Below are 57343 nucleotides of genomic sequence, written 5' to 3'. Positions count from 1 at the left end.
TCGCGCCAGCTGGAGGAATTCGAGACCAACTCGCGCAATGTGCTGCTGGAGCGCGAACGCCTGGAGTGGCAGGTCGGGGAGCTCGACAAGCTGGCGCCGAAGCCCGGCGAGTGGCTCGAGATCAGCAATGAGCACAGCCGCCTGTCGCACGCGGCCAGCCTGCTGGAAGGCGCGCAGGAAGCGCTGTCGGCGATCTCGGAATCGGACCATCCGATCCTGTCGCAGCTGGCGGCGCTGAACCAGAAGCTGGGCAAGCTGGTGGATGTCGACGCCGGCTTGCGCGCGGTCCTCGACTGCATGGAGCCGGCACGCATCCAGCTGCAGGAAGCGGTGTATGCGCTCAACGACTACATCGATAAAGTGGAGCTGGACCCGGCCCGCCTGCGCGAGGTCGACGCCCGCATGGAAGCCCTGCACAGCAGCGCGCGCAAATTCCGCGTGCAGCCGGAAGAACTGCCCGGGGAGCATGCGCAGCTGGCCGCCAAGCTGCGCCAGCTGGCCGATGCCAGCGACATCGACGGCCTGCGCCAGCAGGAGCAGAAAGCCAAGGAAGTCTACCTGCGGGCGGCGGACAAGCTGTCCGGCCTGCGCGCCGAAGCCGCGCGCGCGCTGGGCGAGCAGGTGACGATCGCGATGCAGGAACTGTCGATGAGCGGTGGCCGCTTCGAGGTCGCGCTCAACGCCGGCGAACCGTCGGCGCACGGGCTGGAACAGGTCGAGTTCCTGGTGGCCGGCCACGCCGGCGTGGCGCCGCGATCGCTGGCCAAGGTGGCCTCCGGCGGCGAGCTGGCGCGCATCTCGCTGGCGATCTCCGTGATCACTTCGCACGCGACGGTGACGCCGACCCTGATCTTCGACGAGGTCGACAGCGGCATCGGCGGCGGCGTCGCGGAGGTGGTCGGGCGCCTGCTCAAGCGCCTCGGCCAGCAGCGCCAGGTGCTGTGCGTGACCCACTTGCCGCAGGTCGCGAGCCAGGCCAGCCAGCACTTCCAGGTCGCCAAGGGCACGCTCGATTCGGGCAAGACCGTTTCGCGCATCGACGTGCTGGGTTCGCGCGCACGGGTCGAGGAAGTGGCGCGCATGCTGGGCGGGATCGAGATCACCGAGACCACGCGCAAGCACGCGCGCGAGCTGTTGGCGTCGTAATCCATGCTGCCGCTGGTCCTGCTGCCGGGCTATATGCTCGACGAGACGCTCTGGGACGCGGTCGCCGGCCAGCTGGGCGCGCCCACCTACCGGCTACCGCTTGCGCCTGGAGATGACATCGACGCGATCGCGCACGGCATCGCCAACGCGGCGCCGGAGCGCTTCGTGCTGGCCGGCTTTTCGCTGGGCGGCTATGTGGCGCGCAAAGTGGCCGAGCTGTATCCGCAGCGCGTGGCGGCCCTCATCCTGATCGCCACCTCGCTGCGCGACGACACCGAGGAGCGGGCCACAGCGCGCCGCAAGGTGGTGCAGCTGATGAACGCCGACAGTTTCCGCGGCCTGAGCACGCACTCGATCGCCAGCTCGCTGCACCCTGGCCGGCGCGGCGACAAGGAACTGCTGGCGCGCATCCGCGCCATGGGCGAGCGGCTCGGCTACCAGGCGCTGGTCACGCAATCGAACTTGCGGCGCGACGGCATTGCCGCCGCCACGCTGAGCTGCCCGACGCTGGTCATCGCGGCCGCCGAGGACGAGCTGCGCTCGGCGGAGGAAAGTCGCGAGCTGGCCGCGGCCATTCCCAACGCCACCCTCAAGGTCATCGAGGACAGCGGTCACCTGATTCCGATCGAACAGCCCGATGCCCTGGCCGCCACCGTCCGCGCCTGGCTTGGCGCGCTGCACATTTGAGCCACGCCGCCCCCCGGCGCAAATACTTGGGTGCACCAGTAGTGGCTGAATTTATAATAGCGGGTTCCCAGCCGTTCTCAACGCAGCCATGTCTTTCCGAAAAGAACCTCCGCACACCCACGGCAATATCGCCAAGAGCGCTGTCGTGCTCGTCAACCTCGGCACGCCGGACGCGCCGACACGGCGGGCCCTGCGCCGCTATCTCAAGGAATTCCTGAGCGACCGGCGGGTGGTCGAGATCCCGCGCGCGGTCTGGTGGTTCATCCTCACCTTCATCATCCTGCCTTTCCGCTCCGGCAAGTCGGCCGCCAAGTACAAGCTGATCTGGATGCGGGAAGGCTCGCCGCTGCGGGTCCACACCCAGAAGCAGGCCGCGCTGCTGGACACCATGCTGGAAGAGCGCGGCCACCACGCGGTCAAGGTGGCCTACGCGATGCGCTACGGTTCGCCCGCGCTGCCGCAGGTGCTGGACCAGCTCAAGGCCGAGGGCTGCGACCGCATCGCGATCCTGCCGGCCTACCCGCAGTATTCCGGCACCACCACCGGCTCGATCTGGGACGCAGTGTTCGCCCACTACGCCCAGGTGCGCAACGTGCCCGAGCTGCGCCTGGTCAAGCACTACCACGACCACGACGGCTACATCGACGCCCTGCGCGACAGCGTGCTGGAATATTGGGAAAACCACGGCCGCGGCGACAAGCTGGTGATGAGCTTCCACGGCGTGCCCAAGCGCACCCTGCTGCTGGGCGACCCCTACCATTGCGAATGCCACAAGACGGCGCGCCTGCTGGCCGAGCGCCTGCGCCTGGGCCCCACCGATTACGTGGTCACCTTCCAGTCGCGCTTCGGCCGCGCCGAATGGCTGCAGCCGTACACGGCCGGCACCGTGGCCCAGCTTGCGCGCGAGGGTGCGCGCCGGGTCGACGTGCTCTGCCCCGGCTTCACCAGCGACTGCCTGGAAACCTTGGAAGAAATCAATATGGAAGTGCGGCGCGAATTCGAGGCGGCGGGCGGCCAGGACTACCATTACATCCCCTGCCTGAACGAAACGCCGGCCTGGATCGCCGGCATGGCCGAGATTGCCGAACAGCATTTGATCGGCTGGCCAACGATGATGAGCCCGTCGCAACGGGATGCAGAAAAGCGCGACGCCGACACCGGGCGTGAGCGCGCGCTCCAGCTGGGGGCCTGAGCACCCGGCTGTTACAATGTCAGCTTGTCAGGGCTGTGCCCCCACCCCGGCGTAGCAGATCCACGCCATCGCGACGATGGTGTAGGCCACGATCGCGGCGCTGATCAATTGTAATTTCATGATTGGGTTCCAGTCGAATTGGCGAAACCGTACGTTGTGCGCTACATAAGCTTGCACATCTCATATTAGATCGACTGGTTCTTGAAAGTATCCCCGAGTGCGTAAATTTTGTAACAAATAGTACACATACAACGCTTTTCGGCGCCGCCGGGCGATTTGTCATTTTGCTCTGCATTCCCCTTGAAAATGTCGGAGTACGCCCCATATGCGGGCCTGTACGACTGGCAGGATCAATTCCCACTACCGCCAAGTCCCTGATTCGAGGAGATTTTTCCGATGCAAGACCAAGAAAACCAAGAGCTGCCGAACCAGGCGGAAGGCCAGGAAGCCTCCCAGCCGGCGCCGGCCCAGGAAGCCGCCGCCGAGACCGGCCTGGAAGCCCAGCTGTCCGCCACCGAGGCCAAGCTGGCCGAGATGCATGACGCCTTCATGCGCGCCAAGGCCGACGCCGAGAACATCCGCCGCCGCGCCCAGGAAGATGTGAGCAAGGCCCACAAGTTTGCCGTCGAAAGTTTCGCCGAAGCGCTGTTGCCGGTACGCGACAGCCTCGAGATGGCCCTCAAGGTCGAGTCCGGCGACGTGAACGCCCTCCGCGAAGGCGTCGAGATGACGCTCAAGCAGCTGACCGCCGCGTTCGAACGCAACCGCCTGGTCGAAGTGATGCCCCAGCCGGGCGACAAGCTCGACCCGAACAAGCACCAGGCCGTGGCCGTGGTGCCGGCCGACCAGGAAGCGAATACCGTCGTCAACGTCCTGCAAAAGGGCTACATGATCGCCGACCGCCTGCTGCGTCCGGCCATCGTGACCGCGGCGCAGCCGAAATAAGAAAAATCCTGCGTGTTGGCTGGCAAAAGCCCTTGAAAGCACGCAGTTTTTCCCAATATTTGAGCCATCTGAAACAAAATTTCATAAAAGGAAAAAAATCATGGGCAGAATCATCGGTATCGACCTGGGGACCACCAACTCCTGCGTCGCCATCATGGAAAACGGCCAGCCGAAGGTGATCGAGAACGCGGAAGGCGCGCGCACCACGCCGTCGATCATCGCTTACCAGGACGATGGCGAGATCCTGGTCGGCGCCCCGGCCAAGCGCCAGGCGGTCACCAACCCGAAGAACACCCTGTTCGCCGTCAAGCGCCTGATCGGCCGCAAGTTCGACGAGAAGGAAGTGCAAAAGGACATCAAGCTGATGCCCTACGAGATCATCAAGGCCGACAACGGCGACGCCTGGATCCAGGTGCGCGACAAGAAGCTGGCCCCGCCGCAGATCTCGGCTGAAGTGCTGCGCAAGATGAAGAAGACCGCCGAAGACTACCTCGGCGAAGACGTCACCGAAGCCGTGATCACGGTGCCGGCCTACTTCAACGACTCGCAGCGCCAGGCCACCAAGGACGCCGGCCGCATCGCCGGCCTGGACGTCAAGCGCATCATCAACGAGCCGACCGCGGCCGCGCTGGCTTTCGGCCTGGACAAGACCGAAAAGGGCGACCGCAAGATCGCCGTGTATGACCTCGGCGGCGGCACCTTCGACATCTCGATCATCGAGATCGCCGACGTCGAAGGCGAGAAGCAGTTCGAAGTGCTGTCGACCAACGGCGACACCTTCCTCGGCGGCGAAGACTTCGACCAGCGCATCATCGACTACATCATCGACGAGTTCAAGAAGATCAACGGCCTGGACCTGTCGAAGGACCCGATCGCCCTGCAGCGCATCAAGGCTTCGGCCGAGCGCGCCAAGATCGAGCTGTCGTCCTCGCAGCAGACCGAGATCAACGAGCCGTACATCGCGATGGCCAACGGCGCCCCGGTCCACCTGAACCTGAAGATCACCCGCGCCAAGCTGGAAGCCCTGGTCGAGGAACTGATCGAGCGCACCATCGAGCCGTGCCGCACCGCGATCAAGGACGCCGGCGTCAAGGTCACCGACATCGACGACATCATCCTGGTCGGCGGCATGACCCGCATGCCCAAGGTGCAGGAGAAGGTCAAGGAGTACTTCGGCAAGGACCCGCGCAAGGACGTGAACCCGGACGAAGCCGTGGCGGTCGGCGCGGCGATCCAGGGCTCGGTGCTGGCCGGCGACCGCAAGGACCTGCTGCTGCTGGACGTGACCCCGCTGTCGCTGGGCATCGAAACCCTGGGCGGCGTGATGACCAAGATGATCCAGAAGAACACCACGATCCCGACCAAGTTCTCGCAGGTGTTCTCGACCGCCGACGACAACCAGCCGGCCGTGACCATCAAGGTCTACCAGGGCGAGCGCGAAATGGCTGCCGGTAACAAGGCGCTGGGCGAGTTCAACCTGGAAGGCATCCCGCCGGCGCCGCGCGGCACCCCGCAGGTGGAAGTGACCTTCGACATCGACGCCAACGGCATCCTGCACGTGGGCGCCAAGGACAAGGCCACCGGCAAGGAAAACAAGATCACCATCAAGGCCAACTCGGGCCTGTCGGAAGACGAGATCCAGAAGATGGTGAAGGACGCCGAGCTGAACGCGGCCGAGGACCACAAGCTGAAGGAACTGGCCGAGTCGCGCAACCAGGGCGACGCGCTGGTCCACTCGACCCGCAAGTCGCTGGGCGAGTACGGCGACAAGCTGGAAGGCGGCGAGAAGGAAAAGATCGAAGCGGCGATCGCCGACCTGGAAGGCGCCCTGAAGAACGGCGACAAGGCGGACATCGATGCCAAGATCGCGGCCCTGACCACTTCGGCCCAGAAGCTGGGTGAGAAGATGTACGCCGACATGCAGCAGCAACAGGCTGGCGGCGCGCAAGCGGGTGCACAGGCCGGCGGCGCCGAGCAAGCTTCGCAGCCCAAGCAGGACGACGTGGTCGACGCCGAGTTCAAGGAAGTCAAAGACGCGAAGTAATGCAGGATGGATTGGCCGCGGCCGATCCAGCGTAAAATGCCGAGCCGAAGCAACCGTGTGGTGTTCGGCTCGGTTTTTTTGCACATACCGTTTCGTTAGAAGATAGACAGCAAGGTGCCCGCAAATGGCAAAGCGTGATTTTTACGAGATCCTCGGGGTCGCGAAGACAGCCTCGGAAGAGGACATCAAGAAGGCTTATCGCAAACTGGCGATGAAGTACCATCCTGACCGCAATCCGGACAACAAGGAAGCGGAAGAGAAGTTCAAGGAGGTCAAGGAAGCCTACGAGATGCTGACCAATCCGGAGAAGCGCGAGGCCTATGACCGCTACGGTCACGCCGGCGTCGATCCGAACAGCGGCGCGGGCGGCTTCGGCGGCTTCGGCCAGGGCGGTTTCGGCGATGCGTTCGGCGACATCTTCGGCGACATCTTCGGCGGCGGCGGCCGCCGCAACGCCGGCCCGCAGGTGTACCGCGGCGCCGACCTGCGCTACAACCTCGAGATCACGCTGGAACAGGCGGCCCACGGCTACGACACCACCATCCGCGTGCCGAGCTGGGACAAGTGCGACACCTGCCACGGCAGCGGCGCCAAGCCGGGCACGCAGCCGGTCACCTGCACCACTTGCCACGGCCATGGCCAGGTGCGCATGCAGCAGGGCTTCTTCTCGATCCAGCAGACCTGCCCGAAGTGCCACGGCAGCGGCAAGGTGATCCCGGAGCCGTGCGCGGCCTGCGGCGGCGCCGGCCGCATCAAGCGCAACAAGACGCTGGAAGTGAAGATCCCGGCCGGCATCGACAACGGCATGCGCATCCGCTCCACCGGCAACGGCGAGCCGGGCACCAATGGCGGGCCGCCGGGCGACCTGTACGTGGAGATCCACATCAAGCCGCACCAGGTATTCCAGCGCGAAGGCGACGACCTGCACTGCGAAATGCCGATCTCCTTCAGCACTGCCGCGCTGGGCGGCGAGATCGAAGTGCCGACCCTGTCGGGCAAGGTCTCGTTCACCGTCCCCGAAGGCACCCAGACCGGCAAGACCTTCCGCCTGAAGGGCAAGGGCATCAAGGGCGTCCGTTCAGGGTATACTGGCGATCTGTTTTGCCATGTTGCCGTCGAGACACCGGTCAAGTTGACCGACAAGCAGAAAGACCTGCTGCGGGAATTCGACCGGCTGACCAGGGAAGGCGGCGCCAAGCACAGTCCGCAAAGCAAGGGCTGGATGGACAAAGTGAAGGACTTCTTCGAATAAGTCCGAACCGCTGGATGGCGCAAGTCTCCGGCGGTTTTTTTTGCCCGCCGGCCCGCGCACGAACCAAGGAATAAGGAATCACATGCCTAATACCAAACCCATCACCAAAGAACTGTTCGCGCGTAACCGCGCGTGGGCGGATTCGGTGGTCGCGCAAGACCCGGACTTCTTCAAATCGCTGGCCGCGCAGCAGGCCCCCGAGTACATGTGGATCGGCTGCTCGGACAGCCGGGTGCCGGCGAACGAACTGCTGGGCATGCTGCCGGGCGAGATGTTCGTGCACCGCAACGTCGCCAACGTGGTCGTGCACTCCGACCTGAATTGCCTGTCGGTGCTGCAGTTCGCGATCGAGGTGCTGAAGGTCAAGCACATCATCGTCTGCGGCCACTACGGCTGCGGCGGCGTCGGCGCCGCGCTGACCGGGCGCCGCGTCGGCCTGGTCGACAACTGGCTGCGCCACGTGCAGGACGTCAAGCACAAGCACGGCCGCTACCTGGGCGAAGTGATCCCGAAAGGCGAAGGGCACGACCGCCTGGTCGAGCTGAACGTGGCCGAGCAGGTGGTCAACTGCGCCCAGACCACCATCGTGCAGGACGCGTGGGATCGCGGCCAGGACCTGACCATCCACAGCTGGGTGTACGGCCTGAAGGACGGCTTGCTGCGCGACCTGGGCATCACCGTGTCCAGCGCCGACGAACTGGCGCAGAAGTACGATGCGCTGCTGGCGCGCTACGCGGACGGCTGGATCCCGGCGTGAGCGAGCTGGCGCGCCTGCGCGACCTGGTGCGCGCCTTCGTCGACGAGCGTGACTGGGACCAGTTCCATACGCCCAAGAACCTGTCGTCGGCGCTGGCGGTCGAAGCGGCCGAGCTGCTGGAGCACTTCCAGTGGCTGCGCGACGGCCGGCCCGAGGAACTGGGCGAAGCCAGGCTGCGCGAAGTGCGGCACGAGATGGCCGACGTGCTGGTGTACCTGGTGCGCCTGGCCGACAAGCTCGACGTCGACCTGGCCGCGGCGGTGGACGAGAAGATGGTGCTCAACCGCGCCAAGTATCCGGCCGACCTGGTGCGCGGCGATGCGCGCAAGTACTACGAGTACAAGCGCAATTTGGAAAAAGACTCTTAAGTGAACGTCGTCCTCGCGCAAGCGGGGACCCCGTTTTGCGTGCGTGGCCGCTGAATCAAGCGCGGCCACAACGCTGAGGAACGGGATTCCCGCCTGCGCGGGAATGACGTTCTCTTTTTCGTTTCGAGATCTCGACTGGCCTGCTTCGCGCCTTCTACGCCGCGAGCGCGAGGCTGCGCGCCCCGCCGGCCCGCCGCGGCAGCGCGTGCACGCTCGCATCCTGCTCCAGCTGGAACACGCTCACCACCTGCTCCAGCTGCTGCGCCTGTTCGCGCATGGCCTCGCTGGCGGCCGCCGCTTCCTCGACCAGCGCCGCGTTCTGCTGGGTCATATTGTCCATCTCGCTGATGGCCTGGCCGAGCTGGTTGATGCCCGCTTCCTGTTCGGTGGTGGCCAGCGCGATGTCCTGCATCAGCGCGCTCACCTCGCGCACGCTGGTCACGATCTGCTGCATCGTGGAGCCGGCCTTGTTCACCAGGCCGCTGCCGTTGCGCACTTCATGCACCGACACCTCGATCAAGGTCTTGATCTCCTTCGCCGCACTGGCCGAACGCTGGGCCAGGTTGCGCACCTCCGCCGCCACTACCGCGAAGCCGCGTCCCTGTTCGCCGGCGCGCGCCGCTTCCACCGCCGCATTCAGCGCCAGGATATTGGTCTGGAACGCGATGCCGTCGATGACGCCGATGATGTCCGTGATCTTGCGCGCCGACGCGTTGATCGCGTCCATGCTCTGCACCACCTGGGCCACCACCGCGCCGCCTTCCTCCGCCACCTTCGATGCGCCGCTGGCCAGGTGGTTGGCGTGGCGCGCGTGCTCCGCGTTCTGGCGCACCGTGGACGTCAGTTCCTCGACCGAAGCCGCCGTCTCTTCCAGCGAGCTGGCCTGCTGCTCGGTGCGCGCCGACAGGTCTTCGTTGCCTTGCGCGATCTGGGCCGAGGACGAGGCGATCGAGGCGCTGCTGTCGCGCACCTCGCTCACCACCCGGTACAGGTCGCGGTTCATCCGGTTCAGCGCCGACAGCACCTGGCCGGTCTCGTCGAGTGCATAGTCTTCCTCGCGGTTGTGCAGGCGTCCTTGCGCCACCGCGTCGGTGTGTTCGACGGCGCGCGCCAGCGGGCGGCTGATCGAACGCGTGGCCAGCACCGCGCTGGCCAGCGCCGCCGCCAGCGCCGCCAGCCACAGCCCGCCCAGCACTTTCTGGCCGGCCGCGCCGCGCGCCCGCAACGCCTGGGCCAGGCCGGCCGCCAGCGTTTTCTCGTGTTCGACCAGCTTGTTGATTTCCCCGATGTAAGCCTGCTGCGCCTCCGCCATCGGGCCGCGCGCGATGGTGCCGGCCTCGTCGGCGTCACCCAGCTTGCGCGCCTGCATCGCCTTGTCGCGCAGCGCGATGTAAGCCTTGCGCTTGGCGCCGATGCTGGCGTACAGGCCCTTGCCTTTCTGGTCGTCGATCAGGGCTTCGAGCTGCTTCTGCAGGCCCGAGATGTGGGCGCTGGTGTCCTTCATCTGCGCCGCCAGCGAATCGCGCTCGGCCTCGTTGGTCGAGATGACCACGATGCCGGTGCGCACGCCGTTCAGTTCCGTGGCCGCGCGCCAGTCGTTGATGATGCGGACCTTGGCCAGCGCGTCCGTCATCATTTCTTCGGCGCGGACGCCGAAATCGCGCAGCAGCCAGATGCCGACGCCCGTCAGCAAACTCATTAATATGCAAATAATTGCATAACTGGCGCCCATCCGGGTGCCGATCTTCAGGTCGTCGAGTCTCATTTGTCGTTTTCGTTATAAAGATGATCCCCCGGCTGTCTCCCCGCCGGTTGTTATGCGAGGCTCATGAAAGCCTGCCGGTCCATTATGCTCCGGCGCATCAAATTTTGTAACTGTCGGGCAACTCGTGAGGTTCTTCGGCAACAAAAAAGCCCGGCGCGAGGCCGGGCTTGCTGCGGGCGGGCGATGAGTTCAGGCTGCCAGAGCGATCGCCCGGCTGTCGCTGCGCCCGCGCCGCGGCAGGGCTTGCACGCTGGCGTCCTGGCTCAGCTTGAACACGCTGACCGCCTGTTCCAGCCCGGCGGCCTGCTGGCGCAGGGCGCCGCTGGCGGCGGCCGCTTCCTCGACCAGCGCCGCGTTCTGCTGGGTCACGGTATCCATCTGCACGATGGCCTGATTGATCTGGCCGATGCCCGATTCCTGCTCGCTGCCGGCGCTGGCGATCTCGCGCATGATCGCGGTGACGCGGCTGACGCTTTGCACGATCTCCTCCATCGTCTTGCCGGCGCGTTCCACCAGCACGCTGCCGTTGTCGACTTCCCGCACCGAGGCCTCGATCAGCGACTTGATCTCCTTGGCCGCGCTGGCCGAGCGGTGCGCCAGGCTGCGTACCTCGGTGGCCACCACCGCGAAACCGCGCCCGGCCTCGCCCGCGCGCGCCGCTTCGACAGCGGCGTTCAGGGCCAGGATATTGGTCTGGAACGCGATGCCGTCGATCACGCCGATAATGTCGGTGATCTTGCTGGCCGACGCGTGGATCGTGCCCATGGTCTGCACCACCTGCGCCACCACGTGGCCGCCGGCCACCGCCACCTGCGAGGCGTCGGCCGCCAGCTGGTTGGCCTGGCGCGCATTGTCCGAATTGTGCTTGACGGCGGCGGTCAGTTCTTCCATCGACGACGCCGTTTCTTCCAGCGAACCGGCCTGCTGCTCGGTGCGCGCCGACAGGTCTTCATTGCCCATCGCGATCTGGCCGGAGGCGGTGGCGATCGCGCTGCTGCTGTCGCGCACGGCGCTGACGATGCGGTGCAGGTCGCGCTGCATCAGGTTCAGGGCCGTCAGCAGCTGGCCGGTCTCGTCGCGCGCATAGACGTGCTCGCGGTGGTCGAGCTCGCCTCGGGCGACGGCTTCCGCCATTTCGGTGGCTTCGCCCAGCGGGCGCGTGATCGAGCGCGTCACCAGCACGGTCCAGCCGATCGCGAGCACGATCGACACCGCCCACAGGCCGGCCAGCAGCATGCGCCCGGTGTCGCCCTTGGCCATCACCAGCGCGGCTTCGGCGTCGGCCTTGTTGCGCTGGTGGCGCGCCAGCTTGCCCAGCGCTTCGGAGTAGTCGGCCATGGTGGCGCTCATCGCGGCCTCGCTCGCTACCGGGTCGGCGCCCGGCGCGAAGGCCGCGCTGCGCGCCTTGATGTACGCGGCGCGCCTGGCGCCCACCTCGGCCAGCATCTGCTTGCCGGTGTCGGTCGCGACCAGTGCGGTCAGCTGGCGCTCGACGTCGGTGATGCGGGCGCTGGTGCGTTCCACCTTCTGGTTCAGCGCCGACTTGATGGTGTCGTTGGTTTCGCCCAGCAGGTCGCTGGCGCGCGCCGCGTTCAGTTCCGCCGCACCCTGCCACTCGATGGCCAGGCGTTCCTTGGCGATCGTGTCCTGCAGCAAAGTGTTGGTGTTTTTCTTGTAGTCGCCCAGCAGGACGAAGCCGACCGCCGTCAGCACGGTCATCATGATGAGCAACAAAGTAAAACCGGCACCAAGCCTGGTGCCGATTCGTAGGTCAGCAATTTTCATTCGCGATGCCTGATTATTGAGGATAGGTAGGTGGATGATCACATATTATCGGTCAATAACTTTTCGCTATGCAAGAATAATAATTATCATTCAATGCATATATCGCGCATTGCAACTTACATCCCCATGCAGATGTACTTGATCACCAGGTAGTCATCCATGCCGTACTTCGAGCCCTCGCGGCCCATGCCGGACTGCTTGACCCCGCCGAAGGGCGCGATCTCGTTCGAGATCAGGCCGGTGTTGACGCCGACCATGCCGGTCTCGATCGCCTCGGCGACGCGCCAGGCCCGGCCGATATCGCGCGAGTAGAAGTAGGAGGCGAGGCCGAACTCGGTGTCGTTGACCATCCCGATCACTTCCTCCTCGGTCTTGAAGCGGAACAGCGGCGCCAGCGGGCCGAAGGTTTCCTCGTGCGCGACTTTCATGTTGGACGTGACATCGGCCAGCACGGTCGGCTCGAAGAAGCTGTGGCCGAGCGCGCTGCGCTTGCCGCCCAGCTGCAGCCGCGCGCCCTTGGCCAGCGCATCGGCGATGTGGTCCTCGACCTTTTCCACCGCCTTTTCGTTGATCAGCGGCCCCTGGTTCACGCCGGCGTCGAGGCCGTTGCCGATCTTGAGCGCGCGCACCTTCTCGACCAGCTTGCGCGCGAACTCCTCGTACACCCCGTCCTGCACGTACAGGCGGTTGGCGCACACGCAAGTCTGGCCGGCGTTGCGGTACTTGGACGCGATCGCGCCTTCCACCGCGGCGTCGAGGTCGGCGTCGTCGAAGACGATGAAGGCCGCATTGCCGCCCAGTTCCAGCGAGATTTTCTTGACCGTCGGCGCACATTGCTCCATCAGCAGGCGGCCGACGGCGGTCGAGCCGGTAAAGCTCAGCTTGCGCACGGTCGGGTTGCCGGTCATCTCGCCGCCGATCGCCTTGGCGTCGCCGGTGACGATCGAGAACACGCCCTTGGGCACGCCGGCGCGTTCGGCCAGCACCGCCAGTGCGAACGCGGAATAGGGCGTCAGTTCGGATGGCTTGAGCACGATCGGGCAGCCGGCCGCCAGCGCCGGCGCGACCTTGCGGGTGATCATCGCGGACGGGAAGTTCCACGGCGTGATGGCGGCGCACACGCCGATCGGCTCGCGCGTCACGATCAGCTTGCGGTCGGGCCACGGCGACTGCAGCACGTCGCCGTCGGCGCGCTTGGCTTCCTCGCCGAACCACTCGAAGAACGAGGCGGCATAGCCGATCTCGCCCTTCGATTCGGCCAGCGGCTTGCCCTGTTCCACCGTCATCAGCTGCGCCAGGTCGTCCGCGTTGGCCAGCATCAGGTCGCTCCACTTGCGCAGGATCGCGGCGCGTTCCTTGGCGCTCTTCTTGCGCCAGGCCGGCCAGGCCGCGCGGGCGGCATCGATCGCGCGCCGCGTTTCATCCGCGCCCATGTGCGGAACGGTGCCGACCAATTCGCCGGTGGCGGGGTTGTGCACTTCGACGGTGGCGCCGCCGCTGGCGTCACACCATTCGCCGTCGATGTAAGCCTGTTGGCGCAGCAGGGAGGGGTCGTTCAGGTTCAGCATGGGGGCCTCGTCGGTGTCTGGTCAATCCAGCCATGTTAGTGCTTTTCTCACGTCTTCGCCGGACGGCCCCTATCCCTGTTCGGTTCGTGTTGGCACCTTTCCCCGCTTGCCGTTAAGCTTTTGCCATGGACAGCGCGCACAACGCGCGCGGCGACTAGCAGATTTTTCCGATCCGCGTGGCATGGCTGCGCGTGATTTTGACCTGGATTAATGGCCACTCGCATTCGGACCTGAATGCAATTATGATGGTTCCTATGCGTCACACTACGAGGGTAGGGAGACCATGCGCCCCATCGTTATCGTTCCGGCTTGCACGCGCGATTTTGGCGAGCACCCGTATCACGCGGCACAGTACAAGTATGTCGACGCGGTGATGCTGGGCGCCGATTGCGCGCCGATGATCCTGCCCTCGCTTGGCGCCGACCTCGATCTCGACACCGTGCTGGCGCTGATCGACGGCATCATGCTGACCGGTTCGGCCTCGAACGTGCATCCCAGCTATTACTCCCAGGACGTGCTCGACCCCTCGCTGCCGCAGGACCGCGCGCGCGACGAAACCACCTTGCCGCTGGTGCGCGCCGCGGTGGCGCGCGGCATTCCGCTGATCGCGATCTGCCGTGGCTTCCAGGAGATGAACGTGGCGCTCGGCGGCAGCCTGCACCAGGCCGTGCAGACGGTGGCCGGCAAGATGGACCACCGCGAGAATCCCGAGCTCGGCATGGACGAGCAGTACGGCGATGCGCACAAGGTGCAGCTGGTACCCGGCGGCATGCTGGAACAGCTGCTGGGCGTGCCCGAAATCCCGGTCAATTCGCTGCACGGCCAGGGTGTCAAGGAACTGGCGCCGGGGCTGGTGGTGGAAGCCACCGCGGAAGACGGCCTGGTCGAGGCATTCTCGGTCGGCACCGCGCCCGGCTTCACGCTGGCGCTGCAATGGCACCCGGAATGGCGCATCACGCACAACCCCTACTCGATGAAGATGTTCGGGGCCTTCGGTGAGGCCTGCCGCGCCTACCAGGCAGGGAAACGGAGCCGAACATGACCACCGCCTACGAAAAGTGGGCGGCGCGCGCCGTCCCGTAGTTTCGCCGCTGTCCTTTCCATGGCCCCGCCGGGCCGCGCTTCCGCGCGCCTGCGGCCGATCCAACAGACAGTGAGGCGATACATGGCAATCCGCGACAATTTCAGTTACACCGATATGGACGAGTGGCTCAATGCGAAGCGAGTCACCGAAATCGAATGCCTGGTGCCGGACCTGACCGGGGTAGCACGCGGCAAGATCCTGCCGCGCGTGAAGTTCACCGAGGAGCGCGGCATGCGCCTGCCCGAGGTCGTGCTGGGCATGACCGTCACCGGCAATTCGCCCAGCGGCGACGCAGCCTTCGAGCGCGCGATCTCCAGCACCGACCGCGACATGATCCTCAAGGCCGACCCCACCACCATCACCACCGTGCCGTGGGCGGTGGACCCGACCGCTCAGGTGATCCACGACTGCTATTTCGCCGACGGCGCGCTGGTCGACTTCGCGCCGCGCTCGGTGCTCAAGCGGGTGCTGCGGCTGTACTGCGAGCAGGGCTGGAAGCCGCTGGTCGCGCCCGAGCTGGAGTTCTACCTGACCGCCAAGAACATCGACCCCAACCTGCCGCTCACGTCCCCGATCGGCCGCAGCGGGCGCTCCGAGACCAGCCGCCAGGTCTACAGCATCGACGCGGTCAATGAATTCGACCCGCTGTTCGAGGACATCTACGACTACTGCGACATGATGAACCTCGACGTCGATACGCTGATCCACGAGATCGGCGCCGGGCAGATGGAGATCAACTTCCAGCACGGCGACCCGCTCGGGCTGGCCGACAAGGTGTTCTACTTCAAGCGCACCCTGCGCGAGGCCGCGCTCAAGCACGACATGTACGCCACCTTCATGGCCAAGCCGATGGGCGGCGAGCCCGGGTCGGCGATGCACGTGCACCAGAGCGTGGTCGACGAGCATGGCTGCAACATCTTCAGCAACCCGGACGGCTCCGAGGCCGCCATCTTCCACCACTACATCGGCGGCCTGCAGCGCTACATGCCGTCGGCGATGGCGATCGTCGCGCCCTATGTCAACTCCTACCGCCGCATCGTGCGCCACACCGCCGCGCCGATCAACCTGCAGTGGGGCGTGGACAACCGCACGGTGGGCTTCCGGGTGCCGGTGTCGGGCGCGCAGGACCGGCGCGTGGAGAACCGCGTGATCGGCGCCGACGCCAATCCCTACCTCGCGCTGGCGGTGACGCTGGCCTGCGGCTACCTCGGCATGCTGGAGAAGATCGAGCCGACCGCGATGGTCGAGGCCAGCGCCTACGACATGAAGGTCGAGCTGCCGCAGGGACTGCCGGAAGCGCTGGAGCTGCTGCGCGCCGACGCCAAGCTGCGCCACGTGCTGGGCGAACGCTTCATCGACGTGTACGCGGCGATCAAGGAACTCGAACACCAGGAATTCATGACGGTCATCAGCCCGTGGGAACGGGAGCACTTGCTGCTGCACGTCTGACCCAGCGTAGTCCCAACCAAGGAGGCCATCATGGCCTTGATCCAAGAGGCGCTGCCGGGCGCCGCAGAGCTGCAAGCCGGCACCGGAGCCACCGTCTACGATACCGCCGCGCTGAAGCAGCTCGACACGGCCCACCACCTGCATCCCTTCACCGATCACGCGCTGCTGCGCCAGCGCGGCGGCGCGCGCGTGATGGTGCGCGGCGACGGCATCTACCTGTGGGATTCGGACGGGCGCAAGATCATCGACGGCATGTCCGGCCTGTGGTGCGTGAACGTGGGCTACGGCCGCACCGGCATCGCGGACGCGGTCTACGCGCAGATGCAGGCGCTCCCCTTCTACAACAGCTTCTTCAACACCACCAACGTGCCGGCGGTGCTGCTGGCCGAGCAGCTGGCGCAGCTGGCGCCGCCGAAATTCGGCCACGTGTTTTTCACCAGCTCCGGTTCGGAGGCCAACGACACCGTGGTGCGCATGGTGCGGCGCTACTGGGACCTGATGGAGCAGCCGCAGCGCCAAGTGATCATCAGCCGCCGCAACGCCTACCACGGCAGCACGATGGCGGCAGCCTCGCTGGGCGGCATGGCCGGCATGCACGCGCAGGGCGGGCTGCCGATCCCCGGCATCGTCCACATCGGCCAGCCCAGCTACGCCGAAGCGGGGCAGGGCATGAGCGAGGCGGAATTCGGCATCAAGGCGGCCGGCTGGCTGGAGGAGCAGATCCTCGAACTGGGCGCCGGCCAGGTCGCGGCCTTCATCGGCGAGCCGGTGCAGGGAGCGGGCGGCGTGATCATCCCGCCGCCGACCTACTGGCCGGAGATCCAGCGCATCTGCGACAAGTACGGCATCCTCCTGGTGTCGGACGAAGTGATCTGCGGCTTCGGGCGGCTGGGGCGCTGGTTCGGCTGCGAGCTGATGGGCTTCCAGCCGGACCTGATCGCCTTCGCCAAGGGCGTCACCTCAGGCTATGTGCCGCTGGGCGGGGTGCTGGTGTCGGCGCGCGTGGCCGAGGTGCTGGTCGAACGCGGCGGCGACTTCAACCACGGCTTCACCTATTCCGGCCACCCGGTGGCGTGCGCGGCGGCGCTGGAGAACATCCGCATCCTGCGCGAGGAAAAGCTGGTCGAGAAGGTGGCGGCGGAGACCGGGCCGCACTTGAAAGCGGCATTCGCCGGGCTGGCCCTGCATCCGCTGGTGGGGCAGGCCGAGACCTGCGCTCTGGTGGCGGCGCTCGACCTGGTGCGCGTCAAGCGTGGGTCGGTGCATGCGAACGAGCGCTTCGCGGCCAAAGATGCGGTGGGGATGATCTGCCGCGGACACATGTTCGACAACGGCGTCATCATGCGCGCGGTGGGGGACCGGATGATCGTGGCGCCGCCGCTGGTCATCACGCGGCAGCAGATCGATGAGATGGCGGAGCGGATCTGGGCGTGCCTGGATCTGACGCTAAACGATCTGAAGGCGCGCGGATTGGTCGGGTGAGGAAATGGGGTTCCCGCGTGCGCGGGAACCCCATTTTGCCAGCGTAGAGTCAGGCGTGAATCTCGGCCGAATGATGCGGCTCGTGGCGATTCTTGAGCACCTGCGGCGCCAGCGACCCCGCGATCATCCCGACAAACGCCGCAATCAAGCCCGCCAGTTGCCCCGGGAATTGCTCGCCCAGCTTGCTCACCTGCGGGAAGAACACGATCCAGGTCACGATGCCCGCGGCCAGTGACACGATCGCCCCTTGCGTGGTCGCGCGCTTCCAGTACAGCCCCATCGCCAGCGGCACGAAGGCGCCCACCAGCGTGATCTGGTAAGCCTGCCCGACCAGGTCGTAGATCGAGGTGCCGCGCATCGCGATCGCGTACAGCAGCACCAGGCCCGCGAACACCACGATGGTGGCGCGCATCGCGAACAGCTGCTGGCGGTCGTTCATGTGCGGGCGCAGGTTCTTCAGGATGTTCTCGACGAAGCTGGTGGACGGCGCCAGCAGCGTGGCCGACGAGGTGCTCTTGATCGCCGACAGCAGCGCGCCGAAGAACAGGATCTGCATCACCAGCGGCATGCGGGTCATGACGAAGGTCGGCAGCAGGCGCTGGTAGTCGTCCTTGGCCATTTCGAGCGCGTGCTGGCCCATCACCACCACCGCGCAGGCGACGATGAACATCGGCACCGCCGCGAACAGGATGTAGCTGGAGCCGCCGATCACCGCGCCGGCGCGCGCCGTCCTGGCGTCCTTGGCCGACATCACGCGCTGGTACACGTCCTGCTGCGGGATCGAGCCGAACATCATGGTGACGCCGGCGCCGATGAACATCGCCATGTCCGAAAACTTCGCCTCCGGAAGGAAGTTCCACAGGTGCTTGTCCGTGAGCATATTGATCACCTGGCCGCTGCCGCCGGCCAGGTCGGCCGAGAACATCGCGATGATCGACAGGCCGATCACCAGCACGATCATCTGGATGAAGTCGGTCAGCGCGACCGCCAGGAAGCCGCCCACCACCACATAGATCAGCACCGCCAGGGTGCCCACGATCATGCCGGCGACCTCGCTCATCGCGCCATTGGTCAGCACCGAGAACACCAGGCCCAGCGCGGTGATCTGCGCCGCCACCCAGCCCAGGTAGGACAGCATGATCGCCAGCGAGCAGAACACCTCGATGCCCTTGCCGAAGCGCTGGCGGTAGTAGTCGCCGATGGTCAGCAGGTTCAGTTTATAGAGGCGGGTGGCGAAGAACAGCCCGACCAGGATCAGGCAGGTGCCGGCGCCGAACGGGTCGTCGATGATCGAATTCAAGCCGCCCTGCACGAAGCGGGCCGGGATGCCCATCACCGTCTCGGCGCCGAACCAGGTGGCGAAGGTGGTGGTCACGACCATGATCAGCGGCAGGCTGCGCCCGGCGACCGCGAAGTCGGCCGTGTTCTTGATGCGCGAGCCGGCCCAGACGCCAAGGCCGAGCGTGCCGAGTAAATACAGCACGACGCAGGTGATCAAAGTGAAATTCATTGAAGAGTTCGCTCCACGGGCGGGGATTGCTGCTGGAAAATTGGGCGATTATAGCCGCAGAATTGGCCAGTGGAACGGTTTGTCGAGCGATTGTGGACGTTTTGCGATAGTGCCGGGCGAGCACCTTAAATGAACGCCTTGACATCGATATGGAAGCGCTTGGATAGGGCCTTTGCCAGGTCCTCGTCGATGTCGCGTTGGCCCGAAAGGATGTCGCCCAGAAGCTCAGGCGCGGCAACATCGCCAAGGTCTGTCGGCTCCAGGTCATTGGCTTCGAGCAGGCACCGGAGCACGTCGCGTGGTTCGGCCTCGGGCAGGCGGAGGTGTGCATCTTCCCATTTCTCGATCAAGCTCATCGTCAGTTCGAACAAGGAATACAGCGGGTGGCTGGCGTCGTCGCCAACCGTCTCGGCAAGGATCTGGGCCAGCGCGGCCACGCGCTCGAAGTCGTCGGCGGTCTGAATAGGACGTAATGGCGCATACCGCTGGAGCGAAGTCCATGTCTCGGCGAGCTCAGGAATTTGCGCGGGCGTCAGGTGCTTTGTCATTTCCGTCTGTTCTTTCGAGTCCACTGGTCGTATTCCGCATGTGTGAGCACCTTGTGAATGTAGACCCTTTGGTTGCGGTAATCAATCGTGGTGACGACCCGGTAAGAAGTTCCGCCGACATCGAAGATAGTAAAGCGCTTCGGTACATAGTCGCATCGCCGGTACACCTGCTTAAGTTCGCTGAAGCTGTGCACAGTAGCGTTCTCAATCATCCAACCGTCGAGTCTCGCAGCCGCTTCGGGATGCGTAGTCGCAAACTTGGCTACCTCCGATTTGTAGATGAGATTCATCGCTCGAAGAAATGATGTACCTTGTCGTTCTGGTCGTGCCGGTTTGCACCAGGCTCGCTATCATCGTTCGAGAATAAGGTCTTTTCAGCGGAGGCAATATGAGCGGAACTGACTGGCCGGCCTATGCCGCCCGGCTTGAGATCAAGGGAAGTGCATTCATCGGGGGCGAACGGTGTGACGCCCGTTCCGGCCTGCGCTTCGATTGCATGTCCCCGGTCGACGGACGCAAGCTGGCTGAAGTGGCGCGCTGCGGCGTGGCCGACGTCGATGCGGCCGTGGCCGCCGCCCGCGCCGCCTTCGAGGACCGGCGCTGGGCCGGCAAGGCGCCCGCCGAGCGCAAGCGCGTGCTGGTGCGCTTCGCCGACCTGATGCTCCAGCACCGCGACGAGCTGGCGCTGCTGGAGACCCTCGACATGGGCAAGCCGATCCGCTACAGCCTGTCGGTGGACGTACAGCTGGCCCAGAACTGCATCCGCTGGTACGGCGAGGCGGTCGACAAGATCTACGACCAGGTCGCGCCCAGCCCGGAAGACAGCCTGGCCCTGGTCACGCGCGAGCCGGTCGGCGTGGTGGCCGCGATCATCCCGTGGAATTATCCGATGCTGATGGCCGCGTGGAAGATCGGCCCCGCCCTTGCGGCCGGCAACAGCCTGGTGCTGAAGCCGTCCGAGAAGGCGCCGCTCTCCGCGCTCCGCCTGGCCGAACTGGCGCTGGAGGCCGGCGTGCCGCCCGGCGTGTTCAATGTGCTGCCGGGTTTCGGCATTGAGGCCGGCCGCGCGCTCGGCCTGCACATGGACGTCGATTGCATCGCCTTCACCGGCTCGACCCGCACCGGCAAGCAGATCGTCCAGATGGCCGGCCAGTCCAACCTCAAGCGGGCCTGGACCGAGTTGGGCGGCAAGTCCGCCAACATCGTCTGCGCCGACTGCCCGGACCTCGATGCGGCGGTGTCGGCGGCGATCGGCTCGATCTACTTCAACCAGGGCGAAAGCTGCAACGCGCCCTCGCGCCTGTTCGTCGAGGCCTCGATCAAGGACGCCTTCCTCGAACGCGCGCTGGCGCTGGTGCCGCGTTTCGCGCCGGGCGATCCGCTCGACGAAAAGACCGTGATGGGCGCGATCGTCGACCAGGTCCAGATGAAGTCCGTGCTCGGCTACATCGAGTCGGGCAAGGAAGAGGGCGCGCGCCTGCTGGCCGGCGGCGCGGCGGCGCGCGAGGAGTCCGGCGGCCTGTATGTGGCGCCCACCCTGTTCGACGGCGTGCGGCAGGACATGCGCATCGCACGCGAGGAGATCTTCGGCCCGGTGCTGTCGGTGCTGGCCTTCACCGACCTCGACGAAGCGGTACGCCAGGCCAATGCCACGCCTTACGGGCTGGCGGCGGCGGTGTGGACGGCGGACATGAGCCGCGCGATCCGCACCGCGCGCGCCCTGCGTGCCGGCACCGTGCACGTGAACCAGTACGACAACGACGACATCACGGTGCCCTTCGGCGGCTACAAGCAGTCCGGCAACGGGCGCGACAAGTCGCTGCACGCCTTCGACAAGTACACCGAGTTGAAGACCACCTGGATCCAGGTCTAGATCGCCAGTTCGCGCAGCATGCGCGAGGCTTCGCGGCTGGCCGTCAGGCGGGTGCCGTCGCGCATTTCCAGCTCCAGCAGCGACTGCTCGTCGGCCTTCATCGATTCGACGAAATCGAGGTTGACCAGCGCCGAGCGGTGGATGCGCACGAAGCGCTTCGGGTCCAGCCGCGCCTCCAGTTCCGAAATGCCGATCCGGACCAGGAAGGTGCGCCCGCGCGCCACGATCGCGGTGTACTTGGAATCGGCCTTCAGGTACGCGATCTCGTCCAGCACCAGCGGGAAGATGCGGCCGCGGTCGCGCACCAGGATGCGTTCGAGCGGCCCGGCGGCCTTGCCGCGCGCCTGCTCCAGCGACTGCGCCAGGATCTCGGCCGGGGCGCCCCGTTCGGCCAGCACGCGGTCGACGGCGGCGTCGAAGCGCTCGCGCGTGAAGGGCTTGAGCAGGTAGTCGACCGCGTTCAGCTCGAAGGCGGTGACCGCGTACTGGTCGAAGGCGGTGGTGAAGATGATCGCCGGCAGGTGCGCCAGGCGCTGCAGCACTTCCAGCCCGGTCAGCTCCGGCATCTGGATGTCCATGAACACCACGTCGGGTTTCAGCGCGTTGATGCGTTCGAGCGCCAGTGCGCCGTCGGGCGCCTCGCCCACCAGCTGCAGCTCGGCGCGGGCCAGGATGGCGTCGCGCAGGGTCTCGCGCGCCAGCGGTTCGTCTTCGGCGATGAAGACGGTCGTCATGCGGCCACCCCGGTTTGCTCGACCGGCACCGACAGCGCGACCCGGAAGCCGGCGCCGGGCGCGGTGTCGACCTTGAATGCCGCGCGCGGCCCGTAGCCGAGCCGCAGGCGCCGCTCCACGGTGCGGATGCCCAGCCCGCGCGAGGCGGCCACCGCGGCCGGATCGGCGCCGGGCCCGTCGTCGGAGACCGACAGCGACAGCTGGCCGGCGTCGAGCGCGACCCGGATCGCCAGCTGGCCCGGCTGGCTGCGCGGGTTGAAGGCGTGCTTGATGCTGTTTTCCACCAGCGGCTGCAAGGTTAGCGGCGGCAGCGTGCGGCTGCCGGCCTCGGGCTCGACGTCCCAGTCCACGCGCAGCCGGTCGCCCAGGCGCAGCGCTTCGAGGTCGAGGTAGTCGCGCACGAAGTCGAGCTCGTCGTCGACGGTCACGCGGTCGCTGCCGTTCTTTTCGGTGTCCAGCACATAGCGCAGCATGTCGGAGAAGCGGAACAGCGCCGCCTCGGCCGCGCGCGGATCCTTGCGGGTCAGGGCGATGATCGAGTGCAGGGTGTTGAACAGGAAGTGGGGATTGAGCTTGCTGCGCAGGGCGTCCAGTTCGGCCGCCACCAGCAGGCCCTGGGCCTGTTCGAAGGCGAGCGCGTGGCGCTGGGCGGCGCGGCTCATGCGCACCAGGTAGAAGGCGACCGCCACCACGATATAGATCATCAGGCTGTACAGGAAGGGCCAGACCCAGCGCACCAGCGAGGTCGTCGTCGCCTCCGAGCTCAGCCACATCAGTCCGGTCGACACCGTGGCCGAGGCCAGCCCGGCGATGGCGTGCACGGCGAACACGACGGCGCGCGGACCTTGCCGGCGCTGCAGCCAGCCGGTCAGCGGCCACACCAGGGCCAGCAGTAGCGCTTCCGGCAACACACCCCAGGCCACTTTGGCCGACACCATCCAGTTGAGCTGGCCGCGGGCCAGCCCTTCGAGCTGGGCCACGAAGCCGATGAACAGCGCGTAGCCCAGCCAGGCGGCGGCGTAGATGCGCCACATGGGGTCGAGCGCGAAGCGGGACGGGGCGGGATTATTCATGCCGCCAGTATCGCCGAGATTGCAGCCAGGCGGCCAGAATTGGAACGAACTGCGGGAAACGGTGATCGAATCGCGGGAAGCCGGGATCCAGCGGCGCGCGGCCACGGCGGCGCCGGTGCTATCCTCGGGTGCATCGGCATCCCCTGGGGAGAACGATGAGCGGCAGCATGCAGGATTTCCTGCGGGTACACGGGATCCACGAAGTCGAGTGCGTCATCGTCGACATGACCGGCATCGCGCGCGGCAAGATCCTGCCGAAAGACCTGTTCCTGGGCGCCGACACCATGCGCCTGCCCAAGAGCGTGCTGCTGAACACGGTCAACGGCGAGCAGCCCAACAACACGCCCTACGTCGGCGACACCGATCCCGACATGGTCTGCGTGCCGGACCCGGCCACCATGCGGGTGGTGCCGTGGGCGTCGGAGTCGGTGGCGCTGGTGATCCACGACTGCCAGAACTTCGACGGCAGCCCGGTCGAACTGGCGCCGCGCAATGTCCTGCGCCGGGTGCTGGCGCGCTACGCGGAGCGCGGCTGGCGGCCGGTGGTGGCGCCCGAGATGGAGTTCTACCTGGTCGCGCGCAACGCCAACCCGCACGAGCCCCTGATGCCGCCGATGGGCCGCAGCGGCATGACCGAGCTGGGGCGGCAATCCTACTCGATCGACGCGGTCAACGACTTCGATCCCTTCTTCCTGGAGCTGTCGGCCTTCTGCAAGGAACACGAGCTGGGCGTGGAGACATTGATCCACGAAGCGGGCGCAGGCCAGATGGAAATCAATTTCGCCCATGGCGACGCGCTCGAGCTGGCCGACCGTGCCTTCCTGTTCAAGCGCGCGGTGCGCGAGACGGCGCTGCGGCATGGCATTTTCGCCACCTTCATGGCCAAGCCGATGGAGACCGAGCCGGGCAGCGCGATGCACGTGCACCAGAGCGTGGTGGACGCGCGGACCGGCGCCAACATCTTTTCCGATCCGGACGGCGGCGAAAGCGCGCTGTTCGCCAGCTTCATCGCCGGGCTGGAGAAATACGTGCCGTCGGCGCTGCTGATGTTCGCGCCGCACGTGAATTCCTACCGGCGGCTGTCGCGCTTCCAGTCGGCGCCGACCAATGTCCACTGGGGCTACGACAACCGCACCTGCGGCATCCGCATCCCCAATTCCACGCCCGAGAACAGGCGCGTCGAGAACCGCGTGCCGGGCGTGGACGTGAACCCCTACCTGGCGATGGCGGCCACGCTCAGTTGCGGCTATCTCGGCATGGTGGAAGGGCTGCGGCCGACCGCGCCGACCTATGATTCGGCCGAGCAGGTGCACGACAACCTGCCACGCAACCTGGAGGACGCCATCCTGCGCATGCGCAAGTGCCCGCCGCTGGCGGACATGCTGGGCGCGCTGTTCGTGCAGGCCTTCTGTGAGGTCAAGGAACTGGAGTTCGCCACCTTTTCGCGGGTGATCAGCTCGTGGGAGCGCGAGCACCTGATGCTGCTGGTCTAGTGATCAGGGACGCTCCCAAAGATCTATCGGAAATGGGCATTCGCCAGCTGCTCGATTGCGAACGTACACCTCCCCTAAGCAGATCGGGGCGCTAGCTGCGGCCAGCATGCGATGGCGTCCGGGTGCAGTATGGCCAGTTCGTTCAGCAGCGCACGCCCGACCCTTTGCGCGGCCTGGTGCGGGCCGGATAGCGCCAGTGCTGCCAGCAATAGGCTGGCCGGCGCCTGGCGCAGCACTGGCCACGGCTGGTCGCGCTCGATCACCAGCCGGTCCGGTGCCGCCGGCGCGTGTACGCGCAGGTGGGCCGGCCGGGTCGGGCAGGGCTCGATGCTGACGGGGATCAGGCGGTCGCGCGCGATCTCCTTCAGCTGCGCGGCTGGCGGCCGGATGTAGTCACAGTGCGAGAAATTTATCGGCAGCAGGTTCAGCGTGATCGCACCGAGCCATTCGGTCGCGAAGGCGCCGCCCTGCGCATCGAGGGCAGCCAGCGCGCAGGTGTAGATCGGGCGTGTGCCGACCGCTCCGCCGTCGAGGAATGAGCGCTGTACCAGCAGGGCACCGTCGGCGGAGACGCCCAGGGCGAGATAGGTAGTCACGGGCATGAAAAACTCCTTGTTGGGCCCCCGTGCCGGAGCGCTGGCGTGGAGGGCGGAATCGTTCGGACGCTGGTTCAGGGCGACGTCGTGGGGTTACCGTATAGCAGGTTACACTCGTACACCATCTGGGCCGCTTCATGTATGCATTGCTCCGTCGCGTCGACAGGATACAGGTCCTTCATCGCGATACACTCCTTGGCCCTGGCCCTGGCCTTGTCCATGCACTGGTTGAACTTTTCCTGGTTCGGCCAGCTCTGGTTGCCCGGCGCCGGGGTCGGGTTGGGGGCGCGCGGCACCTGGCCGGCGCTGCAGAATATGTGCGCCCAGTCGCACCAGCTTTGCGGGAACCACGGCGTTGGACCGGAGGGCAGTTGCGGTTCCCCGACTACCGACGGTGGCCGGGTGCCCCGGATGCAGACGACGATGATGCCGCCGTTCACGCAGCTGTTGGGTGCGCCTGCGGCCAGCTGCTCCACTGGGTTGGTGGGCGGCAGCAGGTCCGCGAACGGGGTACCGGGAATGATGACGATCGGGATCGACGCCACCGGGTCTGGGGTGCCGTGCACCACAACCACCGGCGCCTGCGGGCTGGCCCTGCCATCGCCAGTATCATTGCCACTGCCGTCCGGGGTGCCGGTCGGTGGATCGCTGGTACCGCCGCCACTGCTGCCACCTGTGGGCAGTCCCGGGTCGGGCGGCGGCGGGGTGACGGTAACCACCGGAATACCGCCGGCGTTGTCGCCCCCGCCCGGGTCTTCGCCGTTGCCGGTGCAGTTGCCACTGTCGTCGTCCTGCGCCGTCTCGCAGCCGGCCTCGCCGACGGCAATCAGGCGACCAAGCGTGCGCGGCAGGCTGGCGCTGTAGGCCTGCACGGCCCGGGCGGCGCCGTTGAAAGCGGCCTGGAACGCCACGGCGGCTTTTGCGTCCGGGTCAGGGATGCCAGCCACGCCAGGCGCCCGGGTGTAGGTGAGGACATCGGTGCCGTCCGGCAGGCGCCAGTAGTTGACCGCAGTTGCGGGGGGCAGTGCAGCCCCGACTTGGGCGCAAACCAGCGTATCGTTGGTCTTGCGCTGGCAGACTTTGGCTTGTCCGTCGGCGATCGTCAGCTGCAGCGGCGGCGTGGCCGGCGCGGACGGGTCGCCGCTGTTGTACAACCGCACAGCGCGGACAGGGACTGCCGTCAGCTGTGCGGCAAACTGCGGCATGCCCGTTGCCGGAGGTGCGCCGCTGCCACCGCACGCGGACAGGACCGCGGCGACGGTCGCGCCTGCCAGGATCAGGATCGGAAGTCTGTGCTTCATGATGTCTCCTTCAAGACTGCACAAAAAGATGGCAGCTACCACGGCTGCCATCAAAGCGGACTTGCACGATCGCTGCTCGTCATGCTGAGGTGTGGGCACCTCCTTTCGCAGGTTTCAGGGTGTCGAGCAGGTGTAGATCGCCATGCTTTGGTGCCCTTTCAATGTTGGCGACATAGGATGGCAGGTGGGCCGCAGTACGGGATGCGCTGCGGCAGAAGGTTCGATAGACGACCTTGAGTGAGATCACCTCTTGGAGCCTCACGCTGCGTCTTTGGGCGGGCGGCGTCACTGATGTGATTTGGAGGTTTGCCCGGTGCGGGCAGGGCTTGAGTGCCAACAAGGCCGTTACCTGAACCTCCAGGTAGCGGCGCTTGCAGTGATGTGAACGTGGCGATCCGGGGCGATCAGACCGAGGGCAGGGTAAAGGTCAGGCGCGTCACGCCATTGCCCGTGCTCATCGCCACGTCGCCGCCCTGCACCGCGGCCATCAGGCGGATCGAGTAGGTGCCCAGGCCGTGGCCGCCCACCTTGTCGGAGGGCGCGTACTTGTCGAAGAAGCGCTCGCGCATCGCCGGCGCCACCTCGCCGCGGTTCTCGACGACCACATGCGCCGCGCCGTAGCCGGGCGCCAGGTCGACCGTGATGGCCGCGTCGTCGGGGGAGGCCTCGGCCGCATTCTTCAGGGCGTTGTTGAACATCGAATAGCACAGCAGCGGCTCGCCCAGGCAGCGCACCGGGGCCGACGGCGCGTTCACCAGCACGCGCACGCCGCGCGCACCGAAGGCCAGCGCGGCCTGCTCGGCCACCTTGCGCAGCAGCGCGGACAGGTCGAACTGTTCCAGCTGCGGCCGGTACTCCCCCTTTTCCATCTTGTACAGGTCGAGCGTGCGGTTGATCATTTCCAGTGCGTTGGCGGAGGCTTGCTCGATCATGCGCGCGCTGTCGCGCTGGCCGCGCGTCAATTCGCTTGCCAGCAGCGACTGGGCGCCGTGCATCGCCACCGCGATCGGGCTTTTCAGGTCGTGGCGGATCATGCGCTCGACGTCTTCGCGCAGGTGTGCGGTCTCGACCAGCTGCGCATTCTGCTGCTTCAGGTCGGCCATCGCCGCCGCCAGCGTCAGGTGCGCCGACAGCCGCGCCTTCAGGATGGTCGGGTCGGCCGGCTTGGACACGTAATCGACCGCGCCCAGCTTCAGGCCGGCCACCACGTCCTCGACGCCGTCGCGCGCGGACAGGAAGATGATCGGGATGTGCGCAGTCTTCGGCTTGGCCTTGAGCTGGCGGCAGACCTCGAAGCCGTCCATCACCGGCATCATGATGTCGAGCAAGATCAGGTCGACATGGAAGGCGTTGGCGATCTCGAGCGCATTCTTGCCGTTGATCGCGACCTTGATCGCGTAGTCGTCCTTCAGGGTCCCGGCCAGCACTTCGATATTGGTGGCGATGTCGTCGACGATCAGCACGGTGCACTTGCGCAGCCGTTCGGCGATCGGCGGCGCCAGGCCGATGACGTCGCCGGCCGCCACCTGCGGCGTGGCCGGCGCGGCTTCCGGCACCGGCGCCGCCGCCCCGTCCGGGCCTTCCAGCATCGGGCCGACCATCGCCATGAACTTGCTGGCGAAGCTGTGCACGGTGAACGGCTTGATCATGTAGGCGTTCACGCCCGCTTCCAGCGCGGTGCGCACCGAGGCGGGGTTGGCTTCGGCGGTCAGCATCATGAAGGGGATGGCGGCGTAGTGCAGGTCGCGCCGCATCCATTTGAGCAAGTCGATGCCGCTCATCACCGGCATGCCCCAGTCGCCAATCACGACGTCGATGCGCTGGCGCTGCATCAGGTCCTGGGCCGCCTTGCCGTTGTCGGCCTGGAACACGTTGGTGAAGCCGAGTTCGGCCAGCACCTGGCGCACCGCGGTGCGGATCAGCAGATAGTCGTCGACGATGAGGACGGCGGCGGTCTTGTCCATGGGGGCTTATTGTTTAGGAAACTTCCCCGAGTGTAACAACAGCCGCCGCCGGGCGCCAGCCGCCGCAATCAATGCAACAGCGGTACGGCGCGCGCGCCGCTGCGGCCGAGCTGGAACACGGCCACCGAATCGCTCAGCTCCCCTGCCTGTTCGCGCATGGAATTGGCGGCGGCCGCCGCTTCCTCCATCAACGCGGCGGTGTGCTGGGTGACTTCGTCCAGTTCGGCCAGCGCACGGTTGATCTGTTCGATGCCGTCGCTCTGCGAATGGGTCGCGGCCAGCATGCCGGCCATGATGGTGGTCACGCCCTGGATGCTGGCCACCACTTCCTGCATGGTGGCGCCGGCGCTGGCGACCTGGCGGCTGCCGGCGTCGACGCGCTCGACCGAGTGCGTGATCACGGTCTTGATTTCCTTGGCCGCGGCGGCGCTGCGCTGGGCCAGCGCGCGCACCTCGCTGGCGACGACCGCGAAGCCGCGCCCATGCTCGCCGGCGCGGGCCGCTTCCACCGCCGCGTTCAACGCCAGGATATTGGTCTGGAACGCGATGCCGTCGATCACGGCGATGATGTCGGAGATTTTCTTCGCGTCGGCGCTGATGTGCTGCATGGTGCCGACCACCTGCGACACCGCGTCGCCGCCGCGCGCGGCCACGCTGGATGCGGCGCGCGCCAGCTGGTCCGCTTCGGTGGCGCCGGCCAGGTTCTGGCGCACGGTGGCGGTCAGCTGTTCCATCGACGAAGCGGTTTCTTCCAGCGCGGCGGCCTGCTGCTCGGTGCGCGCCGACAAGTCGACCGTGCCGGATGCGATCTGGCCCGCGCCCTCGGTGAACTGGTCGCTGCTGTGGCGGATGCGGCTGACCATCTGCGACAGCTTGCCGGACATGGTGCGCAGCGCGGCCAGCAGCTGGCCGGTTTCATCGTTGGCGGCGGCGCCGATGTTCACGTCCAGCTCGCCCGCGGCGACCCGTTCGGCCACCGCCACCGCGGCGTCCAGCGGCCGCGTGATCGAGCGCGACAGCAGCACGCCGCCGCCGACCGCGGCCAGGAAGGCCAGCAGCATCATCGCCAGGCTCAGGGTGTCGGCCCGCGCGCTCATCTGCTGGGTGGCGATGGCGCGCGCCTTGAGGTCGGCCGTGATGCGTTCGCGCGCCTGGTCCAGCAGCGCGGCCGGCTTGCGGTCCTGGCCCTTGACGGCGGCGTCGCCGGCGGCGGCTTCGAAGCCGGCGTCCCTGAACAGCGCGAAGCCCTTGCGGTAGGCCACGCCCATCGTTGCGTGCGCCTCGGCGAACTGGTCGACCAGCTGGCGCGCCTCGCCGTCCGGCAGGGTGCCGTGCAGGGCGCGCGCGGCGTCGCCGACCTTGCGTTCGTGGGCCTGGAAGGCGGTCCAGTACTTGTCCAGCTGCTGGGGATCCTGGCCGCGCAGGAGCGTGTCCTTCCACTCCTGCACCTGGGTCTTGAACTCGACCAGCATCGAGCTGATCGCCTGCTCGTTGGCGTAGTCGACTTCGGTGACGCGGCGGTATTCGGCCAGCGCCTCGTTCAGCCGCAACAGGCCGAAGCCACCGGCGCAGGCGACCACCAGGGCGACCGCCGTGAAGGCGATCGGTAATTTTCGGGAGAGTTTCATGCGCGGCAGTGTAGAGCGCTTATTGTGCATCGCACAAGTTAACGTCATTGCAATGTTGGCATGGCGCGACACCCAATCCTGCGTATAGTGACGGCTGGACATTTACCGAAGACTTCATGCGAACGCGACGTTCCCGCTCCCTCCTGGCCGCCGGCGGCGCCCACGCCGTCCATGACGGACTCACCGACCTGATCTACGTGCTGCTGCCGGTCTGGCAGGCCCAGTTCGGCATCAGCTATGCGCAGGTGGGCCTGCTGCGCGCCAGCTATGCGGGCACGATGGCCGGCTTCCAGCTGCTGGCGAGCCGGGCAGCGCGGCGCTGGGGCCGGCGCCGCCTGCTGGTCGGCGGCACGGCGCTGGCGGGCGGGGCCTTCGTTCTGGCCGGCCAGGCGGGTGGCATGGCGCTGTTGCTGGGCGCGCTGCTCCTAGGCGGACTGGGCGCGAGCGTGCAGCATCCGCTGGCCTCGTCGATGGTGGCCGACGGCCACGAGGAGGGCGGCGGCGTCAAGCAGGCGCTGGCGCAGTACAACTTTGCCGGCGACATCGGCAAGACCCTGCTGCCGGCGCTGGTGGGATTGCTGCTGGTGGTGCTCAGCTGGCGCGCCAGCGTCACGCTGATGGGCCTGCTGGGGCTGGCCACGGCGGGCTTCTTGGCCTGGCTGATCCCGGCTGCGCCCGCGCCTGCCGCGGAACAGGAACACGGCCCGGCGCAGGCTGGCAGGCGGGGCCTGGACAGCGGACTTGTCGCGCTGCTGCTCACCGGCGCGCTCGACAGCGCAGTGCGCATGGGCTTCCTGACCTTCCTGCCCTTCCTCCTGAAAGGCAAAGGGGCCGGCACGGCCGGCATCGGCCTGGCCTTGTCGCTGCTGTTCATCGGCGGCGCCTGCGGCAAGCTGGCCTGCGGCTACCTGGGGGCGCGCATCGGCATGATGAAGACGGTCTGGCTGACGGAAAGCGCCACCGCGCTGCTGATCGTGCTGGCGGTGTGGCTGCCGCTGGGCGGCGTGATGGCGCTGCTGCTGTTGCTGGGCGTCGTCTTGAACGGTACCTCGTCAGTGCTGTACGGCACGGTGCCCGAGCTGGCGGCGCCGGGCCAACGCGAAAGCGCGTTCGCGCTGTTCTACACCGGGACCATCGGCGCGGGCGCGCTGGCGCCGGTGCTGTTCGGCCGCCTGGGCGATGCGGCCGGCATCCCGCCGGCATTCGGTGCGCTGGCCGCGCTGGTGCTGCTGACCCTGCCGCTGTCGTGGCAGGTGCAGCGCAGCCTCGCCCGCCACCCGGCTAGGAATATCGGGTGAGCACGGTGTAGCTGCCGCCGCGCGACTCGACCAGGCAGTAGCCGTCGATGTCCCAGGCCAGCTCCGCTCCGGCGGCGGGCATGCCGGCGTGGGCGGCGCGGCGCGCCATGGTGACGTGCGGTTTGTAGGCGCGCGCTTCGGGCGTCAGTTCCAGGTCGAGCAGGGCCTGGCCGAGATGGCGGTGCAGCTGCAGCAGCTCGACCGGCTGGTGCGCGGGTTCGAGCACCGCGATGCCGCCGGGCCAGACGGCCGGCACGCCAAGCTGGAGCTGGAAGGGAGTGAAGGGAACCGCGAGGCCGTCCATCAGTTCGGGCAGGCGCGCGGTGGGATGGTCGCCGAGGAAGTGCAAGGTGATGTGCAGCTTGTCGGCCGCCACCGGCGCGGCGCCGCGCGGCCAGCTCCACAGCTCGCGCCAGCCGCGCAGCGCCTCGCGCACGGCCGGCTCGGGCCACAGCGCGAGGAACAGGCGGGAACTGGCCGGGCGCGCGTCCATCGCGTCCTAAAAGCAGTGCTCCTGCGCCGGGAAGCTGCCGTCCTTGACCGCGGCGACATAGGCGCGCACGGCGCCTTCGACGCTGGTCTGGCCTTCCATGAAATTGCGTACGAAGCGCGCCTTGCGGCCGGGGAAGACACCCAGCATGTCGTGCATCACCAGCACCTGGCCCGAGCAGTCGGGGCCGGCGCCGATGCCGATCGTCGGGACCGTCAGCATCGCGGTCACTTCCTTGCCCAGCGCGGCCGGAACCGCTTCCAGCAGCACGATGGCCGCGCCGGCTTCCTGCAGGGCCAGCGCATCGCGCTTGAGGCCCTCGGCCGACTCCTCGGTCTTGCCCTGCACCTTGTAGCCGCCCAGCTGGTGCACGAACTGCGGGGTCAGGCCGATGTGGGCGCACACCGGCACCGCGCGCTCGACCAGGAAGCGGATGGTCGGGGCCAGCCAGGCGCCGCCCTCGATCTTGACCATGTGGGCGCCGGCCTGCATCAGGGCCACCGAGCTGGCCAGGGCCTGTTCGGGCGTGCCGTAGCTGCCGAAGGGCAGGTCGGCCACGATCATCGCGTTCTTGCTGCCGCGCGCCACCGCCGCCGTGTGGTAGGCGACGTCGGCCACCGTCACCGGCAGCGTCGAGTCGTAGCCGGAACACACCATGCCGAGCGAGTCGCCGATCAGCAGCACGTCGACGCCGCAGCGCTCCATCAGCGCCGCGAAGCTGGCGTCATAGCAGGTCAGCATGCCGATCTTCTCGCCGGCCGCGCGCATCGCGAGCAGCGCGGGGATGGTCACCGCCTTGGCGACCGGCGTGACGGGCGCCGGCGCCGGCACGCTGCCACCGGCCATGTCCTTACCCTGCAGATATCCGCTCATACAAATCCTTCAATTGAAAATCCGACGGCGTAGTGTAATGCCGCCGCCAAAATCTTGCCCGGCCCGGTGCAGGTCCTGCCGCCGCCATTTCCGTTTTTGTTAAGATGAAACAATGGCGACGACTATCCTCATCATCTTTCTTATCGTTTACCTGGGCATGATCCTCGGCGGGCTGCCTTATCTGAAGCTCGACCGCACCGGCGTGGCGCTGCTGGGCGCGATCGCGCTGGTCAGCATCAATGCGCTGAGCCTGGAGGAAGCGGTGGCGGCCGTCGACTTGCCGACCATGACCCTGCTGTTCTCCTTCATGGTGGTGTCGGCGCAAATGCGGCTCGGCGGATTCTACGACTGGATCACCCGCAAGCTGGGCGGCCTGGCGCTGGGTCCCGCCGCCTTGCTGGCGGTGCTGGTCGTGGTCGCGGCCGCGCTGTCCGCCGTCTTCAGCAACGACATCGTGTGCCTGGCGATGGCGCCGGTACTGGTCGACGCCTGCAGGCAGCGCAAGCTTGCGCCGGTGCCCTTCCTGCTGGCGCTGGCCTGCGCCGCGAATATCGGTTCCGCCGCCACCCTGATCGGCAATCCGCAGAACATGCTGATCGGGCAGACCCTGCGCCTGCCTTTCTACGGCTACTTCCTGGACGCCATCGTGCCGGTGAGCCTGGGCCTGCTCGCGAGCTGGGCGCTGATCGTCTGGCAGACCGGCGGACGCTGGAGCGATGCCGGCGCAACGCTTGCCGCCGAGGCGGCCGAGACCGTGGTGCCCTTCGATGCCTGGCAGACCGGCAAGGGCCTGGCGATCGCCGGCGCGCTGCTGGTGGCCTTCCTGGTGGCGCCGTGGCCGCGCGAGCACATGGCGCTGATCGGCGCCGGCGTCCTGCTGATGAGCCGCCAGCTACGCTCGCGCAATATGCTGGGGCTGGTGGACTGGGAACTGCTGGTGCTGTTCATGAGCCTGTTCGTGGTGAACCACGCGCTGCAAAGCACCGGCCTGACCGGGCAGGCGATCAGCTGGCTGGCATCGCTCGGGGTGCGGCTGGACCAGCCGGGAGCGCTGTTCGGCGCCACCTTCCTGCTGTCCAACCTGGTGTCCAACGTGCCGGCGGTGATGCTGCTGATCCCGGTCGTGCACGGCCCGATCGGCGGCGTGATGCTGGCCCTGGTCAGCACCCTGGCGGGCAATCTGCTGATTGTCGGCAGCATCGCCAACATCATCGTGGTCGACGCCGCGGCCAGGCGCGGGATCGTCATCGACTGGAAGCGCCACGCGCGGGTCGGGGTGCCGGTCACGCTGGCGACGCTGGCCATCTCCGGCGCCTGGCTGGCGCTGCGCTTTTAATCCAGGCGCTCGATCGCCTGCCCGGCGACGGCGGCCAGGCGCTCGCGCGCCGCGCCGTGGCCGGGGACCTCGATGTCGGGGGCGATCTCCAGCAGCGGCGCCAGCACGAAGGCGCGCTCCAGCATGCGCGGATGCGGCACCGCGAGGGCGGGGGTGTCGATGATGGCGTCGCCGTACAGCAGCAGGTCGAGGTCCAGCGTGCGCGGCGCGTTGCGGTAGGGGCGCTCGCGGCCGTGGGCCAGCTCGATCCCCTGCAGTTCGGCCAGCAGGGCGTGGGCGTCGAGTGCCGTGTCGAGGCTGGCGACGGCATTGATGTAGTCGGGGCCGGACGAATCGATCGGCGCCGTGCGGTAGCTGCCGGAGGCGCGCAGCAGGCGCGTGCGCGGCAGGTGCGCCAGCCGTGCGATCGCATCCTGCACGTTGGCGCGGGCATCGCCCAGGTTGGCGCCGATGCCGATGTAGGCGATCATTCCCCGCCCGGTGCGGCCGCGGCCGGTGCTTCGCCGCCTTCGCCGGCGCCACGCTTTTTGGAGCGGCGCGGCGCGCGCTTGCGCTTGGCGCCGCCGCCGGTCTGGCTGGTATTGCTCTGCAGGCGCTCGCGCTCGGCGGTGTCGCCGTCCACGAACGCTTGCCACCAGTCGCCCAGTTCCGTTTCGAGTTCGCCCGATTCGCAGCGCAGCAGCAGGAAGTCGTAGCCGGCGCGGAAGCGCTGGTTTTCCAGCAGCTTGTACGGACCCTTGCCGGTGCGGCGCTCGAAGCGCGGCTGCATGGCCCAGATGTCGCGCATGTCGGAGGCGATGCGGCGCTGCAGGGCCAGGTTCTCGGTCTGCGCTTCCAGCACGTCGTCGGCGGCCAGGTGCAGGGCCGGGATCGGCGCTTCGCCGGCGGCGCGGTAGGCGTTCCACTTTTCCAGCACCTGGTGCCACAGCAGCGAGGCGAACAGGAAGCCCGGCGACACGCCCTTGCCGGCCTTGACCCGGTCGTCGGTCGATTCCAGCGCCAGGGTGACGAACTTCATGCCGATCGGCTGTTCCAGCACCACGTCCAGCAGCGGCAGCAGGCCATGGTGCAGGCCGGCGGCGCGCAGCTGGTTCAGGCAGGCCATCGCGTGCCCGCTCATCAGCAGCTTGAGCATTTCGTCGAACACGCGCGCGGTGGGCACGTTGTCGATCAGCGGCGCCATCACCGGGATCGGCGCGCGCGTGGCCGGCTCGATCGTGAAGCCCAGCTTGGCGGCGAAACGCACCACGCGCAGCATGCGCACCGGGTCTTCGCGGTAGCGCGCTTCCGGCTGGCCGATGATGCGCAGCAGCTTGTCGCGGATGTCGGCGGTGCCGCCGTGGTAGTCCAGCACCGACTGCGTGGCCGGGTCGTAGTACATCGCGTTGATGGTGAAGTCGCGCCGCGCCGCATCCTCGTGCTGCGGGCCGAACTGGTTGTCGCGCAGCACGCGGCCATGCTCGTCCTTGGGCGCGTTGTTGCTGCCATTGCCGCGGAAGGTGGTCACTTCCAGCAGCTCCTGGCCGAACATCACGTGCACGATCTGGAACCGGCGGCCGATGATGAAGGCGCGCCGGAACAGGCGCTTGACCTCTTCCGGCGTGGCGTCGGTGGCGATGTCGAAGTCCTTCGGCTTCACCCCCAGCAGCAGGTCGCGCACGGCGCCGCCCACCACGAAGGCCTTGAAGCCGGCTTCCTGCAGGGTCTGGGTCACCCGCACCGCATTCGGCGAGACGAGCTTGGGATCGATCCCGTGTTCTTCGGGGCCGAGGATCAGGGGCTCGGTCGGATCGCGCTGGTCTTTCACGCCAAGAATTTTACGGAAGAATTTTTTAATCATTGAACAGAAGGAGTAAAGGCCAGCCTTGCGCGGTCGCGTGTTGCTTCAGGCGATCGCTGGGATTGGTCGCGACCGGATGGGACACGACCGACAGCAGCGGCAGATCGTTGTGCGAATCGCTGTAGAAATGGCTGCTTGCAAAGCTGTCGAACGGCGTGCCGAGGCGGCCTAGCCATGCGTGCATGTGCTCGACCTTGCCCTGGCCCTGGGTGGGCGTGCCGGCCAGCTTGCCGGTCAGGTTGCCGTGCTCGTCTTCTTCCGGCTGCGCCGCGATCAGGTGCTCGACCCCGAAGGCGTGCGCGATCGGCGCGGTGACGAAGCGGTTGGTGGCGGTGATGATGGCGACCAGGTCGCCGGCGTCGAGGTGGCGCTGCACCAGCTCCACCGCCTTGGGCCGGATGGCGGGATGGACCACCTCGGCCATGTACTGCCGGTGCATCGCGTCCAGCTCGCGGCGCGGGAAGCGCGCCAGCGTGCCGAGCGCGAATTCGAGGTACTCGACCGGGTCGAGGGTGCCGGCCTGGTACTGCGCGAAGAACTGGTCGTTGCGGCGCTGGTATTCGGCGGCATCGACCGCGCCGGTGCGCACCAGGAACTGGCCCCATTCGTAATCCGAATCGATCGGCAGCAGGGTGTGGTCGAGGTCAAACAGGGCGAGTTTTTTCATTCCTTGGGGTCCGCAGCTAAATTCGCGGGTGGCGTCGGGTTCCCTTGAAGCAACAGGTCGCGCAGCAGCGGCAGCGTGACCGGCCGCTGGGTCTCGAGGGAATACTGATCGAGTGCATCGAGCATCGTCGACAGGGAGCGCATGTCGCGCTTGAAATGGGACAGCAAATAGGGTAACACGCTGGCCGACAAGGTCAAACCGCGGGCCTCGGCGGCGGTGGTCAGGGCGGCGATCTTCTGGTCGTCCGACAGGCCCTGCACCTGGTACACCAGGCCCCAGCCCATGCGGGTGCGCAGGTCCTCGCGCACGTGCAGCACGCCGGGCGGCACCGGCCCGGTCGAAACCAGGTAGGCGCCGTGCTCGCGGATCTGGTTGAACAGGGCGAAGGCGTCGATCTGGCGCTGCGCCGACAGCAGGTTGCAGTCGTCCAGCAGGTACAGCGTGGTGTCCGGACTGTGGGTGAAGTCGGCGGCCGGCGCGTCGTGCGCGATGTAGCGCGAGGCCGGGGTCGCGGCCAGCGCCTGCAGCAGGTGGGTCTTGCCGGCCCCGGTCTCGCCCCACAGGTAGGCGAAATGCTCGCGCGAGGTCCGCTCGGCGAACAGGTGCATCATGTACGCGAGCTCGGCATTCTCGCCGACCTGGAAGGTCTCGAGGCTGTGTGCCGGTTCCGCGCCCAGGTCGAGCACCAGTTGTTTCATGCCGATGTTCCCACTACTAAAAAAATCATATACATCAGGCATTATAGAAGGTGCTGCGCAGATAGTGGCGCCGCAGGTGGCGGAACGCGACCATCAGGACCGCCGATGCCGGCAGCGCCAGCAGCACGCCGGCGAAGCCGAACAGCTGGCCGAAGGCGAGCAGGGCGAAGATCACCGCCAGCGGATTCATGCCGATCCGTTCACCCACCAGGCGCGGGGTCAGGAAGAAGCCTTCGAGCACCTGGCCGGCGCCGTAGATTACGGCCACATAGGCCAGGCCGGTCAGGCCATTGAACTGCAGCACCGCCGCGATCAGGGCCAGCGCCAGGCCCAGGCCGAAGCCGAGGTAGGGGATGAACACCAGCAGCCCGGTCAGGATGCCGACCGGCAGCGCGACGTCGAAGCCGGCCCCGGCCAGCGCCGCCGAGTAATACACCGCCAGCACGAACATCACCAGCAGCTGGCCGCGCAGATACTGGCCCAGCAGGGCATCGACCTCGCGCGCCATGCCGGTGGTGGCGCCGACCCAGCGGCGCGGGATCGCGCCCTGCACCTGGGCCAGCAGCGCGTGCCAGTCCAGCAGCAGGTAGAACAGCACCACCGGCACCAGCGCCAGCGTCGCCGCCCAGCCGAGCAGGGCGCTGCCGCCGATGCGGGCGCCCGCCAGCAGCTGGCCCCACAGGGCGTCGCCGCCGCCCGCGACTTGTTGGGTTAGCAAGTCCTTGATGCCGCCGCCATCGAGCCGGACGTGGATGCCCAGCTGTGCCAGGCGCGGCGACAACAGGGCGTCGAGCTTGACCAGGAAGGCCGGCAGCTGGGCCACCAGCAAGGGGATTTCCTTGTCCAGCACCGGCACCACGGTCAGGGCCAGCGCCCCGAACAGGGCCGCGAACAGCAGCATCACCAGCAGCACCGCCAGCGCGCGCGGCACCGGCCAGCGCCGGATGCGCAGGCGGCACAGGCGGTCGACCGGCCCGTTCAGGACGTAGGCGAGGATGGCGGCCGCGATGAAGGGCGTCAGGACCGGGCCCAGCAGGTAGAGCAGGGCAGCGAAAGCCAGCCAGAGGAGCCACCAGAAAGTGGCCTGTTTTTGTTCCGGCGTCAGGAAAAAGGGCATTCTAATTATTGTTCTGATTGGCGGGCGGGGAGGGGACAGGCGCTTTTTGCTAGAATAGCGGACTAGCCGTCCTGGCATTTCGCTTTCTATTTTACCGCCTCCGCTGCCAATTACCATGAGCCAACCTTCCAATGTTTCCCTTTCCTACCGTGACGCGGGTGTCGACATCGATGCCGGCGACGCCCTGGTCGAAGCGATCAAGCCGTTTGCCAAGCGCACCATGCGCGAGGGCGTGCTGGGCGGCATCGGTGGCTTTGGCGCGCTGTTCGAGATCAGCAAGAAGTACAAGGAGCCGGTGCTGGTGTCCGGCACCGACGGCGTCGGCACCAAGCTCAAGCTGGCGTTCGAGCTGAACCGCCACGACACGGTTGGCATCGACCTGGTGGCGATGAGCGTGAACGACATCCTGGTGCAGGGCGCCGAGCCGCTGTTCTTCCTCGACTACTTCGCCTGCGGCAAGCTGGACGTGCCGACCGCGACCGACGTGGTCAAGGGCATCGCCGCCGGCTGCGAGCAGGCCGGCTGCGCCCTGATCGGCGGCGAGACCGCCGAGATGCCGAGCATGTACCCGGACGGCGAGTACGACCTGGCCGGCTTCGCGGTCGGCGCGGTCGAGAAGTCGCAGCTCATCGACGGCAGCAAGATCCGCCCGGGCGACGTGGTGCTGGGCCTGGCCTCGTCCGGCGCGCACTCGAACGGCTACTCGCTGGTGCGCAAGATCATCGAAGTCGCCAAGCCGGACCTGGAAGCCGATTTCCATGGCAAGAAGCTGGCCGACGTGCTGATGGCGCCGACCCGCATCTACGTCAAGCCGCTGCTGGCGCTGATGGCCGCGATGGAAGTGAAGGGCATGGTGCACATCACCGGCGGCGGCCTGGTCGAGAACATCCCGCGCGTGCTGGCCGACAACCTGACCGCGGAACTGGACGGCAAGTCGTGGACCCTGCCGCCGCTGTTCCAGTGGCTGCAGCAGCACGGCGGCGTCGCCGACGCCGAGATGCACCGCGTGTTCAACTGCGGCATCGGCATGTGCGTGATCGTATCAAGCGAGAACGCCGACGCAGCCGCGGCCCAGCTGCAGGCGGCCGGCGAGACCGTGCACCGCATCGGCCAGATCCGCGCGCGCAAGGAAGGCGAAGCGCAGACCATCGTGCGCTGATCGTTCTCTTTTGATTCCGGAAGGGCGCCCGTGTGGCGCCCTTTTTTGTTGTGTTCACTTTGATGCAACATGCCGCACCCGAGGCTGAACGATTGTTCCAGCTAGCTGTCAACCAAGGTCCGGAGCCGCCGAACGACGTGCACTACCGTTCGCACGAGCACTTCATAGGCAAGCGTGCCGATGTGCCAGAATCGCTGGACAGAGCTCCTTTCAATGAACTGCTTGAGTACTTTTGTAGTCGAATGAATCTCTCGTTCCGACCGGCTCCTGGGGATCCGGTCAAGCTCTTCGCGAGGAAACGATGATTAGTCTGGATATAAAACAGTTGCTTGGTCTTGACTGCGATTTTGTCGACGATGAAAAGACACTGATCGCCATTCACACGCCGTTCAGGCTCGAGGACAGTGACCCTGTTCCGGTTTATATCGAAGAAATCGACGGGCGCCTCCGTTTCTGCGATCTCGGCGGCGTCACATGGCAGCTCATTTGCCGAGGGATTCGGCTCAATGATCTGGAGCAGCTTCAATTTATTCGAGACCTTGCAAGTCTTACCGGCGTCACCCTGAACCGCGACGACGAGTTGGAGCTCTGGATCGATTCTGAAAACGTCAACGCGTCATTCACGCGCTTCATGTGCGCGATGCTCGCGATGGTGCGTTGGGAATATGAATATGTTGCATCAGGCAATGCTCGGCGGCTAGAGAATGCCGCCGAGTCCTTGCTGCGGGTGCCAGTTAGCGCTTGAGGATCTTCCCCACCGTCGTTCCCCGCAGCCGGAACGCATCCGGCATGCCCGATCCCAGCAGCGGCCGCAGGTACAGCCGGAAGGCGTCGGTGATGTCGGTGCCGGAGGGTGCGATGAACTCGTCCTCCATCGTGCGCGTCTTGCCGGCCACCTGGTCGAGGGGCTGCAGCTCGTAGTCGACCGAATAGAAGCCGGTGCGCTTGATCGCCACCGAGCCGTCGCGGTCGCCCCACATCGCGTACTGCACGGCTTTCTCGCCCACTTCGCGCGCCTCGCGCTGGTCGACGTCGGACACGCAGCCGATGAAGGAGCGCTGCAGGTAGCCGAAAGTGTCGCCGCGCACCCGCTTGATGCCGAGCTTGCTCTTGATCTCGTCGCACAGGAGGTCGGCCAGCGCGCCGGTGCCGGACAGCTGCACATTGCCGTGCTGGTCGCGCTCGATTTCCTTGGCCAGCAGTGTGGCGACCGGCTGGCCGGACGCATCGTGCACGCCTTCCGACACCGCGATCACGCAGCGGCCGTGGCGCTCGTACATGGTCTTCACGTCGGCCAGGAAGCGTTCCAGCTCGAAGGTGCGCTCGGGCACGTAGATCAGGTGCGGGCCGTCGTCCGGGAACTTCTTGCCCAGCGCCGAGGCGGCCGTGAGGAAGCCGGCATGGCGTCCCATCACGACGCCGACATAGACGCCGGGCAGCGCGGCGTTGTCGAGGTTGGCGCCGGCGAAGGCCTGGGCCACGAAGCGCGCCGCCGACGGGAAGCCGGGCGTGTGGTCGTTGCCGACCAGGTCGTTGTCGATGGTCTTGGGGATATGGATGCAGCGCAGCGGATAGCCGGCCTTGCGCGCTTCCTCGCTGACGATGCGCACCGTGTCGGCCGAATCGTTGCCGCCGATGTAGAAGAAGTGTTCGATCTCGTGCGCGCGCAGCACGTCGAAGATCTTCTGGCAGTAGGCCATGTCCGGCTTGTCACGGGTGGACCCGAGCGCCGAGGAGGGCGTGGCGGCGACCAGTTCGAGGTTGTGGCTGGTCTCCTGGGTGAGATCGAGGAAGTCTTCGTCGACGATGCCGCGCACCCCGTGCAGGGCGCCGTAGATGCGGGTGACGTTGCGGAAGCGCCGCGCCTCCAGCGTAACGCCCACCAGCGACTGGTTGATGACGGCGGTCGGCCCGCCCCCTTGTGCCACCAAGATCTTTCCCGACGACATAGTCACCCCCTCTGTTAGAGCTTCCAAGCTTATTGCAGCGTTAATGCGTGGTCAATACGGTGGCTGGTCCGGTGAACGGATGTAGTCGACCAGCCCGGCGCTGCTGCGGTGCGGTGCGGCCGTGAGCAGGCTGGCCAGCACGATGGTGAGCAGCCCCGCCGGCACGCCGAACACGCCGGCCGAGATCGGCGCGATGTGCAGCCATGCCCCGTCCAGGTTGCCGCCCAGCGAAGGATTGGTGTGCAGCATGTAGTACATGCAGACCACGAAGCCCACCGCCATGCCGGCGATCGCGCCGACGTGGTTGGCGCGCTTCCAGAACACGCCCAGCACCAGCGCCGGAAACATGGTCGACGCCGCCAGCGAGAAGGCCGCGCCCACCAGCGACAGGATGTCGGCCGGCTTCTGCGAGGCCACGTAGGCCGCGATGAAGGCCACCGCCAGCAGCAGCAGCTTGGAGATCGTCACCCGCTTCTGGGTCGAGGCGGCGGGGTCGACCAGCTTGTACCAGATGTCGTGCGACAGCGCGTTGGAGATCGCCAGCAGCAGCCCGTCGGCGGTCGACAGCGCCGCCGCCAGCCCGCCCGCCGCGACCAGCCCGGAGATCACGTAGGGCAGGCCCCCGATCTCGGGCGTGGCCAGCACCAGCACGTCGCCGTCGATCGAGATCTCGGCCAGCTGCACGATGCCGTCGCCGTTCATGTCGGTCACGCTGATCAGCGGGTTGACCTTGTCGACGTTGGCCCAGTACGAAATCCACGAGGGCAGGTGCTGGTACTGGCTGCCCACCAGGTTGGTGTAGATGTCGTACTTGGCCAGCACGGCCAGCGCGGGAATCGTCAGGTAGATCAGCAGGATGAAGAACAGGGTCCAGAACACCGACACCCGGGTCTCGTTGACCGAGGGCGTGGTGTAGGCGCGCATCAGGATGTGCGGCAGGGCGGCGGTGCCCATCATCAGGCACAGCGCCAGCGCGAGGAAGTTGTTGCGGCGGATGTCGGAGGCCTCGCGGTCGGGGCCGGGGAAGGGCGCCGCGTGCGGCTCCGGCGGCTGGGCGCGCGCGAGGTTGGCGGCGCGCTGTTCGGTCCACACGCGCACCGCCTCGTCCGGGCTGCGCGGATAGGCGGACAGGATGCGCTCGGCGGCGCGGATCTCGGGCAGCGGCGCATTGCGCAGGCGCGCCGCATCCAGCTTGCGCTGGGCTTCGCGCTTGCCGGCCTCCCACGACGCCGGCAGGCCCTTCAGGCGCTGGGCGTAATCGTTGGCCCGTTCGAGGAAACGGGCGCGCACCGCGTTCTCGCTCGGGTCCAGCACCAGCTGCTGCTCGCGCTGGGCCAGCTTGGGCAGCACCGAGCCGTAGGCCAGTTGCGGCACCGGGTTGTCGGCGTGCTTCACCGACAGCCACATGGTCGGGATCAGGAAGGCGACCAGGATGATGATGTACTGCGCCACCTGGGTCCAGGTGATCGCGCGCATCCCGCCCAGGAAGGAGCACACGAGGATGCTGGCCAGCCCCAGGAAGATCCCGACCGAAAAGTCGACCCCGGTGAAGCGCGAGGCGATCAGGCCGACCGCGTAGATCTGCGCCACCACGTAGGTGAAGGACACGATGATGGTGGCGGCGACCGCCATCACCCGTACCGGCCCGCCGCGCCCGCCCGCGCCGCCGCCGTAGCGCGCCGCCAGGAAGTCGGGGATGGTGTATTGCGCGAACTTGCGCAGGTAGGGCGCGATCAGCAGCGCCACCAGGCAGTAGCCGCCGGTCCAGCCCATGATATAGGCCAGGCCGTCGAAGCCGCGCAGGTACAGGCTGCCGGCCAGGCTGATGAAGCTGGCCGCCGAGATCCAGTCGGCGGCGGTGGCCATGCCGTTGAACACGGCCGGCACGCGGCGCCCGGCCACGTAGTACTCGGAGACGTTGGAGGTGCGGGTGATGACGCCGATGGTCGCGTACAGAGCGATGGTGGCGAACATGAACAGGTAGCCGATCCACAGGCGCGGCATGCCTTCGCGTTCCAGCAGGGCCAGCGCGAGCAGGAAGGCGAAGAAGCAGGCCGTGTACCACAGGTAGTAGCGCGACAGGCGCTGGCGGTAGCTGCTCATGTGGCGTCCCCGGCCTGGCGCGCGAACTCGCGGTCGAGCCGCCGCATATACCAGGCGTAGCCGCCGATGATCGCCAGGTAGACCAGCGAGGCGCCTTGCGCCGCCATGTAGAAGGACAGCGGCCAGCCGAACAGCGACAGCCGGGCCAGGTCGCGGGCGAAGAACACGGTGCCGGCCCCGGTCACGAGCCAGAGCGCGAGCAGGATCGCCGTGATGCGCCGGGTGCGCCGCCAGTGTTCGGCGCGGGCGTACGCGGCCGCTTGCCGGCGCTGCGGGTCGAGGGTGGGGGCGTCAGTCTGCATGGTCGTCGTGGTGCGCGGGCGGCGGGAAGGTCAGGCGGAACAGGCTGCCCGGCAGCTTCAGCGAGTGGCTGCGCGGGTTGTTGAAGATGTCGATCTCGGCGCCGTGCTGCTGGGCGATCTCGCGCACGATGGCCAGGCCCAGGCCGCTGCCGGGCACGCTGGAGCCGAGGATGCGGTAGAAGCGTTCGAACACGTGGGCGCGCTCGGCGGGCGCGATGCCGGGACCGGTGTCCTCCACCTCGAGCAGGGCGTCGTCTCCGTCGCGCCGCACCCGCACCGTGACGCTGCCGCCGGCCGGGGTGTAGCGCACCGCGTTGTCGATCAGGTTCGACAGCAGCTCGCGCAGCATCAGCGCGTTGGCGGCGATGAACACCGGCTCGTCCGGCGGCTCGAAGCCGAGGTCGATCCGGTGCGCGAACGAGGCCGGCACCCATTCCTGCACCACGGCGCGGGCCAGCGCGACCAGGTCGATCTGTTCGAAGGCGAGGCCGGCGTGCGGCTGGTTCTCGGCACGCGCCAGCGCAAGCAGCTGGTTGACCAGGCGGGTCGCCGACTCGCTGCTCTTGGCCAGCTGTTCCAGCGAGCGGTGGATCTCGCCGGCGTCGACCTGGCGCAGCGCCAGCTCGGACTGCATGCGCATGCCGGCCAGCGGCGTCTTCATCTGGTGCGCGGCATCGGCGATGAAGCGCTTCTGCATGTCGATGGTCTGCGACAGGCGCTCCAGCATGTCGTTGAGCGAGCCGACCAGCGGCGAGATCTCCTCCGGCACCTGGCGCGAATCGATCGGCGACAGGTCGTCCGGGCGGCGCGCGCGGATGCGTTCCTGCAGCTGGGCCAGCGGCGACAGCCCGCGCGACAGGGCGAACCAGACCAGCGCCAGGATCACCGGCAGGATGATGAACTGGGGCAGGATCACGCCCTTGATGATGGCGTTGGCGAGCTGGGCGCGCTTTTCCAGCGTCTCGCCCACCTGCACCAGCGCCAGCCGGGTGTCGGCGTCGGGCTGGGCCGGGTCCAGGTGGACCCAGGAGTAGGCGATCCGCACCGGGGTGCCGTGCAGGGTGACGTTGCGGAAGTGGACTTCGGCGTTGTCGCCGGCGTCGTCCTCGGCGGGCTGCGGCAGGTCGCGGTCGCCGGTGACGAACACGCCGCGCGGCCCGGTGACCTGGAAGTAGACGGTGTCGGCGTCGTCGGCGCGCAGGATGTCGCGCGCGCTGTCGGGCAGGCGCGCCACCACCTTGCCATCGACCTCGCGCACCTGCTGGGCCAGCACCGTCACGTCGTCCTTGAGCGCGTGGTCGAAGGGCTGGTTGGCGATCGACTTGGCGACCAGGTAGGTGATCGCGATGCTCATCGGCCACAGCAACAGCAGCGGGGCCAGCATCCAGTCCAGGATCTCGCCGAACAGCGAGTGCTGGATATTCTGCTCCTGCTCCGGATTGGGCGGCACGTACGGCGGCTCGGCGCCGTCGCCGGTCGCCTGCGCCAGTCCGGCGTCGCGGTCGTTCACTTGCCGGGGCTGTCGGTGCCGGGACGCGCGGCGTCCGTGTGGCGTTCGAGGCAGTAGCCGAGCCCGCGCACGGTGGCGATGCGGATGCCGCCGGCCTCGATCTTCTTGCGCAGCCGGTGCACGTAGACCTCGATGGCGTTGTTCGACACCTCCTCGCCCCATTCGCACAGGTGGTCGACCAGCTGCTCCTTCGACACCAGGCGGCCGGTGCGGGCCAGCAGGATTTCCAGCAGGCCCAGTTCGCGCGCCGACAGGTCGAGCATCTGGTCGTTGATGTAGGCGCTGCGGCCGACCTGGTCGTAGGTGAGCGGGCCGTGGCGGATCACGGCCGGGCCGCCGCCGGCGCCGCGCCGGGTCAGGGCGCGCACCCGCGCCTCCAGCTCGGACAGGGCAAAGGGCTTGGCCATGTAGTCGTCGGCGCCGAGGTCGAGGCCGTTGACGCGCTGCTCGATCGAATCGGCCGCGGTCAGGATCAGCACCGGCAGCAGCGAGCCGCGCATGCGCAGGCGGCGCAGCACCTCCAGGCCGGACAGCTTGGGCAGGCCGAGGTCGAGGATCAGGAGGTCGAATTCCTGGGTCGACAGGGCGGTGTCGGCGTCCTGGCCGTTCTTGACGCAGTCGATCGCATAGCCGGACTGGCGCAGCGAGCGGGTCAGTCCGTCCGCGAGCACGCTGTCATCTTCGGCAAGTAAAATACGCATTTCTGGACACCACCCCCGGTTGATCGGCATGTGTATTGTGTGTCATTTGTCGTAACAACGCGAGATTTGTCAAACACCCCGCAAAAGCGCTTGCATTCACTACTGTTTTTTTATACAGTATTGGCTGAGTTGAACGCGCGGCCGCATCGGCGCCCCTATCGACCTTGCTTTTCACCTGAAAGAAAATTATGGACGACAAAAAAACCGTAGTAAATGCCGCTGAAAAGAGCAAGGCGCTGGCCGCGGCTCTGGCACAGATCGAAAAGCAGTTCGGCAAGGGCTCGGTCATGCGCCTGGACGCCAATGCCCCGGTCGAGGAAGTGCAGACCGTGTCCACCGGCTCGCTGGGCCTGGACATCGCCCTCGGCGTCGGCGGCCTGCCGCGCGGGCGCATCGTCGAAATCTACGGTCCGGAATCGTCCGGCAAAACCACGCTGACCCTGCAGACCATCGCCCAAATGCAAAAGCTGGGCGGCACCTGCGCCTTCATCGACGCCGAGCACGCGCTGGACGTCACCTATGCCCAAAAACTGGGCATCAAGCTGGATGAGCTGCTGATCTCGCAGCCGGATACCGGCGAACAGGCCCTGGAAATCACCGACGCGCTGGTGCGCTCGGGCTCGGTGGACCTGGTGGTCATCGACTCCGTCGCCGCGCTCACGCCGCGCGCCGAGATCGAAGGCGACATGGGCGACGCCCTGCCCGGCCTGCAGGCCCGCCTGATGTCGCAGGCGCTGCGCAAGCTGACGGGGTCCATCAACCGCACCAACACCCTGGTCATCTTCATCAACCAGATCCGCATGAAGATCGGCGTCATGTTCGGCAACCCGGAAACCACCACCGGCGGCAATGCGCTCAAGTTCTACGCCTCGGTGCGCCTGGACATCCGCCGTACCGGCTCGATCAAGTCCGGCGACGAGGTCATCGGTAACGAAACCAAGGTCAAGGTCGTCAAGAACAAGATCGCGCCGCCGTTCAAGGAAGCCCACTTCGACATCCTGTACGGGGAGGGCACCTCGCTGGAAGGCGAAATCCTCGACCTGGGCGCCGACAACAAGGTCATCGAGAAGTCCGGCTCGTGGTACAGCTACGAGGGTGAGCGTATCGGCCAGGGCAAGGACAACGCCCGCCAGTACCTGAAAGAGCGTCCGGCCCTGGCGCGCGAAATCGAGAACAAGGTGCGCGCGGCGCTGGGCGTGCGCGAGCTGCCGCCGGTCGAGGGCGAGGGCGGCAAGCCGCGCCTGAAGGCGGTCGGCGACGAGTAATCGTTCCCAGTACGCTGCGCCAGCCGATATGCCTGAACCGAGCCTGAAGGCGCGTGCCCTGCGTTACCTGTCGACGCGGGAGCACAGCCGGCTCGAACTGGGCCGCAAGCTGGCGCGCTACGCGGAGGAGGGCGACGACGTGGAAGCGCTGCTCGATTTCCTCGAAAAGAACAACTGGCTGTCGCAGGAGCGTTTCGCCGAATCGCTCATCCATCGCAAGGCTTCACGCTACGGCAACAGCCGGGTGATGGCCGAGCTGAAGAACCATGGGGTGGGCGGCGCGGCGCTGGCGGAACTCAAGGCCGGGCTGGCGGATACTGAACTGGCACGGGCCAGGGAAGTTTGGCGCCGCAAGTTCGGCCGGGTCGCGGCGGATGCGGCCGGGCGCGCCAAACAGATGCGTTTCCTGCTCCAGCGCGGTTTCACGCAACGCGCCGTTCGCGCCGCGATGGAAGGCGGCGCGGACGACGACGAGATCTGAGGTGCTGCTCCCGGCACCCTGAAGGCCCCAGCGCGGAGCGCCATCCGCTGCACGTGTGAAAGCGTGCTCCTCACCGCAGATGGCGCTGCGCGCTGGGGTTTTCCAGCCCTTCGCGCAATGTATTGACCACATATCAACAAGCATGGTGCGGTGCAAGCGAGCGCCAGCCTGTGATAAACTTCCGGGGTTTAGCAGCGCCGCATGAGCGGTAGTTGCCGCAGAAGCTGCGGCGACAGTGCATCAGGCACAACGGCTGCGTAATTTTTCGCCGCACCCGCGGCACTGGTTTTTATGCCCCTGTCTCCTCCCGTCCCGCGTCAGCTCCGGCACACGCGCGCCATTACCGTCGAAGCCTATGCGCGCGACGATGGCCTGTGGGACCTGGACGCACGCATCAGCGACGTCAAAGTGCGCGACATCCAGCTCGCCTCGGGCGTCCGCGAAGGCGGCAAGCCGGTGCACAACCTCAAGCTGCGCGTCACCATCGACCGCGAGATGACCATCGTCGACGCCGAAGCCGCGTCCGATTCCGTCCCCTACCCCGGTTTCTGCGATACCATTGGCCCGGCATATAAGAAGTTGATCGGGTTGTCGCTGATGAAGCATTTCCGGCTGCACCTGAAAGACCGCCTTTCCGGCGTGCTCGGCTGCACCCACCTGACCGAACTGGCGCAGGTCCTGCCCACCGCGGCCATCCAGGCCTACGCCAATGACGTGTTCCAGACCCGTGACGGGGTCGACGAAGACGATTCGCCCGACCGTCCGTTCCAGATTGATCGCTGCCACGCGCTGCGCGCCGACGGCCCCGCCGTCGCCACGTTCTACCCGCGCTGGGCGCTCAAGGTGGCGTCGGGCTAGTTGTCGTTGTCCCGTTTTTTAACTCAACCGCATTTCTAAATCAGTAACAGGAAAAAAGGAAGCCAGCATGAAAATCCATGAGTATCAAGGCAAAGAGATCCTCCGAAAGTTCGGAGTGACCGTTCCGCGCGGCATTCCGTGCATGTCGGTGGACGAGGCCGTCAAGGCAGCTGAAGAGCTGGGCGGCCCGGTCTGGGTAGTCAAGGCGCAGATCCATGCTGGCGGCCGCGGCAAGGGCGGCGGCGTCAAGGTCGCCAAGTCGATCGAGCAAGTGCGCGAGTACGCGAACCAGATCATGGGCATGCAGCTGGTCACCCACCAGACCGGCCCGGAAGGCCAGAAAGTGCGCCGCCTGCTGATCGAAGAAGGCGCCGACATCAAGAAAGAACTGTACGTCTCGCTGGTCACCGACCGCGTGACCCAGAAAGTGGTGCTGATGGCCTCGTCGGAAGGCGGCATGGACATCGAAGAAGTCGCCCACAGCAACCCGGAAAAAATCCACAACGTCGTGATCGAGCCGTCGGTCGGCCTGACCGACGCCCAGGCTGACGACGTCGCCCGCAAGATCGGCATCCCGGAAGCCTCGATCGTCGACGCCCGCGTCAACCTGCAGGGCCTGTACAAAGCCTACTGGGAAACCGACGCCTCGCTGGCCGAAATCAACCCGCTGATCCTGACCGGCTCGGGCAAGGTCATCGCCCTGGACGCCAAGTTCAACTTCGACGCGAACGCCCTGTTCCGCCATCCGGAAATCGTCGCCTACCGCGACCTGGATGAAGAAGATCCGGCTGAAGTCGAGGCATCGAAGTTCGACCTCGCCTACATCTCGCTCGACGGCAACATCGGCTGCCTGGTGAACGGCGCCGGCCTGGCGATGGCCACCATGGACACCATCAAGCTGTTCGGCGGCGAGCCGGCCAACTTCCTGGACGTGGGCGGCGGTGCGACGGCCGAGAAAGTGACCGAAGCATTCAAGATCATGTTGAAGAACCCGGGCCTGAAAGCCATCCTGGTCAACATCTTCGGCGGCATCATGCGCTGCGACGTGATCGCCGAAGGCGTGATCACCGCATCGAAGGCGGTCTCCCTGCAAGTGCCGCTGGTCGTGCGCATGAAGGGCACCAACGAAGACATCGGCAAGCAGATGCTGGCTGACTCCGGCCTGCCGATCATCTCGGCTGACACGATGGAAGACGCAGCGAAGCAGGTCGTGGCCGCCGCTGCAGGCAAAGCCTAATACGCGAAGGATAGAAAAATGTCGATTCTGATTAACAAAGACACCAAAGTCATCACCCAAGGTATCACCGGCAAGACCGGCCAGTTCCACACCCGCATGTGCCGCGACTACGCGAACGGCCGTGAAGCCTTCGTGGCCGGCGTGAACCCGAAGAAAGCAGGCGAGGACTTCGAGGGCATCCCCATCTTCGCGAACGTCAAGCAAGCCAAGGCTGAAACCGGCGCCAACGTGTCGGTGATCTACGTCCCGCCGGCAGGCGCGGCCGCCGCGATCTGGGAAGCCGTCGAAGCCGAGCTCGACCTGGCAATCTGCATCACCGAAGGCATCCCGGTCCGCGACATGATGGAAGTGAAGGACCGCATGGCCAAAGCCGGTTCGAAGACCCTGCTGCTGGGTCCGAACTGCCCGGGCCTGATCACCCCGGACGAGATCAAGATCGGCATCATGCCGGGTCACATCCACAAGAAGGGCCGCATCGGCGTCGTCTCGCGCTCGGGCACCCTGACCTATGAAGCAGTGGGCCAGCTGACCGCGCTGGGCCTGGGCCAGTCGACGGCAGTCGGCATCGGCGGCGACCCGATCAACGGCCTGAAGCACATCGACATCATGAAGATGTTCAATGACGACCCGGACACCGACGCCGTCATCATGATCGGCGAGATCGGCGGCCCGGACGAGGCCAACGCCGCTTACTGGATCAAGGACAACATGAAGAAGCCGGTGGTTGGCTTCATCGCCGGTGTCACCGCTCCTCCGGGCAAGCGCATGGGCCACGCCGGCGCGCTGATCTCGGGCGGCGCCGACACCGCGCAAGCCAAGCTGGAGATCATGGAAGCCTGCGGCATCAAGGTCACCAAGAACCCGTCGGAGATGGGTCGCCTGCTCAAGGCTATGCTGTAATTCAATTGCACGCATAGAGAAAGGGAGCTTCGGCTCCCTTTTTTATTGCGCCCGCCCGTCCCCGCTCAATTGGACGTCAGTCCCGCGAAAGCGGGAATCCCATTTCTCAAGCAGACCTGCTGCGTCCAGATCCGCCCGACAAATTTGTCCTGTCCTGAGATGACAAATGACAAACTTTGGCGCGCGTACTGACAAATTTTGTCAGCTCACCGGACGAAAAGTGGCGCTTTCTGTCGATTTTATTGTTCACAAACCAACGAAATGGTACATTTTCCTGCTGGCACGGCATTTGCTCCATAGAAAAACGTGGCAGAAACCTGTAAGTCACCCTTACCTAACCTGGAGAGATGAAACATGAAATCGATGAAGATCGTTAAGAAAGCCCAAGCCGGCTTCACCCTGATCGAACTGATGATCGTTGTCGCGATCATTGGTATCCTGGCCGCCGTGGCAATCCCGGCTTACCAGGACTACGTCGCCAAGTCGAAGTTTGCCGCTGGCCTGTCGGAAGTTTCCGCTGGTAAGATTGGCGTAGACACGCTGCTCGCTGACAATCCTGCGGCGACCCAAGCTCAGCTCCTGGCAGCAACCGGCTTCTCGAAGGATGCTGCAACTGGCACTTACCACACGGCTACCTGCGAAATCACTGCTACTGATGCAGTTGCTGGCGCAACCACCCTGCTCTGCACCTTCAACAGTGGCCCGGCTACTGTGAACGGCGGCGGCAAAGCCATTACGCTGACCCGTACTTCCGAAGGCGCATGGACCTGCGGTGCTAACATCCTTTCGAAATACACCGGCTCGGGCTGCGTCGGCTCCGGTAGCTAATCAAGTCGTCTGAGCTTACGGTCGCTCGACCCCAAGAAATGCCGCTCCGCGTAGGCCGGGCGGCATTTTTCATTGGCGGCCTGAAACGCGCCGCGACATCTGGAGCAAGGCAGTGGAACGATTGAGCGAGATACCGGTTAGCGCGCCAACGAACGCATTTGCAACTGTGCGCGTGCAAGGCCTACCGTATGCATACGGTTTGGTATTGGCAATTTGCTTGAACTTCATGCAGACCGGTGGCCATGACCGCCAGCGCGTGATCGAGCTTATTCTGTTGTTTGCTGGCGGGTGCGCGCTGGCTTATCGATCCCCTTCCCTGTGGGACCGCACTGACGCGCGAGTTCGCGGCACATTGTCAGTTTTCTTCGCACTTGGCCTCCTATCCGGAGTCTTTGCATTTTCACCGCGACATTCGCTCTACGAAGTCACCAGCCTGTTCCTGCTTTTGCTCAGCGGGCTCGCCATTAGCGACGCCCTTGCACAAGAGCGTGGTTCGCTGAGCCACGTCCTGCACGCATTCGGCGCTGTGGCTGCACTGTATGCATTGAAGATCGTTTGCATTTACGTTTCGGTGTGGTTACTCACTGCCATCCCGGACTCGGGCGATTTCACGCCGGGTTTCTCGAACATTCGTCATTTAAACCATGTGCAAACGATCGCGCTGCCTTTACTGGTGCTGCTCTACACGCTGACGCCCGCTGTGTCGCGTCTGCGTGCATTGTGGATGACGACGCTCGCGGTTTGGTGGTCCGTGCTGTTCGCCACTGGCGGCCGTGGCACCGAGGTCGGCCTGATTGCAGCGACTCTAATTACTTTCATCTTGCGCCGCCGCGCCGCGTGGCCCTTTCTGCGCGTGCTGATCCTCAGCTGTGTAATCGGCGCGATTGTCTACGTACTCGGCTTTGTGCTTGCGCCCATGATGATGGGACGTGCACCGTTTGGCGAAGCTGGCGCAATGCTGGCAAGAACGATGGCAAATCCATCCAGTGGACGCACGTTCTTGTGGAAGCATGCATTCGAACTTATCACGGCCCATCCGATGCTTGGTGTCGGTCCGCTGCACTTTGCGCATGAACGCGCAGGGGCTGCCCACCCGCATGACTGGATGGTCCAAATTGCGGCGGAGTGGGGGCTTCCTGCGTTGCTGGCATTTTCCATCGCATTGTTCTTCTCCTTCCGTGGCTTGTGGCGCAGGCGCACGAGCATTGCCGCGACAGACACTCTCAACCAGAATTTCCTGTCGGCGTGGCTCCTGATCGGCGCTGCTTTGCTGATCGATGCGTCAGTGTCCGGCAGCATCGTAATGCCGCAGAGCCAGCTGATGATTGTCCTTTATATCGCCTGCGCGACTGGCTGGACCTGGTCGTTCAATATGGTGGCGAGACCCTCGCCTTCGGGAATGGTGAAACTCGTGAGCCCTTTGGTCGTCATCGCGGCTGCGCTCACCTTGGCCTACGTGATCGCTCCTCAATTCGTCGACAAAGCCACCGACGCCGAGCCGACGGCGGCCGAAATTGCGGCGAACGGGACGGTGGAGTGGTGGCCTCGTTTGTGGCGTGCAGGCTATTTCTGAAACAAAAAGCCTGCTCGAAGTGAGCAGGCTTTTTGCTTGAAGCGAGTGCTTACTGCTTCAGGTGCTGGTCCAACCACCCCAGCACCGTGTGATGCCACAGCAGTGAATTGGCCGGCTTGAGCACCCAGTGGTTCTCATCCGGGAAGAACAGGAACTTGCTCTCGATCCCGCGCCGCTGCAGCGCCGTGAACGTCGACAGCCCCTGCGCGGTCGGAATACGGAAGTCCATATCCCCTTGCACGACCAGCATCGGCGTCTTCCAGTTGTTCACGAAATTGACCGGATTGAAGCGCTCGTGATTCTGCGGCACGGCGAAGTAGGCGCCGCCGTTTTCCCAGTCGGTGAACCACTGCTCTTCGGTCGAATACGCCATGCCACGCGCATCGAACACACCGTCATGGTTGACGATGCACTTGAAGCCGTCGGACCAGTTGCCCTCGATCCAGTTCATCATATAGCCGCCATAGGACGCGCCCAGTGCGCAGCTCCTCTCGCGGTCCAACCACGGATACTTCGCCACCGCGGCGGCCAGGCCCTTCTGCAGGTCTTCCAGCGGCTTGCCGCCCCAGTCCCCGCTGATCGCGTCGGTGAACTTCTGCCCGTAGCCGGTCGACCCGTGGAAGTCGATGAACACGACCGCATAACCAGCGCCCGCATAGGTCTGCGGATTCCAGCGATAGCTCCAGCCATTGCCGAAGCTTCCCTGCGGCCCGCCATGCACCAGGAAGGCGATCGGATACTTCTGGCCCGGCGCTGCGTTCCATGGCTTCATCACATAACCATGCACCGTATCGCCGCCCGCGCCGGCGAAGGAGAACTGCTCATACTCACCCCAGCGCACATCGGCCAGCTGCGCCGCGTTCTGCGTGGTCAGCTGGCGCGGCTTGCCTCCCAGCTTCATCTCGAACAGCTGCGCGCCCGACGCCAGGTTCGACTGGGTATAAGCGATGGTGTTGTGGCGCACGTCAAACCCGCCGATCGAACCCTTGTCGGTCAGCGCGGTCACCTTGCCGTTGGCGACGTCGATCGCGAACAGCTTGTGGTTGCCGATGTCTTCCGCGTCCACGATCAGCGACTTGCCATCGCTGCTCCACTGCATGCTGCCCGGCGAGCGGTCCCAGCTGTCGGCCACATGGCGCTTCGCCCCGGTGGCGGCGTCCATCAAGACGATGTGGAAGCGGTCGGCCTCGAAGCCCGGACGGGTCATGGCCAGGTAGGCGATGCTGCGGCCATCCGGCGAATAGACGCCCTTGGTGTCCCAGGCCTGGTTGTCCGCGGTCAGGTTGCGCGGCGCCTCGCCGCCCACTGCCGGGATCGAGTACAGGTCGAAATTGGTCGACCACGCCTCGGTCTTCGCACCCACGCGCGCCGAGAACAACACGGTCTTGCCGTCCGGGCTGAAACGATACTCGTCATGGTCGCCGAACGGCTTGGACGGCACATCGCCATCCAGCGTGCCGGACAGGTTGACCGGCTGCGCGCTGATGTGGCCGGTGGCGTCGATCGGCGCCGAGTACAGCACTGAATTCTTGCTGTCCGCCCAGGTATCCCAGTGGCGGACGAACAAGTGATCGTAGACGCGGCCGGAAGCCTTGTTCTTGCCCTTGTCGTCATCGCGCGCCTTGGTGCAGGCGAGGTCGGCGCAGTCGCGGTACACCGACATGCTCATCAGCACCCGGTCGCCGCGCGGCGACAGGCGGAAGTTGTCGATGTCGACCGGCGTGCTGGTGACCATCGACGCTTCGCCGCCACTCAGCGGCAGGCGCCAGATCTGCGACGAACCGGAGCGGGCCGACAGGAAGTAAATGGCGTCACCCGACGGCGACCACTCCGGATCGCTGCTGCTTGCGCTGTGGTTGGTCAGGCGCACCGGCGCCGGGTTGGCGGCCCGCAGGTCGACCATCCACAAGTCGGTGTGGCCGCGGTTCTTGGCCAGGTCGGTCGTGCGCACGGTGTACACCACGCGTGTGCCGTCCGGCGACACCGCCGGGCTGCCGACCCGTTCCATGCTGACCAGGTCTTCCACCGTGAAGCCGCGCGGCGCGGCCATCGCGCCGGTAGCCGCCAGCGTGGCGGCGAGCGCGAGCAAACGTAGTCTCATTCGATCCCCTCGATAATTGTCCAAACGCACCGGGCTGGGCGGTGCAAGGTCAGCAATGTATCACGCGCCACGTCAAGCCGCGCTATGCTAAATAGGAGTAACGAGGAGAACGCGATGAGCGAATCGAAGCATATCGTGCATCAGGGCGTTGACCAGGCGAAAGGCAACGCCGCGGTGCCCCATCCAGTCAATCCGGCGGCGCGGCGCCGGACCAGTTCACTGGGGGACGCCACCGGGCTGACCCAGTTGGGCGTCCACATCAATGTGATCGAGCCGGGCGGCACCAGCACCGAACTGCACCGACACGCCTGCGCCGACGAATTCATCTTCGTGCTGAGCGGGCAGGGCGTCGTCTCGATGGATGGCAACGACCATCCGGTCGGCGCCGGGGATTTCATCGGCTTCCCTGCCAACGGCCCGGCGCACGCGATGACCAATACCGGCACGGACGAGCTGGTCTATCTCGTCGGCGGCAACCGGCCGCCGGTGGATGTGTGCGATTTCCCGCGCCAAGGCAAGCGCCTGTACATGTTCAACGGAACCGAAGGCCGCCGCTACGATCTGGTCGACACTGCCGACCTGAAGCCCTTGCACCGCTGACGGCCTAGCGGACGTACTCATAGGCGCCGATGCTGTTGGCGTTGGCGGCACGCGCACGGCCGTCGAAATCGGTTGCTTGGGCGCTGCTCGCCGTGCCAGCGGCGTCCGCGGCCGAGTTGACGGACAGGTGGAAGTTCGGCAGCAGCAAATCCTTCTTGTACTGCACGAAACCAGGATCGCCGCTGCGGGTACCCGTGGCAGTGTTGCGCATCTTGTCCCAGTCGCGGGTATTGGCCGTTACCAGGTTGTTCTTGTAAGAATTGACGCCCATGATGCCGCCGCGCCCGACGTATTCCTCGATGCCAATGTAGTTGTCGTAGGCGATGTTGTTGTAGATGAGCGAGTCCTTGTGCTCGACCGGCTTGCCGCGGTATTCGCCGGTGCCGACCACGATGCCGACGTTGGAGCTCGCGACCGTGTTGTTGATGACCTTCACGGCCGTTGCCTCGTGATACAAGTGAATCGCCGCGCCCATGTTCGCGCGATACACCACGTTATTGATCACGCTGCCGGAACTGCTGACATAGATGCCCTGGAAGCGGTTGCAGTTGCTGCCGGATTGGCCGATGTCGCGTACCCAGTTGCCGATCGCATCGCTCAGGCCGCCGCTGGGCGAAGCGTCGATGTTGATGGCGGCGCCGCCCGCGCCGCTGCTGCACGACGACCAGCGCGCGATGTCGTGCACGTAGTTGTCGCGCACCACGCTGTGGCCGCCACTCGTGTAAATCCCCTGGCGCCAGGTGTCGTAGGCCTTGTCCGCGGACTTCGTGCCGTCCACTTCGAAGCCCACGATCTGCACGAAGTCGCCGCTATTGGTCCACGCGGTCGTATCGTCGAACTGGCGGCTGGCCGATGAGGGCGGAACGATGCGCGCACCCCAGCGCACGGTCGAGATCCAGTAGATGTTGCCGTCGGCGCCGCCCGCCGCCGTTGCGTTGCCGTTGGCGGTGGTGGTGAAGCCGCCTTCGTAGTTGCCGGGCTTCACGTAGACGGTGGTGCTGGCCGCCTTCACGGCGCGGGCGGCCGCCGCCAGCGTCTTGTACGGATAGGCCGTGCTGCCATCCTCGCGGTTGCCGGTGGCCGCCGCATCGACCCAGACCTTGTTGAGGGTGGCGCTGCCGATGCTTTCCCAGTCGTGCAGCCGCTGCAGTTCATCGCTGCCTTTCATTGCCGAAGCGATCTGGTCCGCGGAAAGCCCGCTCTGCTGCCAGAA

51 protein-coding genes (2 of these 51 running past the window's edge) are annotated in these 57343 nt (G+C 66.1%); 25 read left to right on the top strand and 26 right to left on the bottom strand.

Going from position 1 to position 57343, the window contains the following annotated elements:
* The 8 genes from recN to NX778_RS20630 form a co-directional block, all read left to right on the top strand.
* Positions 1-1146, top strand: the 3' portion of a protein-coding gene (recN, locus tag NX778_RS20665; RefSeq protein ID WP_258813676.1) for a DNA repair protein RecN. It extends 519 nt beyond the left edge of the window; only the last 1146 of its 1665 coding nucleotides appear in the window; its start codon lies beyond the left edge, outside the window; its stop codon occupies positions 1144-1146.
* A 3-nt stretch (positions 1147-1149) separates the two neighbouring features.
* Positions 1150-1833, top strand: a complete 684-nt coding sequence (locus NX778_RS20660) for an alpha/beta fold hydrolase (RefSeq protein ID WP_258813675.1) — start codon at positions 1150-1152, stop codon at positions 1831-1833.
* Between the two features lie 88 nt (positions 1834-1921).
* Positions 1922-3025: a ferrochelatase gene (gene hemH, locus NX778_RS20655; RefSeq protein WP_258813674.1), complete on the top strand. Its 1104-nt coding sequence runs from the start codon at positions 1922-1924 to the stop codon at positions 3023-3025.
* 396 nt (positions 3026-3421) lie between these two features.
* The gene (gene grpE, locus NX778_RS20650; protein WP_258813673.1) at positions 3422-3970 is read left to right on the top strand and encodes a nucleotide exchange factor GrpE; all 549 of its coding nucleotides are present in this window, start codon (positions 3422-3424) and stop codon (positions 3968-3970) included.
* A gap of 55 nt (positions 3971-4025) precedes the next feature.
* Positions 4026-6014, top strand: a complete 1989-nt coding sequence (gene dnaK / locus NX778_RS20645) for a molecular chaperone DnaK (protein ID WP_258813741.1) — start codon at positions 4026-4028, stop codon at positions 6012-6014.
* A 124-nt stretch (positions 6015-6138) separates the two neighbouring features.
* Positions 6139-7266 (top strand): molecular chaperone DnaJ, encoded by a 1128-nt coding sequence (gene dnaJ, locus NX778_RS20640; RefSeq protein WP_258813672.1) that lies wholly within the window; start codon positions 6139-6141, stop codon positions 7264-7266.
* 82 nt (positions 7267-7348) lie between these two features.
* Positions 7349-8023, top strand: a complete 675-nt coding sequence (can, locus tag NX778_RS20635; RefSeq protein ID WP_258813671.1) for a carbonate dehydratase — start codon at positions 7349-7351, stop codon at positions 8021-8023.
* On the top strand, positions 8020-8391 hold the full coding sequence (locus NX778_RS20630) for a nucleotide pyrophosphohydrolase (RefSeq protein WP_258813670.1): 372 nt from the start codon (positions 8020-8022) through the stop codon (positions 8389-8391). Before can ends, NX778_RS20630 begins: the two co-directional genes overlap by 4 nt.
* A gap of 154 nt (positions 8392-8545) precedes the next feature.
* On the opposite strand, the gene NX778_RS20625 is transcribed toward NX778_RS20630, so the two are convergent.
* From NX778_RS20625 to NX778_RS20615, 3 genes are all read right to left on the bottom strand, one after another.
* Complete coding sequence (locus tag NX778_RS20625) at positions 8546-10156, bottom strand: methyl-accepting chemotaxis protein (protein ID WP_258813669.1); 1611 nt, start codon at positions 10154-10156, stop codon at positions 8546-8548.
* A gap of 189 nt (positions 10157-10345) precedes the next feature.
* The gene (locus NX778_RS20620) at positions 10346-11941 is read right to left on the bottom strand and encodes a methyl-accepting chemotaxis protein (RefSeq protein WP_258813668.1); all 1596 of its coding nucleotides are present in this window, start codon (positions 11939-11941) and stop codon (positions 10346-10348) included.
* A gap of 116 nt (positions 11942-12057) precedes the next feature.
* Complete coding sequence (locus NX778_RS20615) at positions 12058-13509, bottom strand: NAD-dependent succinate-semialdehyde dehydrogenase (RefSeq protein ID WP_258813667.1); 1452 nt, start codon at positions 13507-13509, stop codon at positions 12058-12060.
* Between the two features lie 283 nt (positions 13510-13792).
* Here NX778_RS20615 and NX778_RS20610 point away from each other — a divergent pair, with 283 nt between their 5' ends.
* From NX778_RS20610 to NX778_RS20600, 3 genes are all read left to right on the top strand, one after another.
* Positions 13793-14551: a gamma-glutamyl-gamma-aminobutyrate hydrolase family protein gene (locus NX778_RS20610; RefSeq protein ID WP_258813666.1), complete on the top strand. Its 759-nt coding sequence runs from the start codon at positions 13793-13795 to the stop codon at positions 14549-14551.
* A gap of 123 nt (positions 14552-14674) precedes the next feature.
* On the top strand, positions 14675-16042 hold the full coding sequence (locus NX778_RS20605) for a glutamine synthetase family protein (RefSeq protein ID WP_258813665.1): 1368 nt from the start codon (positions 14675-14677) through the stop codon (positions 16040-16042).
* Positions 16043-16072: 30 nt separating this feature from the next.
* Entirely contained in the window at positions 16073-17524 is a 1452-nt protein-coding gene (locus NX778_RS20600) for an aspartate aminotransferase family protein (RefSeq protein WP_370661357.1), read from the top strand.
* 49 nt (positions 17525-17573) lie between these two features.
* Here NX778_RS20600 and NX778_RS20595 read toward each other — a convergent pair whose 3' ends face one another.
* The 3 genes from NX778_RS20595 to NX778_RS20585 all read right to left on the bottom strand — a co-directional run bounded on the left by NX778_RS20595 (position 17574) and on the right by NX778_RS20585 (position 19872).
* Positions 17574-19034 carry a high affinity choline transporter 1 gene (locus NX778_RS20595; RefSeq protein ID WP_258813664.1) on the bottom strand — a complete coding sequence of 487 codons (1461 nt, stop codon included), beginning with the start codon at positions 19032-19034 and terminating at the stop codon, positions 17574-17576.
* A gap of 125 nt (positions 19035-19159) precedes the next feature.
* Positions 19160-19582 (bottom strand): helix-turn-helix domain-containing protein, encoded by a 423-nt coding sequence (locus NX778_RS20590; protein ID WP_258813663.1) that lies wholly within the window; start codon positions 19580-19582, stop codon positions 19160-19162.
* Entirely contained in the window at positions 19579-19872 is a 294-nt protein-coding gene (locus tag NX778_RS20585) for a type II toxin-antitoxin system HigB family toxin (protein WP_258813662.1), read from the bottom strand. Before NX778_RS20585 ends, NX778_RS20590 begins: the two co-directional genes overlap by 4 nt.
* A 98-nt stretch (positions 19873-19970) precedes the next feature.
* Between NX778_RS20585 and NX778_RS20580 the strand changes: the two genes are divergently transcribed.
* Positions 19971-21455 carry an aldehyde dehydrogenase gene (locus NX778_RS20580; RefSeq protein WP_258813661.1) on the top strand — a complete coding sequence of 495 codons (1485 nt, stop codon included), beginning with the start codon at positions 19971-19973 and terminating at the stop codon, positions 21453-21455.
* Here NX778_RS20580 and NX778_RS20575 read toward each other — a convergent pair.
* Positions 21452-22189, bottom strand: a complete 738-nt coding sequence (locus tag NX778_RS20575; RefSeq protein WP_258813659.1) for a LytR/AlgR family response regulator transcription factor — start codon at positions 22187-22189, stop codon at positions 21452-21454. The two genes, NX778_RS20580 and NX778_RS20575, sit on opposite strands and share 4 nt — an antisense overlap.
* On the bottom strand, positions 22186-23262 hold the full coding sequence (locus NX778_RS20570; protein ID WP_258813658.1) for a sensor histidine kinase: 1077 nt from the start codon (positions 23260-23262) through the stop codon (positions 22186-22188). Before NX778_RS20570 ends, NX778_RS20575 begins: the two co-directional genes overlap by 4 nt.
* A gap of 155 nt (positions 23263-23417) precedes the next feature.
* Here NX778_RS20570 and NX778_RS20565 point away from each other — a divergent pair, with 155 nt between their 5' ends.
* A complete protein-coding gene (locus NX778_RS20565; protein ID WP_258813657.1) occupies positions 23418-24755 on the top strand; it encodes a glutamine synthetase family protein in 1338 nt (445 codons plus the stop codon).
* Between the two features lie 74 nt (positions 24756-24829).
* Here the strand turns inward: NX778_RS20565 and NX778_RS20560 are convergent, their stop codons facing one another.
* The 4 genes from NX778_RS20560 to NX778_RS24610 form a co-directional block, all read right to left on the bottom strand.
* Positions 24830-25357 carry a hypothetical protein gene (locus NX778_RS20560; protein WP_258813656.1) on the bottom strand — a complete coding sequence of 176 codons (528 nt, stop codon included), beginning with the start codon at positions 25355-25357 and terminating at the stop codon, positions 24830-24832.
* Positions 25358-25425: 68 nt separating this feature from the next.
* Positions 25426-26652: a hypothetical protein gene (locus NX778_RS20555; RefSeq protein WP_258813655.1), complete on the bottom strand. Its 1227-nt coding sequence runs from the start codon at positions 26650-26652 to the stop codon at positions 25426-25428.
* A gap of 404 nt (positions 26653-27056) precedes the next feature.
* Positions 27057-28616 carry a response regulator gene (locus NX778_RS20550; protein WP_258813654.1) on the bottom strand — a complete coding sequence of 520 codons (1560 nt, stop codon included), beginning with the start codon at positions 28614-28616 and terminating at the stop codon, positions 27057-27059.
* Between the two features lie 68 nt (positions 28617-28684).
* On the bottom strand, positions 28685-30244 hold the full coding sequence (locus NX778_RS24610; protein WP_307728134.1) for a methyl-accepting chemotaxis protein: 1560 nt from the start codon (positions 30242-30244) through the stop codon (positions 28685-28687).
* Between the two features lie 116 nt (positions 30245-30360).
* Between NX778_RS24610 and NX778_RS20535 the strand changes: the two genes are divergently transcribed.
* Entirely contained in the window at positions 30361-31542 is a 1182-nt protein-coding gene (locus tag NX778_RS20535; RefSeq protein ID WP_258813653.1) for an MFS transporter, read from the top strand.
* Here the strand turns inward: NX778_RS20535 and thpR are convergent.
* Together thpR and panB are read right to left on the bottom strand one after the other, a co-directional pair.
* Positions 31526-32035: an RNA 2',3'-cyclic phosphodiesterase gene (gene thpR, locus NX778_RS20530; RefSeq protein WP_258813652.1), complete on the bottom strand. Its 510-nt coding sequence runs from the start codon at positions 32033-32035 to the stop codon at positions 31526-31528. The genes NX778_RS20535 and thpR overlap by 17 nt on opposite strands.
* A 6-nt stretch (positions 32036-32041) precedes the next feature.
* Positions 32042-32905, bottom strand: coding sequence for a 3-methyl-2-oxobutanoate hydroxymethyltransferase (gene panB / locus NX778_RS20525; protein ID WP_370661356.1), 864 nt, complete (start codon positions 32903-32905; stop codon positions 32042-32044).
* 112 nt (positions 32906-33017) lie between these two features.
* Here panB and NX778_RS20520 point away from each other — a divergent pair, with 112 nt between their 5' ends.
* The gene (locus NX778_RS20520; RefSeq protein WP_258813651.1) at positions 33018-34241 is read left to right on the top strand and encodes an anion transporter; all 1224 of its coding nucleotides are present in this window, start codon (positions 33018-33020) and stop codon (positions 34239-34241) included.
* Here NX778_RS20520 and folK read toward each other — a convergent pair.
* From folK to NX778_RS20495, 5 genes are read right to left on the bottom strand one after another with little or no spacing between them, the layout of a single operon-like run.
* Entirely contained in the window at positions 34238-34711 is a 474-nt protein-coding gene (gene folK, locus NX778_RS20515) for a 2-amino-4-hydroxy-6-hydroxymethyldihydropteridine diphosphokinase (RefSeq protein WP_258813650.1), read from the bottom strand. The two genes, NX778_RS20520 and folK, sit on opposite strands and share 4 nt — an antisense overlap.
* Positions 34708-36081: a polynucleotide adenylyltransferase PcnB gene (gene pcnB / locus NX778_RS20510; protein ID WP_258813649.1), complete on the bottom strand. Its 1374-nt coding sequence runs from the start codon at positions 36079-36081 to the stop codon at positions 34708-34710. The genes folK and pcnB overlap by 4 nt, the downstream gene beginning before the upstream one ends.
* Positions 36074-36748 (bottom strand): histidinol-phosphatase, encoded by a 675-nt coding sequence (locus tag NX778_RS20505; RefSeq protein WP_258813648.1) that lies wholly within the window; start codon positions 36746-36748, stop codon positions 36074-36076. Before NX778_RS20505 ends, pcnB begins: the two co-directional genes overlap by 8 nt.
* Positions 36745-37446, bottom strand: a complete 702-nt coding sequence (gene hda, locus NX778_RS20500; RefSeq protein WP_258813647.1) for a DnaA regulatory inactivator Hda — start codon at positions 37444-37446, stop codon at positions 36745-36747. Before hda ends, NX778_RS20505 begins: the two co-directional genes overlap by 4 nt.
* 34 nt (positions 37447-37480) lie before the next feature.
* Positions 37481-38563 (bottom strand): AI-2E family transporter, encoded by a 1083-nt coding sequence (locus NX778_RS20495; protein WP_258813646.1) that lies wholly within the window; start codon positions 38561-38563, stop codon positions 37481-37483.
* 115 nt (positions 38564-38678) lie between these two features.
* Between NX778_RS20495 and purM the strand changes: the two genes are divergently transcribed.
* Positions 38679-39722, top strand: coding sequence for a phosphoribosylformylglycinamidine cyclo-ligase (gene purM / locus NX778_RS20490; protein ID WP_258813645.1), 1044 nt, complete (start codon positions 38679-38681; stop codon positions 39720-39722).
* Positions 39723-40023: 301 nt separating this feature from the next.
* Positions 40024-40467, top strand: coding sequence for a DUF1828 domain-containing protein (locus tag NX778_RS20485; protein ID WP_258813644.1), 444 nt, complete (start codon positions 40024-40026; stop codon positions 40465-40467).
* Here the strand turns inward: NX778_RS20485 and NX778_RS20480 are convergent.
* The 5 genes from NX778_RS20480 to NX778_RS20460 are packed head-to-tail and all read right to left on the bottom strand — an operon-like array spanning position 40457 to position 46287.
* Positions 40457-41671: a 6-phosphofructokinase gene (locus NX778_RS20480; protein WP_258813643.1), complete on the bottom strand. Its 1215-nt coding sequence runs from the start codon at positions 41669-41671 to the stop codon at positions 40457-40459. The two genes, NX778_RS20485 and NX778_RS20480, sit on opposite strands and share 11 nt — an antisense overlap.
* A 51-nt stretch (positions 41672-41722) precedes the next feature.
* Positions 41723-43774, bottom strand: a complete 2052-nt coding sequence (locus tag NX778_RS20475; RefSeq protein ID WP_258813642.1) for a sodium:solute symporter family protein — start codon at positions 43772-43774, stop codon at positions 41723-41725.
* Entirely contained in the window at positions 43771-44076 is a 306-nt protein-coding gene (locus NX778_RS20470; RefSeq protein WP_258813641.1) for a DUF4212 domain-containing protein, read from the bottom strand. The genes NX778_RS20475 and NX778_RS20470 overlap by 4 nt, the downstream gene beginning before the upstream one ends.
* Entirely contained in the window at positions 44066-45586 is a 1521-nt protein-coding gene (locus NX778_RS20465; RefSeq protein ID WP_258813640.1) for a sensor histidine kinase, read from the bottom strand. The genes NX778_RS20470 and NX778_RS20465 overlap by 11 nt, the downstream gene beginning before the upstream one ends.
* On the bottom strand, positions 45583-46287 hold the full coding sequence (locus NX778_RS20460; protein ID WP_258813639.1) for a response regulator: 705 nt from the start codon (positions 46285-46287) through the stop codon (positions 45583-45585). Before NX778_RS20460 ends, NX778_RS20465 begins: the two co-directional genes overlap by 4 nt.
* 188 nt (positions 46288-46475) lie before the next feature.
* Here NX778_RS20460 and recA point away from each other — a divergent pair, with 188 nt between their 5' ends.
* From recA to NX778_RS20420, 7 genes are all read left to right on the top strand, one after another.
* The gene (gene recA / locus NX778_RS20455; protein WP_258813638.1) at positions 46476-47552 is read left to right on the top strand and encodes a recombinase RecA; all 1077 of its coding nucleotides are present in this window, start codon (positions 46476-46478) and stop codon (positions 47550-47552) included.
* A gap of 28 nt (positions 47553-47580) precedes the next feature.
* Positions 47581-48033, top strand: coding sequence for a recombination regulator RecX (recX, locus tag NX778_RS20450; protein ID WP_258813637.1), 453 nt, complete (start codon positions 47581-47583; stop codon positions 48031-48033).
* 291 nt (positions 48034-48324) lie between these two features.
* Positions 48325-48891, top strand: coding sequence for a DUF2889 domain-containing protein (locus NX778_RS20445; protein WP_258813636.1), 567 nt, complete (start codon positions 48325-48327; stop codon positions 48889-48891).
* Between the two features lie 67 nt (positions 48892-48958).
* Complete coding sequence (gene sucC / locus NX778_RS20440; protein ID WP_258813635.1) at positions 48959-50128, top strand: ADP-forming succinate--CoA ligase subunit beta; 1170 nt, start codon at positions 48959-48961, stop codon at positions 50126-50128.
* Positions 50129-50146: 18 nt separating this feature from the next.
* On the top strand, positions 50147-51028 hold the full coding sequence (sucD, locus tag NX778_RS20435; protein ID WP_258813634.1) for a succinate--CoA ligase subunit alpha: 882 nt from the start codon (positions 50147-50149) through the stop codon (positions 51026-51028).
* 354 nt (positions 51029-51382) lie between these two features.
* Positions 51383-51856 carry a pilin gene (locus NX778_RS20425; protein ID WP_307728133.1) on the top strand — a complete coding sequence of 158 codons (474 nt, stop codon included), beginning with the start codon at positions 51383-51385 and terminating at the stop codon, positions 51854-51856.
* 112 nt (positions 51857-51968) lie between these two features.
* Positions 51969-53429, top strand: a complete 1461-nt coding sequence (locus NX778_RS20420) for an O-antigen ligase family protein (RefSeq protein ID WP_258813633.1) — start codon at positions 51969-51971, stop codon at positions 53427-53429.
* Positions 53430-53478: 49 nt separating this feature from the next.
* On the opposite strand, the gene NX778_RS20415 is transcribed toward NX778_RS20420, so the two are convergent.
* Positions 53479-55530 carry a S9 family peptidase gene (locus NX778_RS20415; RefSeq protein ID WP_258813632.1) on the bottom strand — a complete coding sequence of 684 codons (2052 nt, stop codon included), beginning with the start codon at positions 55528-55530 and terminating at the stop codon, positions 53479-53481.
* A 114-nt stretch (positions 55531-55644) separates the two neighbouring features.
* Between NX778_RS20415 and NX778_RS20410 the strand changes: the two genes are divergently transcribed.
* Complete coding sequence (locus NX778_RS20410; protein WP_258813631.1) at positions 55645-56130, top strand: cupin domain-containing protein; 486 nt, start codon at positions 55645-55647, stop codon at positions 56128-56130.
* Positions 56131-56134: 4 nt separating this feature from the next.
* Here NX778_RS20410 and NX778_RS20405 read toward each other — a convergent pair whose 3' ends face one another.
* Positions 56135-57343: the 3' portion of a hypothetical protein gene (locus NX778_RS20405; protein WP_258813630.1), read on the bottom strand. The gene runs 240 nt beyond the window's last position; only the last 1209 of its 1449 coding nucleotides appear in the window; the start codon falls outside the window, past its right edge — the gene reads right to left on this strand; its stop codon occupies positions 56135-56137.

It is taken from the genome of Massilia terrae (assembly GCF_024753145.1).
Lineage (GTDB): Bacteria > Pseudomonadota > Gammaproteobacteria > Burkholderiales > Burkholderiaceae_D > Telluria > Telluria terrae.
Note: the sequence above shows the minus strand (reverse complement) of the source record. Positions and strands in the feature narration are given on the sequence as shown.

Bases quoted from the DNA above. Each gene is read 5' to 3' on its own strand.
- NX778_RS20615 (WP_258813667.1), bottom strand. From the start codon at position 13,509: ATGCTGAACCTGAACGACCCCTCCCTGCTGCGCCAACAGGCTTACATC.
- NX778_RS20600 (WP_370661357.1), top strand. From the start codon at position 16,073: ATGGCCTTGATCCAAGAGGCGCTGCCGGGCGCCGCAGAGCTGCAAGCC.
- recA (WP_258813638.1), top strand. From the start codon at position 46,476: ATGGACGACAAAAAAACCGTAGTAAATGCCGCTGAAAAGAGCAAGGCG.
- pcnB (WP_258813649.1), bottom strand. From the start codon at position 36,081: ATGATTAAAAAATTCTTCCGTAAAATTCTTGGCGTGAAAGACCAGCGC.
- NX778_RS20570 (WP_258813658.1), bottom strand. From the start codon at position 23,262: ATGAATAATCCCGCCCCGTCCCGCTTCGCGCTCGACCCCATGTGGCGC.
- NX778_RS20485 (WP_258813644.1), top strand. From the start codon at position 40,024: ATGATTAGTCTGGATATAAAACAGTTGCTTGGTCTTGACTGCGATTTT.
- NX778_RS20560 (WP_258813656.1), bottom strand. From the start codon at position 25,357: ATGCCCGTGACTACCTATCTCGCCCTGGGCGTCTCCGCCGACGGTGCC.
- folK (WP_258813650.1), bottom strand. From the start codon at position 34,711: ATGATCGCCTACATCGGCATCGGCGCCAACCTGGGCGATGCCCGCGCC.
- NX778_RS20595 (WP_258813664.1), bottom strand. From the start codon at position 19,034: ATGAATTTCACTTTGATCACCTGCGTCGTGCTGTATTTACTCGGCACG.
- NX778_RS20445 (WP_258813636.1), top strand. From the start codon at position 48,325: ATGCCCCTGTCTCCTCCCGTCCCGCGTCAGCTCCGGCACACGCGCGCC.
- NX778_RS20495 (WP_258813646.1), bottom strand. From the start codon at position 38,563: ATGCCCTTTTTCCTGACGCCGGAACAAAAACAGGCCACTTTCTGGTGG.
- NX778_RS20620 (WP_258813668.1), bottom strand. From the start codon at position 11,941: ATGAAAATTGCTGACCTACGAATCGGCACCAGGCTTGGTGCCGGTTTT.
- grpE (WP_258813673.1), top strand. From the start codon at position 3,422: ATGCAAGACCAAGAAAACCAAGAGCTGCCGAACCAGGCGGAAGGCCAG.
- NX778_RS20625 (WP_258813669.1), bottom strand. From the start codon at position 10,156: ATGAGACTCGACGACCTGAAGATCGGCACCCGGATGGGCGCCAGTTAT.
- hda (WP_258813647.1), bottom strand. From the start codon at position 37,446: ATGAAACAACTGGTGCTCGACCTGGGCGCGGAACCGGCACACAGCCTC.
- NX778_RS20425 (WP_307728133.1), top strand. From the start codon at position 51,383: ATGAAATCGATGAAGATCGTTAAGAAAGCCCAAGCCGGCTTCACCCTG.
- hemH (WP_258813674.1), top strand. From the start codon at position 1,922: ATGTCTTTCCGAAAAGAACCTCCGCACACCCACGGCAATATCGCCAAG.
- NX778_RS20480 (WP_258813643.1), bottom strand. From the start codon at position 41,671: ATGTCGTCGGGAAAGATCTTGGTGGCACAAGGGGGCGGGCCGACCGCC.
- dnaJ (WP_258813672.1), top strand. From the start codon at position 6,139: ATGGCAAAGCGTGATTTTTACGAGATCCTCGGGGTCGCGAAGACAGCC.
- NX778_RS20660 (WP_258813675.1), top strand. From the start codon at position 1,150: ATGCTGCCGCTGGTCCTGCTGCCGGGCTATATGCTCGACGAGACGCTC.
- NX778_RS20520 (WP_258813651.1), top strand. From the start codon at position 33,018: ATGGCGACGACTATCCTCATCATCTTTCTTATCGTTTACCTGGGCATG.
- purM (WP_258813645.1), top strand. From the start codon at position 38,679: ATGAGCCAACCTTCCAATGTTTCCCTTTCCTACCGTGACGCGGGTGTC.
- NX778_RS20575 (WP_258813659.1), bottom strand. From the start codon at position 22,189: ATGACGACCGTCTTCATCGCCGAAGACGAACCGCTGGCGCGCGAGACC.
- recX (WP_258813637.1), top strand. From the start codon at position 47,581: ATGCCTGAACCGAGCCTGAAGGCGCGTGCCCTGCGTTACCTGTCGACG.
- NX778_RS20585 (WP_258813662.1), bottom strand. From the start codon at position 19,872: ATGAATCTCATCTACAAATCGGAGGTAGCCAAGTTTGCGACTACGCAT.
- NX778_RS20535 (WP_258813653.1), top strand. From the start codon at position 30,361: ATGCGAACGCGACGTTCCCGCTCCCTCCTGGCCGCCGGCGGCGCCCAC.
- can (WP_258813671.1), top strand. From the start codon at position 7,349: ATGCCTAATACCAAACCCATCACCAAAGAACTGTTCGCGCGTAACCGC.
- NX778_RS24610 (WP_307728134.1), bottom strand. From the start codon at position 30,244: ATGAAACTCTCCCGAAAATTACCGATCGCCTTCACGGCGGTCGCCCTG.
- NX778_RS20550 (WP_258813654.1), bottom strand. From the start codon at position 28,616: ATGGACAAGACCGCCGCCGTCCTCATCGTCGACGACTATCTGCTGATC.
- NX778_RS20605 (WP_258813665.1), top strand. From the start codon at position 14,675: ATGGCAATCCGCGACAATTTCAGTTACACCGATATGGACGAGTGGCTC.
- NX778_RS20565 (WP_258813657.1), top strand. From the start codon at position 23,418: ATGAGCGGCAGCATGCAGGATTTCCTGCGGGTACACGGGATCCACGAA.
- NX778_RS20505 (WP_258813648.1), bottom strand. From the start codon at position 36,748: ATGAAAAAACTCGCCCTGTTTGACCTCGACCACACCCTGCTGCCGATC.
- sucD (WP_258813634.1), top strand. From the start codon at position 50,147: ATGTCGATTCTGATTAACAAAGACACCAAAGTCATCACCCAAGGTATC.
- NX778_RS20475 (WP_258813642.1), bottom strand. From the start codon at position 43,774: ATGAGCAGCTACCGCCAGCGCCTGTCGCGCTACTACCTGTGGTACACG.
- NX778_RS20580 (WP_258813661.1), top strand. From the start codon at position 19,971: ATGAGCGGAACTGACTGGCCGGCCTATGCCGCCCGGCTTGAGATCAAG.
- NX778_RS20555 (WP_258813655.1), bottom strand. From the start codon at position 26,652: ATGAAGCACAGACTTCCGATCCTGATCCTGGCAGGCGCGACCGTCGCC.
- NX778_RS20470 (WP_258813641.1), bottom strand. From the start codon at position 44,076: ATGCAGACTGACGCCCCCACCCTCGACCCGCAGCGCCGGCAAGCGGCC.
- sucC (WP_258813635.1), top strand. From the start codon at position 48,959: ATGAAAATCCATGAGTATCAAGGCAAAGAGATCCTCCGAAAGTTCGGA.
- NX778_RS20610 (WP_258813666.1), top strand. From the start codon at position 13,793: ATGCGCCCCATCGTTATCGTTCCGGCTTGCACGCGCGATTTTGGCGAG.
- NX778_RS20415 (WP_258813632.1), bottom strand. From the start codon at position 55,530: ATGAGACTACGTTTGCTCGCGCTCGCCGCCACGCTGGCGGCTACCGGC.
- NX778_RS20460 (WP_258813639.1), bottom strand. From the start codon at position 46,287: ATGCGTATTTTACTTGCCGAAGATGACAGCGTGCTCGCGGACGGACTG.
- NX778_RS20410 (WP_258813631.1), top strand. From the start codon at position 55,645: ATGAGCGAATCGAAGCATATCGTGCATCAGGGCGTTGACCAGGCGAAA.
- NX778_RS20590 (WP_258813663.1), bottom strand. From the start codon at position 19,582: ATGACAAAGCACCTGACGCCCGCGCAAATTCCTGAGCTCGCCGAGACA.
- panB (WP_370661356.1), bottom strand. From the start codon at position 32,905: ATGAGCGGATATCTGCAGGGTAAGGACATGGCCGGTGGCAGCGTGCCG.
- thpR (WP_258813652.1), bottom strand. From the start codon at position 32,035: ATGGACGCGCGCCCGGCCAGTTCCCGCCTGTTCCTCGCGCTGTGGCCC.